General features: G+C 49.5%; 54 protein-coding genes (2 of these 54 cut by a window edge). 23 read left to right on the top strand and 31 right to left on the bottom strand.

All coding sequences use genetic code 11. The annotated features are described in order from the left end of the window. The 3 genes from BTA51_RS24955 to BTA51_RS24965 form a co-directional block, all read left to right on the top strand. On the top strand, positions 1–155 hold the end of the coding sequence (locus BTA51_RS24955) for a protein YgfX (RefSeq protein ID WP_094711807.1). It extends 370 nt beyond the left edge of the window; 155 of the gene's 525 nt are visible here — the last part of the coding sequence; the start codon falls outside the window, past its left edge; it ends in the stop codon at positions 153–155. Positions 156–260: 105 nt separating this feature from the next. Continuing rightward, positions 261–1271: a folate-binding protein YgfZ gene (locus BTA51_RS24960; protein ID WP_168188286.1), complete on the top strand. Its 1011-nt coding sequence runs from the start codon at positions 261–263 to the stop codon at positions 1269–1271. Positions 1272–1494: 223 nt separating this feature from the next. Then, positions 1495–2334: an HDOD domain-containing protein gene (locus BTA51_RS24965; protein WP_094711809.1), complete on the top strand. Its 840-nt coding sequence runs from the start codon at positions 1495–1497 to the stop codon at positions 2332–2334. 55 nt (positions 2335–2389) lie between these two features. Here BTA51_RS24965 and ung read toward each other — a convergent pair whose 3' ends face one another. From ung to BTA51_RS24985, 4 genes are all read right to left on the bottom strand, one after another. Then, positions 2390–3139 carry a uracil-DNA glycosylase gene (gene ung / locus BTA51_RS24970; RefSeq protein WP_094711810.1) on the bottom strand — a complete coding sequence of 250 codons (750 nt, stop codon included), beginning with the start codon at positions 3137–3139 and terminating at the stop codon, positions 2390–2392. Between the two features lie 63 nt (positions 3140–3202). Continuing rightward, positions 3203–4726, bottom strand: coding sequence for a lysine--tRNA ligase (lysS, locus tag BTA51_RS24975; RefSeq protein WP_094711811.1), 1524 nt, complete (start codon positions 4724–4726; stop codon positions 3203–3205). A 181-nt stretch (positions 4727–4907) separates the two neighbouring features. Then, a protein-coding gene (prfB, locus tag BTA51_RS24980) for a peptide chain release factor 2 (RefSeq protein ID WP_141215672.1) occupies positions 4908–6006 on the bottom strand; the annotation gives its coding sequence in 2 pieces (ribosomal slippage) (positions 4908–5930 and positions 5932–6006; 1098 coding nt in all). A 170-nt stretch (positions 6007–6176) separates the two neighbouring features. Beyond that, entirely contained in the window at positions 6177–6680 is a 504-nt protein-coding gene (locus tag BTA51_RS24985) for an acyl-CoA thioesterase (RefSeq protein WP_094711871.1), read from the bottom strand. Between the two features lie 282 nt (positions 6681–6962). Here BTA51_RS24985 and BTA51_RS24990 point away from each other — a divergent pair, with 282 nt between their 5' ends. After that, the gene (locus BTA51_RS24990) at positions 6963–7403 is read left to right on the top strand and encodes a carboxymuconolactone decarboxylase family protein (RefSeq protein WP_094711813.1); all 441 of its coding nucleotides are present in this window, start codon (positions 6963–6965) and stop codon (positions 7401–7403) included. A 78-nt stretch (positions 7404–7481) separates the two neighbouring features. On the opposite strand, the gene BTA51_RS24995 is transcribed toward BTA51_RS24990, so the two are convergent. From BTA51_RS24995 to ffh, 15 genes are all read right to left on the bottom strand, one after another. Further along, positions 7482–8897 carry a nucleobase:cation symporter-2 family protein gene (locus tag BTA51_RS24995; protein WP_094711814.1) on the bottom strand — a complete coding sequence of 472 codons (1416 nt, stop codon included), beginning with the start codon at positions 8895–8897 and terminating at the stop codon, positions 7482–7484. Positions 8898–9122: 225 nt separating this feature from the next. Continuing rightward, complete coding sequence (locus BTA51_RS25000) at positions 9123–9698, bottom strand: hypothetical protein (protein ID WP_094711815.1); 576 nt, start codon at positions 9696–9698, stop codon at positions 9123–9125. A gap of 128 nt (positions 9699–9826) precedes the next feature. Then, the gene (locus BTA51_RS25005; protein WP_094711816.1) at positions 9827–11431 is read right to left on the bottom strand and encodes a glycerol-3-phosphate dehydrogenase/oxidase; all 1605 of its coding nucleotides are present in this window, start codon (positions 11429–11431) and stop codon (positions 9827–9829) included. A gap of 137 nt (positions 11432–11568) precedes the next feature. Next, positions 11569–12096, bottom strand: a complete 528-nt coding sequence (locus BTA51_RS25010; protein ID WP_168188287.1) for a hypothetical protein — start codon at positions 12094–12096, stop codon at positions 11569–11571. A 74-nt stretch (positions 12097–12170) separates the two neighbouring features. Then, the gene (gene recJ / locus BTA51_RS25015) at positions 12171–13922 is read right to left on the bottom strand and encodes a single-stranded-DNA-specific exonuclease RecJ (protein WP_094711818.1); all 1752 of its coding nucleotides are present in this window, start codon (positions 13920–13922) and stop codon (positions 12171–12173) included. Positions 13923–13933: 11 nt separating this feature from the next. Next, positions 13934–15325, bottom strand: a complete 1392-nt coding sequence (gene thrC / locus BTA51_RS25020; protein WP_094711819.1) for a threonine synthase — start codon at positions 15323–15325, stop codon at positions 13934–13936. A gap of 92 nt (positions 15326–15417) precedes the next feature. Beyond that, positions 15418–16713, bottom strand: a complete 1296-nt coding sequence (locus tag BTA51_RS25025) for a homoserine dehydrogenase (RefSeq protein ID WP_094711820.1) — start codon at positions 16711–16713, stop codon at positions 15418–15420. 125 nt (positions 16714–16838) lie between these two features. Beyond that, a complete protein-coding gene (alaC, locus tag BTA51_RS25030) occupies positions 16839–18026 on the bottom strand; it encodes an alanine transaminase (protein WP_094711821.1) in 1188 nt (395 codons plus the stop codon). Between the two features lie 313 nt (positions 18027–18339). Continuing rightward, complete coding sequence (locus BTA51_RS25035) at positions 18340–19077, bottom strand: DsbC family protein (protein ID WP_246841185.1); 738 nt, start codon at positions 19075–19077, stop codon at positions 18340–18342. A 140-nt stretch (positions 19078–19217) separates the two neighbouring features. Continuing rightward, positions 19218–20108 carry a site-specific tyrosine recombinase XerD gene (gene xerD, locus BTA51_RS25040; protein WP_094711822.1) on the bottom strand — a complete coding sequence of 297 codons (891 nt, stop codon included), beginning with the start codon at positions 20106–20108 and terminating at the stop codon, positions 19218–19220. A 135-nt stretch (positions 20109–20243) separates the two neighbouring features. Further along, positions 20244–20600, bottom strand: coding sequence for a 50S ribosomal protein L19 (gene rplS / locus BTA51_RS25045; protein WP_094711823.1), 357 nt, complete (start codon positions 20598–20600; stop codon positions 20244–20246). Between the two features lie 33 nt (positions 20601–20633). Next, positions 20634–21380 carry a tRNA (guanosine(37)-N1)-methyltransferase TrmD gene (trmD, locus tag BTA51_RS25050; RefSeq protein ID WP_094711824.1) on the bottom strand — a complete coding sequence of 249 codons (747 nt, stop codon included), beginning with the start codon at positions 21378–21380 and terminating at the stop codon, positions 20634–20636. 1 nt (position 21381) lies between these two features. Beyond that, positions 21382–21906: a ribosome maturation factor RimM gene (rimM, locus tag BTA51_RS25055; RefSeq protein WP_094711825.1), complete on the bottom strand. Its 525-nt coding sequence runs from the start codon at positions 21904–21906 to the stop codon at positions 21382–21384. 31 nt (positions 21907–21937) lie between these two features. Then, positions 21938–22186 carry a 30S ribosomal protein S16 gene (gene rpsP, locus BTA51_RS25060; protein ID WP_094711826.1) on the bottom strand — a complete coding sequence of 83 codons (249 nt, stop codon included), beginning with the start codon at positions 22184–22186 and terminating at the stop codon, positions 21938–21940. Between the two features lie 175 nt (positions 22187–22361). Then, positions 22362–23741 (bottom strand): signal recognition particle protein, encoded by a 1380-nt coding sequence (ffh, locus tag BTA51_RS25065; RefSeq protein ID WP_094711827.1) that lies wholly within the window; start codon positions 23739–23741, stop codon positions 22362–22364. Positions 23742–23980: 239 nt separating this feature from the next. Here ffh and BTA51_RS25070 point away from each other — a divergent pair, with 239 nt between their 5' ends. The 5 genes from BTA51_RS25070 to BTA51_RS25090 all read left to right on the top strand — a co-directional run bounded on the left by BTA51_RS25070 (position 23981) and on the right by BTA51_RS25090 (position 30363). After that, positions 23981–24787 carry an inner membrane protein YpjD gene (locus tag BTA51_RS25070; RefSeq protein ID WP_094711828.1) on the top strand — a complete coding sequence of 269 codons (807 nt, stop codon included), beginning with the start codon at positions 23981–23983 and terminating at the stop codon, positions 24785–24787. 67 nt (positions 24788–24854) lie between these two features. Further along, a complete protein-coding gene (locus BTA51_RS25075) occupies positions 24855–26111 on the top strand; it encodes an HlyC/CorC family transporter (RefSeq protein ID WP_094711829.1) in 1257 nt (418 codons plus the stop codon). Positions 26112–26278: 167 nt separating this feature from the next. Beyond that, complete coding sequence (locus BTA51_RS25080; protein ID WP_094711830.1) at positions 26279–26884, top strand: Yip1 family protein; 606 nt, start codon at positions 26279–26281, stop codon at positions 26882–26884. Between the two features lie 248 nt (positions 26885–27132). After that, positions 27133–29436, top strand: coding sequence for a DUF1631 domain-containing protein (locus BTA51_RS25085; RefSeq protein WP_094711831.1), 2304 nt, complete (start codon positions 27133–27135; stop codon positions 29434–29436). A gap of 288 nt (positions 29437–29724) precedes the next feature. Further along, the gene (locus BTA51_RS25090; RefSeq protein ID WP_168188288.1) at positions 29725–30363 is read left to right on the top strand and encodes a TonB family protein; all 639 of its coding nucleotides are present in this window, start codon (positions 29725–29727) and stop codon (positions 30361–30363) included. Between the two features lie 107 nt (positions 30364–30470). Here the strand turns inward: BTA51_RS25090 and grxD are convergent, their stop codons facing one another. Continuing rightward, the gene (gene grxD / locus BTA51_RS25095) at positions 30471–30797 is read right to left on the bottom strand and encodes a Grx4 family monothiol glutaredoxin (protein ID WP_094711833.1); all 327 of its coding nucleotides are present in this window, start codon (positions 30795–30797) and stop codon (positions 30471–30473) included. A 353-nt stretch (positions 30798–31150) separates the two neighbouring features. Between grxD and BTA51_RS25100 the strand changes: the two genes are divergently transcribed. The 3 genes from BTA51_RS25100 (at position 31151) to BTA51_RS25110 (ending at position 34444) form a co-directional block, all read left to right on the top strand. Further along, entirely contained in the window at positions 31151–32347 is a 1197-nt protein-coding gene (locus BTA51_RS25100) for an aspartate aminotransferase family protein (RefSeq protein ID WP_246841187.1), read from the top strand. A 123-nt stretch (positions 32348–32470) separates the two neighbouring features. Continuing rightward, positions 32471–33385 (top strand): ornithine carbamoyltransferase, encoded by a 915-nt coding sequence (gene argF, locus BTA51_RS25105; RefSeq protein WP_094711835.1) that lies wholly within the window; start codon positions 32471–32473, stop codon positions 33383–33385. A 3-nt stretch (positions 33386–33388) separates the two neighbouring features. After that, entirely contained in the window at positions 33389–34444 is a 1056-nt protein-coding gene (locus tag BTA51_RS25110; protein ID WP_094711836.1) for an ABC transporter ATP-binding protein, read from the top strand. 236 nt (positions 34445–34680) lie between these two features. Here the strand turns inward: BTA51_RS25110 and BTA51_RS25115 are convergent, their stop codons facing one another. Further along, positions 34681–36249: an ATP-binding protein gene (locus BTA51_RS25115; RefSeq protein ID WP_094711837.1), complete on the bottom strand. Its 1569-nt coding sequence runs from the start codon at positions 36247–36249 to the stop codon at positions 34681–34683. Between the two features lie 14 nt (positions 36250–36263). Then, a complete protein-coding gene (locus BTA51_RS25120) occupies positions 36264–36998 on the bottom strand; it encodes a response regulator (RefSeq protein WP_094711838.1) in 735 nt (244 codons plus the stop codon). Positions 36999–37406: 408 nt separating this feature from the next. Between BTA51_RS25120 and BTA51_RS25125 the strand changes: the two genes are divergently transcribed. Both BTA51_RS25125 and BTA51_RS25130 read left to right on the top strand, forming a co-directional pair. Then, positions 37407–38198, top strand: a complete 792-nt coding sequence (locus tag BTA51_RS25125) for a GNAT family N-acetyltransferase (RefSeq protein WP_094711839.1) — start codon at positions 37407–37409, stop codon at positions 38196–38198. Between the two features lie 23 nt (positions 38199–38221). Continuing rightward, positions 38222–39025, top strand: coding sequence for a 1-acyl-sn-glycerol-3-phosphate acyltransferase (locus BTA51_RS25130; RefSeq protein ID WP_246841188.1), 804 nt, complete (start codon positions 38222–38224; stop codon positions 39023–39025). Here the strand turns inward: BTA51_RS25130 and BTA51_RS25135 are convergent. The 5 genes from BTA51_RS25135 to BTA51_RS25155 all read right to left on the bottom strand — a co-directional run bounded on the left by BTA51_RS25135 (position 38999) and on the right by BTA51_RS25155 (position 44947). Further along, positions 38999–39454 (bottom strand): peptidylprolyl isomerase, encoded by a 456-nt coding sequence (locus tag BTA51_RS25135; protein WP_094711841.1) that lies wholly within the window; start codon positions 39452–39454, stop codon positions 38999–39001. The genes BTA51_RS25130 and BTA51_RS25135 overlap by 27 nt on opposite strands. 55 nt (positions 39455–39509) lie before the next feature. After that, the gene (locus BTA51_RS25140; protein WP_094711842.1) at positions 39510–41738 is read right to left on the bottom strand and encodes an acetyl-CoA hydrolase/transferase C-terminal domain-containing protein; all 2229 of its coding nucleotides are present in this window, start codon (positions 41736–41738) and stop codon (positions 39510–39512) included. A 225-nt stretch (positions 41739–41963) separates the two neighbouring features. Beyond that, the gene (locus tag BTA51_RS25145; RefSeq protein WP_094711843.1) at positions 41964–42314 is read right to left on the bottom strand and encodes a hypothetical protein; all 351 of its coding nucleotides are present in this window, start codon (positions 42312–42314) and stop codon (positions 41964–41966) included. A 151-nt stretch (positions 42315–42465) separates the two neighbouring features. After that, positions 42466–43599, bottom strand: coding sequence for an alpha/beta fold hydrolase (locus tag BTA51_RS25150; protein ID WP_094711844.1), 1134 nt, complete (start codon positions 43597–43599; stop codon positions 42466–42468). A gap of 310 nt (positions 43600–43909) precedes the next feature. Beyond that, positions 43910–44947 carry an NADP(H)-dependent aldo-keto reductase gene (locus tag BTA51_RS25155; protein ID WP_094711845.1) on the bottom strand — a complete coding sequence of 346 codons (1038 nt, stop codon included), beginning with the start codon at positions 44945–44947 and terminating at the stop codon, positions 43910–43912. 334 nt (positions 44948–45281) lie between these two features. Between BTA51_RS25155 and BTA51_RS25160 the strand changes: the two genes are divergently transcribed. The 6 genes from BTA51_RS25160 (at position 45282) to BTA51_RS25185 (ending at position 50452) form a co-directional block, all read left to right on the top strand. Next, a complete protein-coding gene (locus tag BTA51_RS25160) occupies positions 45282–46523 on the top strand; it encodes a glycosyltransferase family 1 protein (RefSeq protein ID WP_094711846.1) in 1242 nt (413 codons plus the stop codon). Then, a complete protein-coding gene (locus tag BTA51_RS25165; protein ID WP_094711847.1) occupies positions 46480–47022 on the top strand; it encodes a phosphatase PAP2 family protein in 543 nt (180 codons plus the stop codon). The genes BTA51_RS25160 and BTA51_RS25165 overlap by 44 nt, the downstream gene beginning before the upstream one ends. Positions 47023–47512: 490 nt before the next feature. Beyond that, complete coding sequence (gene minC / locus BTA51_RS25170) at positions 47513–48331, top strand: septum site-determining protein MinC (protein WP_094711848.1); 819 nt, start codon at positions 47513–47515, stop codon at positions 48329–48331. Positions 48332–48415: 84 nt separating this feature from the next. Next, a complete protein-coding gene (minD, locus tag BTA51_RS25175) occupies positions 48416–49231 on the top strand; it encodes a septum site-determining protein MinD (RefSeq protein ID WP_094711849.1) in 816 nt (271 codons plus the stop codon). Continuing rightward, positions 49228–49476, top strand: a complete 249-nt coding sequence (gene minE / locus BTA51_RS25180) for a cell division topological specificity factor MinE (RefSeq protein ID WP_094711850.1) — start codon at positions 49228–49230, stop codon at positions 49474–49476. Before minD ends, minE begins: the two co-directional genes overlap by 4 nt. 283 nt (positions 49477–49759) lie before the next feature. Continuing rightward, positions 49760–50452: an START domain-containing protein gene (locus BTA51_RS25185; RefSeq protein ID WP_246841189.1), complete on the top strand. Its 693-nt coding sequence runs from the start codon at positions 49760–49762 to the stop codon at positions 50450–50452. Between the two features lie 58 nt (positions 50453–50510). On the opposite strand, the gene BTA51_RS25190 is transcribed toward BTA51_RS25185, so the two are convergent. Continuing rightward, positions 50511–50975 carry an HPP family protein gene (locus tag BTA51_RS25190; RefSeq protein WP_094711851.1) on the bottom strand — a complete coding sequence of 155 codons (465 nt, stop codon included), beginning with the start codon at positions 50973–50975 and terminating at the stop codon, positions 50511–50513. A 259-nt stretch (positions 50976–51234) separates the two neighbouring features. Here BTA51_RS25190 and BTA51_RS25195 point away from each other — a divergent pair, with 259 nt between their 5' ends. The 3 genes from BTA51_RS25195 (at position 51235) to phrB (ending at position 55207) form a co-directional block, all read left to right on the top strand. Continuing rightward, complete coding sequence (locus tag BTA51_RS25195) at positions 51235–51972, top strand: TetR family transcriptional regulator (protein ID WP_094711852.1); 738 nt, start codon at positions 51235–51237, stop codon at positions 51970–51972. Positions 51973–52302: 330 nt separating this feature from the next. Continuing rightward, positions 52303–53685, top strand: a complete 1383-nt coding sequence (locus BTA51_RS25200) for a PhoH family protein (RefSeq protein ID WP_094711853.1) — start codon at positions 52303–52305, stop codon at positions 53683–53685. 112 nt (positions 53686–53797) lie between these two features. Beyond that, positions 53798–55207 carry a deoxyribodipyrimidine photo-lyase gene (phrB, locus tag BTA51_RS25205; RefSeq protein WP_094711854.1) on the top strand — a complete coding sequence of 470 codons (1410 nt, stop codon included), beginning with the start codon at positions 53798–53800 and terminating at the stop codon, positions 55205–55207. Between the two features lie 4 nt (positions 55208–55211). On the opposite strand, the gene BTA51_RS25210 is transcribed toward phrB, so the two are convergent. The 3 genes from BTA51_RS25210 to prfA all read right to left on the bottom strand — a co-directional run. Next, positions 55212–55994, bottom strand: a complete 783-nt coding sequence (locus tag BTA51_RS25210; RefSeq protein WP_094711855.1) for a molybdopterin-synthase adenylyltransferase MoeB — start codon at positions 55992–55994, stop codon at positions 55212–55214. Positions 55995–56109: 115 nt separating this feature from the next. Continuing rightward, positions 56110–56943, bottom strand: coding sequence for a peptide chain release factor N(5)-glutamine methyltransferase (prmC, locus tag BTA51_RS25215; RefSeq protein ID WP_094711856.1), 834 nt, complete (start codon positions 56941–56943; stop codon positions 56110–56112). Between the two features lie 9 nt (positions 56944–56952). Further along, on the bottom strand, positions 56953–57671 hold the 3' portion of the coding sequence (prfA, locus tag BTA51_RS25220) for a peptide chain release factor 1 (protein WP_094711857.1). Its footprint extends 364 nt past the window's final position; the window shows 719 of its 1083 coding nt (coding positions 365–1083); its start codon lies off the right edge, out of view; its stop codon occupies positions 56953–56955.

Consider the following 57671-nt stretch of genomic DNA (forward strand, 5'->3'; position numbering starts at 1 on the left):
ACAGTCAGGAATCCTGGTTAAAAATTCTATTCGGAAACCTCTACAAATTCCGGCGCCAGCTCATCATACTGACCCGCGATAACTGCGACCAAGACACTTACCGGCGCTTAAGAGTACTTCTGCGTATGGCTCCCATGAGCTCAACCACCTCCTGACAGCCGGATTAAAACAAATTACACTCAGCATTTAATCATCAGCCGGACGGCTGCAACCCGTTTCAACTCCCTCTATGCATTAACCGCGATTACATGGAGAACTTAATGCCGGTCACCCATTTTTGGAATGCCATCAACGAGATCTGGAATTCAAATGAAAGCAACCAGAACGGCCCTACACTGTACCCACTGAGAAGCTATCGACTGATTTCCATCACCGGCCCCGATGCGGAAAAATTCATGCAGGGACAATTTACCTGCGACATGGCACTCATCACCGAAAAGCACTCCTCTCTGGGTGCCTGCTGCAACAACAAAGGTCGCATGATTGCCCAGTTTCGCCTGGTGAGAGTCGAATCACAGAGCTTCTTGTTACGCTGCCCGGAAGACATTGCAGATGCCTTGCTTCAGCATCTAAGCAAATACAAAGTATTTTATAAATGCGAAATGACGCCACTGGATGATTACGGAGTTCTGGGAATCTGCGGGGATGAAGACATCATTAGCCAGTTGTTTGGACAGACGCCAACAGAGGTCAACGCAACCGCTCGCAGCAAACAGATGACGATGATCAGAGTTCCCGGCGACCAGCCCCGTTTTGAAATATTCGCAAGTTCTGAAGCCATTTCACAGCAGTTTCCCTCTCTCCTGGCAAACAGCTGCCTGGCCGATGAAACAGAATGGCAGTTACAGGACATCAGAGCCGGTGTAGGAGAAGTCTTTCCCACCACCCAGGAAGAGTTCATCCCGCAGATGATGAACCTCCAGAGTCTTGGTGGAATCAGCTTCAAAAAAGGCTGCTATACCGGACAGGAAATTGTGGCCAGAATGCAGTATCTGGGAAAACTTAAAAAGCGGATGTATTTGCTTGCCATCGACAACGCCCAGGGAGACATCGGCACCAACATCACTGGAGATAACGACCGGGTGATCGGCTCTATTGTGCGAGTGGCGACCAACACTTCGGATCAACAGCTGGCTTTGGCTGTTCTGGATAACGCCAGCGTTGATGCAGGCAGTCCTCTAAAATTGGAAAATCAGCCAGACTCTCATTGCCACGTACACGAGCTGCCCTACGAGGTTGAGCAGAGCGGAAGTGCTCGTCCTTCACGGTAACAAAACTCCAACGATTTGGACTTTCGGGTTTCGGGTTTATTTTGCAAAATCTGCTATAACTATGTTGGTAAAGGCAATTTCCCGGCAATCTGCCTCAGTGGCACAAATCCGGTCAACGGAGAAATAACGGGAATGAGCCTCAAATACTTAGTTTACTGATTTAACTGGGTTTATTGATTTAACTGATTTTTTCCTCAGCAGTCAGATATTCGCGGAAAACTCGATGCCCGAACTAGAAAGCAAGATCAAAAAAGATATCGTTGACGCGATTAACAGCGATAAATTAGTGCTCCCCACCCTGCCCGAAGTTGCCCTGCAAGTCAGGGAGGTGGCAGAAAACCCTGACTCCTCGGTCCAGGATCTGGCGAGCGTGCTCAGCAACGACGCCGCCATGACCGCCAGAATCATCCGGGTATGCAATAGCCCTCTGTTGCGCGGTTCAAGAGAAATCTCCAACCTGCAGATGGCGGTAGGCCGCCTGGGTATGGCTTACACTGCCAATCTGGCAACAGGTCTGGCGATGGAGCAAATGTTCCAGGCCACATCTGAAATGATCGACAAACGCATGCGGGCGGTCTGGCAAAACAGTATGGAAGTGGCCGGAATATGTCACGTCCTGGCCCAGCACTACACAAAACTGAAACCCGATCAGGCGACACTCGCCGGCCTTATCCATCAGATCGGCACCTTACCTGTGCTCGCCTATATTGAAGAAAACGATATCCAGATTAACAACATTATCCTGGATAATCTGATTGATGGCATGGCCCCCGCCATTGGCAGCTATATTCTGAAAAAATGGGATTTCAGCAAAGAACTCCAGATCGTTCCCAAGGAACACTGCAACTTCAAACGCGAAGTGCCGGAAGTGGATCTGGCCGACGTCGTCATGGTAGCCAGATTACAAAGTCTGATCGGAACAGATCATCCGTATACCAAACTGGACTGGACTCAAATCAGTGCGTTTAACCGCCTGGGTCTGGATCCGGAAGTGGACATGAACGAAGCCGAAGACTTGAGCGAAGAAATGGAAGCCGCCATGTCTCTGCTATCATCCCAGTAACCGGCAAGCTAAAGAAAATCGAAAAACCAAAGGTGATTCGGAATTTAAAAGGAGGTCAAACGACCTCCTTTTTCTTTGTCTTATCCAGCAAACCATGCTCATCCAGCATATCCTTGGGAGGCAGGCGCCAGTCGATGGCTTTTTCCTGATGATCCTTCAGATAAGCATTAGCGGCGGAGAAGTGCCGACATCCCATAAACCCTCTATGGGCGGACAACGGAGATGGATGGACAGATTCCAGCACGAGATGTTTCTGCCGATCAATAAATGCACCCTTGCGCTGTGCGTAACTCCCCCAGAGCATGAAGACCACATTCTCACGCTCCTCATTAACGAGCTGGATAACCCTGTCCGTAAATTTCTCCCATCCACGCCCCTGGTGTGATGCAGCCTGGGCCTGCTCCACAGTTAACACGCTATTCAGGAGTAACACTCCCTGCTGCGTCCAATAACCCAGACAGCCATGTTCAGGCATGCTCACGCCGAGATCCTGGTGGATTTCCTTAAAAATATTTACCAGTGAAGGAGGCGGCTTTACCCCAGGCAGTACGGAGAAACATAATCCATGCGCCTGCCCGGGACCATGGTAGGGGTCCTGCCCCAGGATCACGACCTTCACCTGATCAAAGGCCGTGCTATTGAGGGCATTGAAGCAATTCTCAAGGCTTGGGTATATCACTTTTCCAGCCGCCTCTTCCTGAGACAAAAAAGCTTCCAACTGCTGCATATAAGGCATACTGAACTGATCAGCAAGCCGGGCATCCCACCCTGTTCCTGGTTTTAACGCATTCTGTAAAAACGACATATCTGAACCCTTCTGACGCTTTAAGCCAACCTTCCTCGAACTCCCTATCTCACAAACTCACCCTTAAACTCCCTGGGGACGCATATGCGGGAATAGAATGACATCGCGGATGGAGGGAGAATCTGTCAGCAACATGACCAGCCGGTCAATCCCAATCCCCTCACCTGCCGTTGGCGGCATCCCATGCTCAAGCGCCACGATATAGTCTTCATCAAAGAACATTGCCTCGTCGTCTCCCGCCTCTTTTTCTTCCACCTGCTTGCGGAAGCGCTCGGCCTGATCTTCAGGGTCGTTCAATTCAGAGAAGCCGTTGGCAATTTCGCGGCCGCCCACAAAAAATTCAAAGCGATCCGTCACAAATGGGTTATCGTCGTTACGGCGCGCCAGAGGAGAAACCTCAGTGGGATATTCAGTGATAAACGTCGGCTGCATCAAACGATGCTCAGCGGTTTTCTCGAAAATCTCAATCTGGATCTTGCCGAGACCCCAGGTCTCTTTCAATGGAATCCCCAGACCTGAAGCGATCGCTTTAGCCCCCTCCAGATCATTCAGTTCTTCCGCTTTGATGTCAGCGTTAAAATGCAGAATCGACTCCAACACGGTCATACGCTGGAATGGCTGTCCGAAGTCATAAATAGTCTCTTCAATAACTTCGCCGTCTTCATTGCGCTTGGTATTCCGAACTTGCGTAGTACCCAGCACTTCCTGAGCCACCCAACGCAGCATCTCTTCCGTTAGATCCATCAGATCCTTGTAATCTGCATAGGCCTGATAGAATTCGATCATGGTGAACTCTGGATTGTGACGGGTAGACAAGCCTTCGTTACGGAAGTTACGGTTGATCTCGAATACCCGTTCAAAACCGCCCACGACCAGGCGCTTCAGGTAAAGCTCCGGAGCAATCCGCAGGAACATTTCAATATCCAGGGCATTGTGATAGGTCTCAAACGGCTTGGCAGTAGCACCGCCTGGGATCACCTGAAGCATGGGAGTTTCCACTTCCATGAAATCACGCTTGGACATGAAATACCGAACTGCTTCAATGATTTTCGAGCGAATTCTGAATGTCTCACGGGTGTCCTCATTGGCCACCAGATCCAGGTAGCGCTGGCGATAGCGCACTTCTGTATCAGACAGCCCTTTGAATTTGTCCGGCAGCGGACGCAGAGCCTTTACCAGCAGACGTGGGGTTTCCATATCGATGTACAGATCCCCTTTCCCGGATTTATGCAAAACACCTTCGGCGGCCACGATATCCCCAAAATCCCAGGACTTGACCATCTCTTTTTGCTCAGGTGACAACGTTTTGTTGTTCACGTAAAACTGAATACGTCCGGTAGAGTCCTGAATCACGATAAAAGGACCACGCTTGGTCATAATGCGACCGGCAACCTTCGCGCGAATACCCATACCTTCCAGGGCTTCCTTGTCTTCTTCCCCATAACGGGCCTGCAGGTCGGCGCAATTGGCATCTCGACGGAAATCATTCGGGAATGCCTGTCCCTGTTCGCGAATCTTACTCAGTTTGGCACGTCGCTCCGCGATCAGTTTATTTTCTTCAGGTGCCGAAGTTTGATTGTCAGTCATGATTACCCTATTCCACTTTTATTCCTGGCATCTGGCGAGTAAACGCATCATGCCAAGTGATTTCATTGCTAATTCGTTACTGATTCTCATCGCTACTATTAAGTTTAAGTAGCCACTTAATTCCGTCAGGACCGGCAACCTCCTGCTCGAACAGGCATATGCCGCCGATCTCTGTGAGCATTTACAGGCCTTGCTTCAGACTCGCTTCGATAAAGTCATCCAGATCACCATCCAATACTGTCTGGCAGGATGAAGTTTCTACGTTTGTCCGCAAATCCTTGATTCTAGACTGATCCAGAACATATGAACGGATCTGGCTGCCCCAACCGATATCTGACTTGCTATCTTCCACCGCCTGGGCCTCACTGTTCCGTTTTTGCAGTTCCAGCTCATACAGCTTTGCTTTCAACTGCTTCATACACTGATCTTTGTTCTTGTGCTGGGAACGGTCGTTCTGGCACTGCACCACGGTATTGGTCGGCAAGTGAGTAATCCGTACCGCAGACTCCGTCCGGTTAACGTGCTGACCACCAGCCCCGGATGCCCGGTAGACGTCGATGCGAAGATCTGCCGGATTGATTTCAATATCAATATTGTCGTCAATTTCCGGGGAAACAAAGACCGATGCAAAAGAGGTATGACGACGGTTGCCCGAGTCAAACGGTGATTTCCTTACAAGGCGATGTACGCCCGTTTCGGTACGCAGCCAGCCATAGGCATATTCACCCTGGAAATGTATGGTGGCACTCTTAATACCTGCCACTTCACCAGGAGATGCTTCAATAAGCTCTGTTTTAAAGCCGCGACGCTCGCCCCAACGCAGGTACATCCGCAGGATCATGTTAGCCCAGTCTTGGGCTTCTGTTCCGCCGGAGCCGGCCTGAATATCAAGATAGGCATTGTTGGGATCCATTTCCCCGGCAAACATACGACGGAATTCCAGCTCTTCCACCCGGGTAGTCAAGCTGTCCAGCTCACCCTCAATTTCCGAGACTGCATCAGCATCCTGCTCTTCCACTGCCATATCCAGCAGTTCCCTGGCATCCGCCAGACCGCTGGTGACCGTTTCACAGGTTTCGACGACCGCTTCCAGAGACGATCTTTCACGCCCCAGGCCCTGGGCACGATCTGGATCATTCCATACGTTGGGATCTTCAAGTTCCCGGGTTACTTCGACCAGACGTTCTTTCTTGACGTCGTAGTCAAAGATACCTCCGTAAGGATTCAGTACGCTCACTGAGGTCTTTAATTCGGTTTACAATCGGGGCGACTTCTAACATGAACAGGGCATCTCCGCGCTTATTCGATAACGATGGATCAAAATGTGGGCGGCTATTGTAAAGGAAGTTGTGAATGAGTTGTAGCGGGAGGATGAACACGGCAGTCATTTGAGCTATCAACAACACCGGCGCTCACCCTGAGCTTATCAAGGAGACAACAAGGAGCAGAGTTAGGAATCGAAATAATCCCGCATTTCCTCGTCAATTTCCTGACGTAGCGACATTAACTTGAGAGCATAATCCCGTAGCTGGATTTCTTCCTCAGTGCGTGGAGACCACTCCGGAACGCCGACGGGCTTGGAGTCCCGATCCACCGCAACAAAGATCATCACACAGTGCGTGGCTTTTTTTCGTTCCTGTTCAATCGGATCACGGCAATACACATCAATGGCCAGATGCATACTGGTTCGTCCGGTATAGATGACCCTGGCTTCTACCTCTACCACCATGCCGATGTGTATCGGGCATATAAACCGGATTCCGCCAACATAGGCTGTCACACAATAACGACCACTCCAGCTTGAAGCGCAGGCATATCCGGCCAGGTCAATCCATTTCATGACCACTCCACCATGAACCTTCCCGCCAAAATTCACATCCGTTGGCTCCGCAAGAAATCGGAGGGTCAGGCGATGCTTGTCATTTTTATCATTGGATCCGTGGGCAGTTGACATGGGGACTCCAGGCTCAGCGTAGGTCTTCGTTACCAATTGTGGGTCTTGGTTACCAATATACAGTACCACCATTTAACCACCCATATATCTCTCCCTCCATTGGCGAAAGGGTTTAAGTGATTTCACTAAGCTCGCGTCTCTTCCGGCCCCCTTCTCCACTATTTCAAAAATTTTTCCCTGCTGGTGTCACATCTCCCTCCTCTAAACCGTCTTATCTGCAACCACTGAATTTCATAGAAAGCAGATGGCTTAATCAAACCAAAACGATGAACGAGGTATCATATGAACGAAATCAGATTCGATTACAGAAAAGAAAACCCTGCAGCGTTTGAAGCATTGATACAAGTAGAAGAGGCGATTGCAAATTCCTCACTGCCCGCAAAGCTTAAACATCTGATTAAGCTCCGGGTTTCACAGATCAATGGATGTGAATTCTGTATCGATATGCACCTGAAAGAAGCGCGCAAGGATGGCGAGAGCCAGGATCGTCTGGATAAACTGGTGGTTTGGTCGGAAGTGGGTCTTTTTTCCAGCAGCGAAAAAGCGGCTTTGGAATGGGCCGAAGCGCTGACCACCAGAGGAAGCGCCAGCGATCTGGACAGCATATATTACAAGCTGGCAGAGCAGTTTGATGCCAACCAGATTGCCAATCTGTCACTGGCTATCGCCATGATCAACCAATGGAACAGACTGCAGATTTCATGCGCGCACAAACGCTTCTAAGCGCTTAGGCCTCTATGTTTTAGGCCTCCAGGCTCCCCTTTCGGGGAGCCTGTCTATCTTCAAATCCGAACGATTTTCTCAGGAACCGACTTCAGAAGCACCGGAATCGGAGGCAGTCCCAGTGGCTGTAATGTGAAGACGCTTTGGCTCATTTGGCATCAGAGTATTCAGAATAATTGCCGTCAACCCACTGACCGTGATGGCAGAACCAAATATGTTCTGAACTATTTTGGGCATTTCCTTTAACACATCCGGCACTGTTGCCACTCCCAACCCCAAACCGAATGAAACCGCCATGATCAACATGGTCCGGCGATCAAGGTCCAGGGTAGCCAGAATTCTGATTCCCGCAGCCGCGACTGTTCCAAACATCACCAATGTTGCACCACCAAGAACGGGCTTGGGCAATTGCTGAAAAACGCCACCTATGATCGGAAATAAACCTAACACCACCAGAATTCCCGCTATCCAAAACGCCACATAACGACTGGCGATCCCGGTTAATTGAATAACACCATTATTCTGACTGAAAGTAGTATTGGGGAACGTATTGAATATGGCAGCAATCATGGAATTGATACCATCTCCCAGCACACCACCTTTGATACGGGAACGATAGAGATCACCGTCAATGGGCTGCTGAGATACCATGGAGGTGGCAGTCAAATCCCCCGACGATTCAATAGCCGTAATCAGGTAGATCAGTGCTACAGGAATAAAAGCTTCTATATCAAACGAAAATCCATATTTGAAGGGTAAAGGTATTGCCAGCCAATCCATCGAGCTGACTTTTGAAAAATCGACTTTCCCCAGAACTGATGCGGCAATAAATCCCAGAATCAGCCCAAAGAATATGGCACCTGAGCGAACATAAGCATTACGACTCTGGTTCAAGACAATAATCACAGTCAGCACTCCGAAACCAAGCGCCAGATTCTGTAAGCTGCCAAAATCGGGAGCTTTAAATCCTCCCGCCAGATCCGTCATTCCCACCTTGATCAGAGACAGCCCGATGGTAGTGATCACAATTCCCGTCACCAGCGGATTGATAAATGTCCTAAGCCGGTCCAGGAACTGACTCAGGAATATTTCAATAAAAGCCCCAAAAAAGCAGACACCAAATATCAGACTAAGAATTTCTTCCGGTCCACCTCCCCGCCCTTTGGCGATAAAGCCGGCGGCCAACACTGAACTGAGAAATGCAAAGCTCGTCCCCTGCAATGCCACCAATCCAGACCCTACAGGCCCGAACTTTCGGGCCTGGATAAAGGTTCCAACCCCAGACACAATCAGAGACATACTGATCAGATAGGGCACTTCACTCCCCAAGCCAAGAACGCCACCAATAATCAGCGTGGGAGTGATAATCCCTACAAAACTGGCTAGCACGTGTTGCAGGGCCGCCAATACTGCGGCAGGTATAGGGGGCTTATCGTCCAGCTTATAAAGAAGCTCTGATTGTGGAAGTTCTGATTCTTGTTGTGGTTCGGCCATGACAATTCTCCAGAGCATTAGCGCTATCTATTTTTTAATCAATTGTTAGAACTAATCAACCCAAGCAAATATTTGACCAAATGGTTAACTTTCATTTTCCTTTGTAGTTTTCGTGAGGCTGGGACAATAAATCTTCTGTCGATAAAGTGAGTCAGGCACCAAATTTGTGCCTGGCTGGAAGGTCTGCGCTATGAGCAGGCATAGAAAACTATTGGGAATAGTCTATTACTTGAAACGACTTAACCAGAGATTGATGATGGCGAGCAGCAGAATCACAACAAACACCACAGCTAATCCTGACCATTTGATCAGCGTCGCATAACCTGCGATATCAGCAACCCAGTCCAATCTCACAGGCCAAGCCGAAAACACCTTACTTAACAGTACGTTTTCTGCAAAGTCAGCAACCATAGGCAGAAACGGCAACAATCGAAGATATTGAATTCGATCTTTTCCAGAACTGAGAGGCTTGATCACATACGTCAGCAGCAGGCTGAGAGACACTGAATAATAGACAGGATAAATAACGTCTACTGTCACCGCTCCGAGCATATAACTCTGCCGGGCCGCTTCGCTGTATTCGGCCAATATCCGATAAACCACATCCGCGTTATAGAAAAAGTAGGTATCCAGAATCGGCGCGCCATCGGTATCGACGACAGCCGGAAGTAACAGCAGGGGGAAAACTGGATAAAGAATTGTCAGAGCAATCAGGACTTTTTTGGTGGCCAACTGATCTTGGATTTTTAATATCCGATATAGAAGGCTCCAGAGAAGACGTTTCCGAGTACCAACAGGCATTTACCTTTAATCTCTACAATAAGCGATAAGAAAACATATCATAATCAGCGACTCTGCCGAAATATCACACGAATTATTGACCAACCTCACTCTCGACTCGGAAAAAGCCCTCAACGCCAGTCTTGTACTCAATGCGACTTAAAATACTCATCCCATTTCGCCTCCGCCTCATCACCAAAAAGAATCCTGCAAGCCTCCTTTAAACCAGGAGCAGCCTCCACGATTTCGTTTCTGACGACTAGCGATATCTTCGAGCGGCGGCGGAGGAAATCTTCCAGTTTGGTGACCATTTCCCGCCTGGCGGCGAGCTCAATTTCACAGCGCAAATACTCGGCGTTTTCAATCAGTAAGTCAGCCTTAGTCGGATCGGCGCGAATTTGGTCAAGCAGATGAAAGGCGTGAGCACCATAGCGGCGCCATAGGCGGGTCGAAAGTTGTTCTGAGGAACTGGGAGACGTGTGTTCATTCAAACCCATTAGAGCAGCCTGATGAAAAAATTCATCACGCGTGGTATCAGAAGGCTCTCCGTACCAAATCTTTTCCGGATACGGAATGGGAATACCAAGCTTGGCAACATGGTCACAGATCTCATCCCCCACATTGATACAGTCCGTCAGCTTACCTCCATAGATACTGATATGGCGACTTTCCTTATCAACATCGATGGCATGTTTGCGGGATAATTGCAGCCAATCGGTAGACTCCCCTTCACCACCACCAACCACCAAGGGCCTCACACCACAACGCTCAGCCACGATATCGGACTCTGTCAGAGGCTTGGGAAGGTTGAGCCGGGCGTTAATATTTTCCAGAATGAAATGCCGGTCTTCATCTGTTACATGACTGTAGGGGGATTCCATTCGGGTATCTGTCGTACCTATACAGGTTTTTGGCCCCATGGGGATAACAAAGAACAGCCGCCCGTCATCGGCAAAGAACGTCAAAACACGTTTATTCGGAGTCAGGCGGTCGACAATCAGGTGGACCCCCTTGGAAAATACATGCCGGTGGCTAGTGGTTTGCCCCATCATCTTATTGTGCTCATCAACGAAAGGACCACAGGCATTGATTAGAACTTTTGCCTGGATCGTCAACGGCTCTTGCGTCAATGTATCCCTGGCTTCAATCGACCAGAGACCGCCAAACCTTTTTCCTCCGAGAGACTCTACATAATTCGCTGCCACGCATTCGCAGTCCATTGCAGAGCGAATAAAGTTAAATACGAAACGGGCATCATTATCATGAAGATAAGCATCTGAATATTCGAAGCCTCCTGTGGCCCCCTCAGTATTAACGATACTTTCTTCCTGGCGAATTCGACCTGGAGACATATATCTTGGGAACCGGGTAAAGCCGTTTCCCATAAACCAGTAAAGTACGGCTCCCAGATATAGAAACCAGGGGGGATAACGAAACCCTTTTTTAATCGTGGTAAAGAAACGAATTTCCTGAACGGTAGAGGGATAGCTGCGCATCAATCGGTTTCGAGACATACATAGCTTACGCACCAGCCCAAACTCATATGTTTCCATATACTTAATCCCCCCCCAAGCTAAATTGGAGGAGTGCTGGCTGGTAAAACCGGCAAAGTCTCGTTTATCAATCAGGGCGACTTTTAAGCCTCTGGCAGACAATGCAGCAGCGGAAACGGCACCATTAATTCCACCGCCAAGCACCAGGACATCAAAAATCTGGTGTTGCAGTTTCTGAATATTATTCTTGCGTAATTCCATTCAACCCTCCTGCATCCACTTGTTAAGTGTAGACGAGGAATGCCGGAGGGATAAATTTGGGGTTTGCCTAACTAACTGAAGAGGGGTAGGAAATTGGGCAGTGCCGCTTAAAGATATAGGGCACTGCCACTATTTGATCAATCGAATGACCACTGACCAGAGCGTGGAGCTATCTTAACTTCGTTCATTAGGGCCTGCTTCTCACCAGCCTCTAATAGATTAATATTGAACCAGACTGTAACGCCGCCGCCATTACTTTCCTGAGTCATTGCGAATCTATAAGGTAGAATGGTCGCCTTACCGTCTTTCAATTCTACCGGTATTCCTAATGGGTAACCTTCGCCCATGGCACTGTGAGCACGCCAACCCGAAGTTCCGACCCACTCCATGCGGGATAGCTCGTATTCCCCTGGTTCCAAACCTACAACCTCAAAGGATGAGGAGTCGCTAGCTAAACCGACTTTTTCTACATCAACCATATTGCCATTCTCATCTTCCTTTGAAATAACAACAATATAGCGTCTTACCCACTGCTCTAATGATTCATTATGATGAACCTTGGGAATCACCAAGACAGCAGAATTTGAGGTGTTTGCCGGAAACTCCTTTGTCGCACATCCTGCAAACCCGATGACAACGAACAAAAGAAGAAATCTGATAGACATATCCCTAATCACTTTACGACTCCTTAAAAAACTTAAATACATGACAAACTTTCAGGGCGGGAGATTATGCCTGATCACACAGGCTCTGAATAGTCCACCAGTAGCTGCAGATTGGACTCACCTCGGAAGTGATTAACGTCGAGCTTGTACACCAAATGAACCCTGCTCCATTGGTCATAATCGACACCAGGATCAACATTGAATTGAATCCCATCAACCAATCGCCCGGTTCGAGGTTCCGACAGCGTCAACTTCAGGTGATGTCCACCCACAATCCGCCAACTTGCCACTTCAAACTCACCATCAAAAATTGGCTCCGGAAATGCCTGCCCCCAGGGGCCGGCCGTGCGCAATTGCTGCGCGGATTCCAGACTAAGCTCATCGGGCGCCAGTTCACCATCAGTTAAAATGGTGGCCTGAAGATCATCTTCTGTCAGCGTATTCCCAACCTCTGCAGCAAATGCCTCTGCAAATAAGGGAAACTTTTCCGACTTTAGCGACAAACCCGCCGCCATGGCATGTCCACCGAACTTGTTCAATAAATCCGGGTGTTTCTTGGCAATGGCATCAAGACAGTCCCGAATATGCAATCCAGGGATAGAACGGGCAGAACCTTTGATTTCATCCGTTTCGGTGGCGGCAAATGCAATCACAGGACGGTGAAGCCTATCCTTGATTCTTGACGCCAAAATACCAATCACTCCCTGATGCCAGGACTCCTCATACAGACACACTCCTGGTGGCATATCCGTCCCTAGCTCCCCTAGTCCGGACAGAATTGTCAAAGCCTGTTCCTGCATGTCTTTTTCGATGGCCTTACGCGCATGATTCAGTCCATCCAGCTCCTGCGCCATTGCACGGGCTTCCACCATACTATCGGTCAGGAGACATTCAATACCAAGACTCATATCTTCCAGTCGTCCGGCAGCGTTTAATCTTGGAGCGACAGCAAACCCCAAGTCAGATGCAACCAGATTGGCAGGCTGGCGATTCGCCACTTCAAGCAATGCAAGAACACCCGGCCTGCAACGGCCTGCACGAATTCGCTTAATCCCCTGATCCACCAGAATACGGTTGTTACCATCAAGCGACACAACATCCGCCACAGTCCCTAACGCGACAAGGTCCAATAATTCCGCAAGATTTGGCTCTGACAATCCAGAACGTGAAAACCAATGGTTCTCACGCAGCAGCCGACGAACAGCAAGCATCACATAGAATATGACACCAACACCCGCCACTGCTTTGCTGGGAAAACTGCACCCTGGCTGATTGGGATTCACAATGGCATCGGCCTCAGGCAGTTCATCGCCGGCCAAATGATGATCCGTCACTACAACCTTCCAGCCCAGTTTCTTGGCAGCTGCAACTCCCTCCAAACTGGAGATGCCGTTGTCCACAGTCACAAGAACATCAGGGTTTCGCGAGGCAGCAACTTCTACAATCTCCGGTGTCAGGCCATATCCATACTCAAACCGGTTTGGAACAATGTAGTCTACCGACCGTGCTCCCAACATCTGTAAGGCCAGTATCCCGACAGAAGTACTGGTTGCACCGTCAGCATCGAAATCGCCGACAAACAAAATACGTTGCTGCTGACACACCGCCTCTGCAAGGATCGCGGCGGCTTCGTCCATACCTTTCAGGCGTTCGGGCGGTATTAAACGATTCAGGCTGTAATCACAGTCTGATGATGACACTATCCCCCTCGCAGAGTATATGCGTCGGATAAGAGGGGGCAGTGAGTCTTCCTGAGGAGAGTTCGGCGCCGGCACAGGCCGACGCACGATCTTCTTTTTGAGTGTGGATGTAGTGGTTTGCGACATGCCGAATTAGATCAGGTCAGATGCTCCTGCACAAAACTTTGTATTGCCTGCAAATCATTCTCGATAACCGTAAAGCGTTCCTCGCGCTCAAACAGGTCAGCCATGTGATGTGGCAACTGAGGCTCAACATCCACCCCCGCTTTTTTCACCGCTTCCGGAAACTTGGCGGCATGTGCAGTTGCCAGAGTTACCATCGGCACTTTGGCATCCCGACGACATGCGCGGGCTGCAGCAACCCCAATCGCCGTGTGAGGGTCCATGATCTCTTCTGTTTCATCAAACAATTGCTTGATCACCGCCAATGTTTCACTGTCGTCTACGCGGTGAGAATCAAACAACTCGCGGGCCTGTTTCCAGCGATAGTCTTCAATGGAAACATCCTCTGAGTTCATCCGAGTCATCAAGTCAGCAATGGCATTTCCATCCCGACCGAACAGATCAAACAACAAACGCTCAAAGTTTGAGGATACGACGATATCCATGCTTGGTGACAGGGAATGCTGCAGAGGATGCATCTGATAGAGATTCTGACTCATGAAGCGATGCAGAATATCGTTTTGGTTTGTGGCAATAACCAGTTGATTAACCGGCAGCCCCATATTGCGGGCCAAATAGCCGGCAAAAATATCGCCAAAGTTTCCGGTAGGCACGGAGAACGAAATACTGCGATGCGGCGCTCCCAGACTGATACCCGCATGGAAATAGTAGACGATCTGGGCCATGATACGCGCCCAGTTGATGGAGTTTACCGCCACCAACTGACGATCCTTAAGGAAAGATTGATCATTGAAGCTGGCTTTCACCATACGCTGACAATCGTCAAAATTCCCTTTAACGGCAAGATTATGAACGTTATCGCCCGGCGCAGTCGTCATTTGTCGACGCTGCACTTCCGATACCCTGTCATGAGGATGAAGGATAAAGATATCCACATGCTTGGAGTGTCGGCAACCTTCTATCGCGGCTGAGCCGGTATCGCCGGAGGTAGCGCCCAGAATTGCCACTTTCTGCTGGCGTTTTTCCAGGAAATGATCAACCAGACGACCAAGTAACTGTAGTGCATAGTCCTTGAACGCGATCGTCGGCCCATGGAAGAGCTCCATCACCCATTCATTTGACGCTATTTGCTTCAGGGGAGCACATGCTGTGTGGGCAAATTCTGCATAAGTTTCTTTAACTATTGCCGAAAACTCTTCTCGACTGATGCATCCTTCCACAAATGGATACATGATATTCACAGCCAATTCGTCATAAGACAAGCCATTCCAGGAAGCAATCTCCTCCATGGTGAACTTTGGCAAAAACTCAGGAACATACAATCCGCCGTCCGATGCAAGCCCGGTCAGCAGGACTTCTTCAAAGTTAAGGGCCGGCGCCTGGCCGCGGGTACTGATATATTTCACGATATTTACCTTTGAATCTCGCTTAGGCTGCCGGCTCTCCGACAGCCTTGATTATTCAGATAATTCCAGACCTGATCTTTCCACGTCAGGGTTCAGTTCAGCGTTGCTACCCTGATACGCATAACTTCACCCTTCACTTCGGACAGAGCTTCAATCGTCTCAATGGCATGGTTCATATTTTTTTCCTGAACCCTATGGGTCACCATGATCATCGGAATCAGACCATCATGCTGCTCGCTTTCTTTCTGGACGATTGACTCGATGTTGATGCCATGTTCACTGAGAATCTGTGCGACTTTCGCCAACACGCCAGGATGGTCCTCCACCAGAATCCGCAAATAGTAAGCACTGACCACCTCTTCCATCTCCACAACCAAGAGATCTTTGAGTTGGTCATCGCTATGCCCCAAAGAGGGAACGCCTACATTTGCACCCTGCTTGGATGCCCTTGCGATATCTACCAGATCCGCAATAACAGCAGAAGCTGTAGCTTCTGCACCAGCACCTGCTCCGTAATAAAGTGTCTGACCGACTGCATCACCATCAATGACAACGGCATTCATAACACCATCCACCTTGGCGATCAGCTGGTTTTCAGGAATCAAAGTGGGGTGAACACGCAATTCAACTCCGGACTCCAACCTGCGGGCAATCCCCAAATGCTTTATGCGATATCCAAACTCTTCCGCATACTGCACGTCTTCTGGAGCAACCTTACTGATGCCCTCGGTATAGGCTCTATCGAACTGGAGAGGAATACCAAAAGCCACCGATGCCAGGATCGTGAGCTTATGGGCAGCATCGATACCTTCCACATCGAAGGTAGGGTCAGCTTCAGCGTAACCAAGCGCCTGAGCTTCCTTTAACACATCCTCAAAGGCTCGGCCTTTATCGCGCATTTCCGTCAGAATAAAGTTTCCGGTGCCGTTGATAATACCTGCCAGCCAGTTGATTTCATTTGCTGCAAGGCCTTCACGTAATGCTTTTATTACCGGAATGCCTCCAGCCACTGCAGCCTCAAAGGCCACCGTAACACCTTTTTCCTTGGCCAAAGCAAAGATTTCATTACCATGCTCAGCAATAAGTGCTTTATTTGCAGTCACTACATGCTTGCCGTTATTAATGGCTTTGAGAATTAAATCCCTCGCAATCGTCGTTCCTCCCAACAACTCTACGACGACTTCCACTTCAGGATTTTCCGCCACAGCAAAAATATCGGAAGTAAACGAGGTTTGCCCCAGTTCGCATGCAGGGTTGGGACGTCTGGATCCGACCTGAACAATTTCAATAGGCATTCCGCAACGGGCAGCAATTTCGCTTCCATTACGAGTCAGAACATTAAAAGTTCCACTACCTACAGTGCCCAGACCGCACAGACCAATTTTCATTTCTCATCTCCACAAATACAGCAGTTCGCTTGAAAATGCTCCGCTAACACGAAGCCATTGTGATTCTTATTCAGGTTTTCAGCCAGCAACCAAAGTAAATCAGTGAACTACTGACAAAAATGCCTTTATTCGCTAATCAGACCGTCTTTTCGGAACATAGACTTAATGCCCCTAATCGCTTGACGGGTTCGGTGCTCGTTCTCAATAAGAGCAAACCTCACATGATCATCACCATAATGACCAAACCCAATCCCCGGAGACACAGCAACTTTGGCCTCAATTAACAATTTCTTTGAGAACTCCAACGAACCCATTTCACGATATTGTTCGGGAATTTTGGCCCAGACAAACATGGTCGCCTTGGGAGGTGTTACCTGCCACCCTATCGAGTTCAACCCGCGGCACAGAGTATCTCTGCGTTGCTGGTACATATCCCGAATTTCTCCAACACATGATTGATCCCCCTCAAGAGCCGCAATAGCAGCAACCTGAATAGGAGTAAACGTACCGTAGTCGAGATATGACTTGATTCGAGCCAGCGCAGCAATCAGTTCGGGATTTCCACAGCAGAATCCAACCCGCCAGCCGGGCATATTGTAACTCTTGGACAAGGAAAAAAACTCGACTGCAACCTCTTTAGCACCTTCTACCTGCAAAATTGAAGGAGCTTCATAGCCGTCGAAGACAATGTCCGCATACGCGATATCCTGCACAACCCAGATTTTATGCTCGCGGGCAATCGCAACCACTTTTTCGAAAAAGTCCAGATCGACACATTGAGTAGTAGGATTTCCGGGAAAGTTCAAAACCAGCATTTTAGGTTTAGGCCACGACTGAACGATGGCCTTTTCAAGTTCCGCGAAGAAGTCTACATCTTCGTTCAGAGGTACATGGCGGATATCCGCACCAGAGATCACAAATCCATAGGGATGGATGGGATAGCTGGGATTAGGCACCAATACTGCGTCACCTGGGCCCATCGTAGCGAGCGCCAAGTGAGCCAAACCTTCTTTCGACCCTATTGTGACAATCGCTTCAGTTTCCGGATCCAAATCCACGTCATAACGCGTCTTATACCACTGCGTTATCGCCCGCCTTAACCTTGGAATCCCCTTTGACTGAGAGTATCTGTGGGTATCCCCTCTCTGAACGGTCTCAGCCAGTTTATCGACGATATGCTTTGGTGTGGGCTGATCTGGATTCCCCATCCCAAAGTCGATGATATCCTCTCCACGCGCTCGCGCCTGCTGCTTCAACCCCCCGATGACATTAAAGACGTAGGGAGGCAGGCGGCTTATGCGCGAGAATTCCATTATCGACTCCAAAAATTCAGTGTATGAGGGCGGAAGGCCATTGAGAACAGGGCAAGATACCTCCCCTTCTGCTGCCTGTCAATGTAGCGAGGGCACGCCCCGCAAGGCATTTACGGAAATCGAAGCTAGTAAGCCTCAAAATGACAGATGGCGAACTTCATTCAACCTGCAGACTAGAAAGTTTTATCTGAAACAAGATGGGTTGATTTAAGAGGAAGAAGTACTTTGAATGGAAAACGACTTAGAAAAAAAACTAAAGCTATGCCCACCCAGACATTCACATCACGCCTGAGTGGGCTTAAGCATAGCAATCTTAATTGGCGGCCAGCCCCAGCCCTTTAGCCAGAGACTCGGCAGGCACATACCCTGGAATCAGGCGACCATCATCCAGAACAATAGCAGGCGTTCCAGTGATCCCAATCTTATTTCCTAGTTCGTATTGATCTGCCACGGGATTAGGACAGTCTTTAGCTTCAGGGACTTTACCTGCTTTTGCCTCTGTGATCGCAGCCTGGCGGTCATTAGCGCACCACACTGACACCATCTTCGTGTAGCTGCTTGACCCGACACCTGCTCTGGGGTACGCCATATAGTTTACCTGGATACCCAGCTCATTAATTTTTGCAATCTCTCTGTGCAATTTACGACAATATCCGCAATCGACATCCGTAAACACGGTTACTTTCGCTTTTGGCTCACCTTCAGGCTTAAACACCACCATCTGGGATTCCGGGACCGCATTGACAAGCTCTGCACGAGTGCTCTCACGACGCTGTTCAGCCAGATTGGTAATCCTGCCATCCTCTACTTTGTAGATATCTCCAGCAACAAAGTACCGACCATCTGAGCTGATATAGATCATATTGGGATTATTGGACTCTACTTCATAGAGCCCATCCAAAGGACTTGGACTGACTTTTACCACTCTCAAGCCCGGCACGGCTTCAGCCAGCCGTTGCTTAATAACAGTTACCGGATCATCGTCCGCATGGGCATTCATCCCTGCCGAAAACACCATACCTAGTATCAATACATATTGAAAAAGCCGCATGCCCTAATCACCAACTTGTCGTTTATCCTAAAGAGTTTAACTTACACAATAGTACGGTCTACTTCCATGACATCTACGTAACCTTTGCACTCACTCCCGACAATTAATCTTTCCGGCTTTACACAGATTTACAAAATAGTCTAACCACGAGGATGATGCTGAGAATGCAATCTCTGAAGACGAGCCTTGGCCACATGAGTGTAAATTTGCGTTGTCGACAAATCACTGTGCCCCAATAATAGCTGAACCACCCTCAAATCTGCGCCATGATTAACCAAATGAGTAGCAAAAGCATGACGCAAGGTGTGTGGAGTAATATTCTTTCTGATACCACTCCTTTGCGCGTACAGCTTAATTCGATGCCAAAATGTCTGCCGGGTCATCTCCCTTCCCCGCATACTTGGAAATACCGTTGGATTTTGTAGATCCGACACCAATAACGGCCTCACAGCTGTCAGATATCCCTCTATAGCTTCAAGCGCTGCTTCACCCAGCGGCACTAGACGCTCCTTCCCTCCTTTCCCCAGTATTCTTAGCACCCCCTGCCTCAAATTTAACTGTTCCAGCCGCAACCCGACCAACTCAGAAACCCTGAGGCCACTGGCATACAGGACTTCAAGCATCACTGCATCACGATGCTCAATCTCAAGCTCTTTATCAGGCTCATTAAGAAGGCTATCCACCTCCGATTCTGACAACGCAGATGGCAACAAGCGCTGCACTTTTGGATGTTCAATTTTTAGCGTTGGGTCTTCATCAATTATCTGCTCCCGGAGCAAATAGCGGTAGAATCGTCGCATAGTTGTAAGCAAACGTGCAGACGACGAACTCTTCGAGCCCTTCTTCATCTTCTCAGCTAAATAAGCCAGCAATTCATCGCGCCCAACCACCCGCAGACAACGATTATGTTGCTGAAGCCACTTAGACAGCTTTCTAAGATCGGTACGGTATGCCGCCTGAGTATTTTCCGACAAACCAGCCTCCAACCATAAAGAATCAACAAATCGATCAATCAGACTCGAATCATCCACCCTTCACCTCTATCGACTCCGACAATAAAACACTTTGTAATTTCAATCTGGAGGAAATCTTCTGACAAACACCACTTTTTCTGGACACAAAAAAAGGCGGTTAATACCGCCTTCTTTTTTAAGAGTTCGCTAGAATTAGTCAAGCTTCTCTTTAATACGAGCCGCCTTACCGCTAAGGTCACGCAGGTAGTACAACTTAGCTTGACGAACGTCACCACGACGCTTCACTTTAATGCTATCTACCAGGCTGCTGTAAGTTTGGAAGGTTCTTTCAACGCCTACGCCGTAGGACATTTTGCGCACGGTAAACGCGGAGTTTACACCACGATTACGTTTTGCAATAACCACACCTTCGTATGCCTGAAGACGCTCGCGGCTACCTTCAACCACTTTTACGTTAACAGTAACTGTATCACCCGGAGCAAACTCTGGGATCTCTTTATTCATCTGTTCAGCTTCAAGCTGACTGATGATTGGATTTTTGCTGCTCATGGCTCGCTCCTAAACTGATCCGACGGATTCTAACTATTTCATGTTTAACTTTTCATGCCGGATTTGCTCAACTATCTCGGATTCCTCCTTTGATAGCGTTCGCCCCTCCAGCAAATCTGGTCTGCGCTCAAGCGTGCGTCGAATCGACTGCTCCAATCTCCAGCGCCTGATTTTTTCGTGGTTACCACTCAATAATACTTCCGGCACCTTGCGGCCCTGATAGACCTCCGGTCGAGTATAATGAGGACAATCCAACCAGCCGTTTTCAAACGAATCCTGTTCTGCGGATTCATGATGTCCAAGCACCCCGGGAACCAGTCGCGCCACACCATCCACTACGGCCATGGCGGCAATTTCGCCACCACTGAGCACAAAATCACCAAGCGACCACTCTTCGTCAACTTCGCGCTCAATTACCCGCTCATCTACTCCTTCATAACGCCCACAAAGCATAACCAGTCCTGGAAGACTGGCGGCAGACCTTAGCATTTCCTGCCTGATAGGGCGTCCTTGCGGACTTAGATAAACAGTCTTACTTCCTGGTGGAGCCGCATTTCTGGCTGCATCAATTGCTGCCACTACCGGTTCCACCTTCATTAACATCCCAGGACCACCGCCATATGGTCGATCATCAACCGTCCGATAATTATCGGCAGCATAGTCCCTGGGATTCCAGGTATTAACCTGAACCAACCCTGATTTGACAGCTTTGCCGACCACACCCTGGTCTGTCACTGCTCTCATGGACTCCGGAAACAGGGTTACGATTCCAAAATACACTCTAAAAATCCGGATCCCAATCTACAGTGATCAGCCTTTTTTCAAGCTCCACATTTTGGACAACCTGACCAGGCAAATAGGGAATGAGTCGCTCTCGCTCATCAATACCATCCTGAGTTGGCTTCACCACCATAACGTCATTGGAACCAGTTTCCATCAGATGATCCACCACTCCAAGCTTCTCGCCTTGAACGGTAGACACCTCAAGTCCTTCCAGCTGATACCAGTAAAAATCTCCCTGCTCCAGCTCAGGCAACTGATCAATCGCGACTTTAATCACTGAACCGACCAGCATTCTTGCCTCATCCCTGTCAGCAACCCCTTCAAGCGAAGCTACAAGACCTTTGCCCTGCCGCTTCCCTTCCCGGAGCTTCGACTGTTTCCGGGATGAATCAGGAAACTCAAGTACCCATGACTTATAAGAGAAAATATTCTCAATAGGCGAGCTGAAAGACTGAACCTTCACCCACCCTTTAACTCCGAAAACGCCGACGATTTTGCCAAGCACAACCTCATGGTCACTCATCCGCGTCTCCAAACAGCACAATCAAATCTGATTAAGCTGCTTTCTGGCTTTCTTTTACAAGAGTCTTAACACGGTCTGACAGCTGTGCGCCACGCCCCAACCAGAACTCCAGACGCTCGCTATCCAGACGCAAACGCTCTTCCTGACCGCGTGCCATTGGGTTGAAGAAACCCAGGCGCTCGATATAACGACCATCGCGGGCATTACGGCTGTCTGTAACAGTCAGGTGATAGAATGGACGCTTTTTAGATCCACCACGTGCTAAACGAATCGTAACCATCTCAGTTTAAATCCTGTTTTTTCGTATAAATAAATCTTGGCCGCGGGCGCTAACAATTTTATTGCCAAATCGGCTCACTACCTGAAAGGGCGCATATTCTACGCAATTATTCAAGCATTGAAAACTACTTTTTTCGCTTATTTCTCGTAGAAACGCATTCCCTTCCGAGACGCTTTTAAAACCGCCCCATTGGCGGCATTCCACCACCCGGAGGCATCATCCCCTTCATTCCGCGCATCATATTCATCATGCCGCCCTTTTTGGAGAACTTTTTCATCATTTTCTGCATTTGCTTATGCTGCTTCAGAAGACGATTTACATCCTGAATCTGCAAACCAGAGCCTGACGCGATACGGCGCTTACGAGAGTTATTGATCACATCAGGGTAACGTCGCTCATGAGGCGTCATAGAATTTATCAGCGCCTCCATATGAACAAACATCTTCTCATTCAAATGCTGAGAAGCCATCTGACTCACCTGCCCCATTCCCGGCAATTTATCCAGCAGACCGGTCATACCACCCATATTTTTCATCTGCTGAAGCTGGTCACGAAAATCTTCCAGATCAAAGGATTTTCCTTTAGTGACCTTCTTAGCCAGTTTCTCAGCTTTGGACTTATCCAGTTTGCGCTCAGCTTCCTCAATAAGAGAGAGAACATCCCCCATACCAAGGATTCGAGACGCTATACGGTCAGGATGGAAGGGCTCCAACGCATCTGTTTTTTCACCCATACCGAGAAACTTGATGGGTTTGCCAGTAATAGACCTGACCGACAGCGCTGCTCCGCCACGGGCATCACCATCAGCTTTAGTTAGGACAACCCCGGTCAGCGGAAGAGCTTCATTGAACGCTTTGGCTGTATTAGCAGCATCCTGCCCCGTCATCGCATCCACGACGAACAGAGTCTCGACAGGGTTTACCGCCGCATGAAGGCGCTTGATCTCCCCCATCATCCCTTCATCTATATGAAGGCGACCAGCTGTATCAAGGATAACCACATCGTTATAACGGCGCTTAGCTTCCGCAATAGCCCCATTAGCAATATCTACAGGATCCTGGTCGGCGGTACTGGGAAAGAAGTTTACTCCCACTTCTCCAGCGAGAGTTTCCAATTGCTTGATAGCCGCAGGCCGATATATATCAGCACTCACCACCATCACCGATTTCTTGCGACGCTCTTTTAACAGCCTCGCCAGCTTGGCGACTGACGTTGTTTTACCAGCCCCCTGCAGACCCGCCATCATAATCACTGCCGGCGGCTGAGCGTTGAGGTTCAGGTCTTCATTACCCTGCCCCATAACACGAACCATTTCCGCCTGAACAATACGGATAAACTCCTGCCCAGGGGTCAGGCTACGCATAACCTCTTGACCGACCGCGCGCTGCTTGACGCCATCAATAAACTCTTTGACAACCGGTAAAGCGACATCCGCTTCCAGCAGCGCCATGCGCACTTCGCGCAGGGTTTCCTTGATATTGTCCTCGGTTAGCTTGGCCTGACCGGTAATTTTTTTGAGACTGTCGGAAAGACGTTCCGTCAGACTATCAAACATAACATGCGTCTCCAGAGTTGATCGGTGCAAGGTTGCGGATTATAGCGAACCCATCCCGATACTTCATTAACAACTATTGATCTTTGCTTTCCGGGAGCATCCTTTGGGAGATTTCCGGCACTTTTCGCAATTCAGCCCACGATAATATGTACAAAGTGGGGCGCTACTCCTATGATGGGGCAACACAATCTGCAATTAAATCCCATTTAAATACAAAGATTTCCTTAAGAAGTTTCTTAATGAGCGCGATTACTCTCAGCATTATTGCCATCATTATCTACACCACTGCGACGACCATGCAGTTTGCTGTTTATCAGGGAAAAATCCCCCAGCGCCCTTACATCGCCTTAATCATGGGCGTTTTTGCAGTACTTACACACGCCATGGGACTGTGGCCACACCTCTCCACCCCTGCCGGCCCAGACTTCAGTGTTTACAATACTCTGTCCGGCATCAGCCTGGTGATTAGCTTCATCGTTATTCTTTTTGCCGTCAGTAAACCAGTCCATAATTTAAAGCTCATAATTTTTCCCACATCAGTTGCCGCCATCATCATTGCGATCAACGGAAGCGGTCCACAACTTGTTGTCTCAATGGACCAAACCGGGGTACTGATACACGCTGCACTCTCTGTGGTGGCCTACGCGGTTTTCTGCCTCGCCGCCATACAAGCTGTACTTCTTTATGCTCAAAATCGCCAGCTAAAATCCCATTTAACAGGCCGACTTATTAAGGCTCTACCACCACTACAAACTTCAGAAGCCATACTATTTGAAATGATCTGGACAGGGTTCATTCTCCTGACTCTGGCAATTGGAAGCGGCGCGCTATTTGTAGAGGACTTGTTTGCCCAGCATCTGGTTCATAAAACGGTACTCTCAGTCGTATCCTGGATTTTGTTTCTTATCTTACTGACAGGCAGAAAACTCTGGGGTTGGCGAGGGCTCCGTGCCGCACAGATTACCATCATTGGCTTCGCCATACTGATGCTGGGGTTCCTGGGCAGCAAATTTGTCCTGGAAATTTTGCTAAACAAAACACCATGACGCTTGACAGCCACACTCCCGCTCCTATCATGTTAACCACTGTTATTTCAAAGGATTCATCACTTCCTTGAACGATTCATCTATCCCGTTCTTACTTTTCATACTATTCCTTCTGATTGTGCTGTCCGGCTTCTTTTCGAGTTCAGAAACCGGAATGATGTCGCTCAACCGATATCGCTTGCGGCATCTTGCGAAAAACGGCCATCGAGGCGCAGCCAGGGCAAACAGACTTCTTCAACGCCCCGATCAATTGATTGGCGTTATTCTGATAGGCAATAACTTCGTCAATATATTGGCATCGTCCATAACCACCATCATTGCCACCAGGCTTTGGGGTGATGTAGGTATTGCGATCGCAACGGCCTTGCTTACCATTGTTATTTTGATATTTGCCGAGGTTACCCCAAAAACTCTAGCGGCAACCTACCCCGAGAAAATTGCCTTCCCCGCATCAGTCGCACTACTTCCGCTGTTAAAGCTGATGTACCCGTTTGTCTGGTGTGTAAACCTGCTCTCCAACTCCCTTTTGCGCATGCTTGGCATTAAGGAATACGCTGAGGGAACAGATCATTTATCCCGAGAAGAGCTGCGTACACTGGTACATGAATCAGGGACTCGCATCCCCAAGCGACACCGACAGATGCTATTGAGCATTCTTGACCTGGAAAAGGTCACCGTAGAAGACATCATGATTCCTCGCAGTGAAGTCACAGGCATCGATATTGAAGACGATATAGATGAAATTGTTGATCAACTAAAGGCAGCCCAACATACACGCCTGCCGGTATATCGTGGAGACATCAATAATATTATCGGGATCCTGCACTTGCGAAATGCCGCCAAGTTCCTGGCCCAGAATGATGCTAACAAGGCCATGCTGCTACAAAGCTGCAGAGACCCTTACTTCATTCCAGAAGGCACTCCTCTGCACACTCAACTATTTAACTTCCAGAAAGAAAAACGTCGGATAGGTGTTGTTGTTGACGAGTATGGGGACGTTCAGGGGATTGCCACCCTTGAGGATATACTTGAGGAAATTGTTGGGGAATTCACAACCGATATTGCTGCCACCAGCCCGGATATCACCCCCCTTGACGCCAATCGCTTTCTTATCGATGGCTCTGCAACTGTCCGCACGATCAACAAAGTGCTGGGATGGAAATTGCCAACCAACGGCCCCAAAACACTCAACGGGCTTATTCTTGAGGTATTGGAGGCAATACCTGAGTACCCAACCTGCCTGAAACTCCATGGTTACAATGTGGAAATCAAGCAGGTTAAAGACAACGTAGTGAAAGCAGCCATCGTCGGACTACCTGATTAATATCGCTATTAGCTGTAGCAATAGCGATTGTTGAAGCCTCTATATAAGCCATAAGTCTAAAGAGAATCTGCTTAAAAGATCAAATTATAAGCAACTCCTTGACTATGAATTGCGCTAACACTATCTAGTTAAGTGTGAGATAAAAATAATAAGGAGGCTTCCTAACCATGATCTTGGAACACACTCTCGGGCTTTTCACCCATCCGGATGAAGAGTGGCAATCGATTCGCGAGCAACACGCCACTACCGGACGCCTATACGTTCAACATACGATTCTACTGGCCCTAATCCCTACGATTGCCGCCTATATCGGTACCACTCAAGTGGGCTGGCAAATCGGTAGTGATGAGATTGTTAAACTCACCCCCGGAAGCGCACTTAACCTATGCGTGCTGTTCTACATGGCCATACTGGCCGGTGTTTATATTCTGGGCAAATTTATTGACTTTATGGCCGTCACTTATGGCGCCGATAACAAACAGTATCCACATGGCGTCGAACTGGCTGCCTATGGCGCAACCCCCTTATACATTATGGGCGCAATGGCAATTTATCCGAACATCTGGCTGAACATGCTTACTGGCCTGGTCGGAGTCTGCTACTCGGTCTACCTGCTCTATGAAGGTTTACCGATTTTGATGAAAATCCCCAAAGATCGCGGCTTCCTATTTGCAAGCAGTGTTCTGACGGTGGGCTTGGTTATGCTGGTCGCTCTGATTGCTACCAGCGTAGTCATCTGGAGCTTTGGCATTGGTCCGGTTTACACAACCTGATCGACATGTGACAATAGCTTGTAAATTACTACCGGAAAAGGAAACATCTTCCTTTTCCGGCAACTAAAATGACTATTAAAATATAGATTACAATAGCTTGGCAGCATGATTAATTGCTGTAGATTTTTCCATATAAAAACGTACAATAGTCATAAAAATCATAAGTAAACACACCGCCGAACGCTACTAACAAACAGGGCTGCTTTGCAGTTGGTTTTGATGCCCAGTGGGCGCGACGGGAGAAGTTTATGAACAAGGGGAGCGGTGTCAGCTACATGCATGAACACCTCAATGCACGTACCAGCCCCTCTAATGAGAGTCTGAAGCAAAGGATTCGCAACAACTCCATATCTCTTTTATCCGACCACCTGAATGCCATGTTCGATGGCATTGACGATTCATTTTTTGAACTTGCCAACCACGCCCATACGAATAATGAGCAGAATCGTTATTTCGAGGCTATGCGGGAAGTACGCATTAAAAGAAAAGGCATCGAAAGCTTCCTGCAGCAGACACTGGAAGACGCTTTTGAAATCCCACCGGAAGCCGGCGAGAAGAATCAGGATTCTTCCGATGACATAGAGATGGAAGACCTAACCCTTGTGCATAATGATGCATTAGAGGAGTCTGTCGCCATTGAAAGCATGGTGAGCAAGGCTAAAGCCAATTTTTCCGGCTCTTTGATGCAGTTTCAGACAAGGGTTTCCACCCTCTATTCAGACCGCAATAACACCAAGCAGGTAAATCCACTGGACCCGGAGTTAATCTGCCGGGCCTTTGCAGAAGTGTGCAGCGGCCTTGAAATAGAAATTAAGGAAAAATTGATTGTTTTCAAACAGTTCGACAGACATGTGATGAACTACCTGGTTGAACTGCTGGATTCCGGTAACAATATTCTGGTCAAAGCAGGCATCCTGCTCAATTTAAAATACACGACCACCAATAATCGTAGCCAACCTACCCGTTCACAGCCCTCCAATGAATCAAACGACGGGGCAGAGATTCTGGGCAATGACAATTTCCCACCAGAGAGTGATGTCTTTGAGCAGGCTCAAGAGCTATTAGCTTCTCTTCGCTCTACAGGCGACAGCAGCCAAACTTCATCCCCGGTAAAACAAGGCGGCAAAAGCCACTCTCGACAGGGAACGACTGAGCAGACCGCTCCTAGCGGCAACCAAGGGCGCATATACGGTGGCACAGGCTATTCTGGCCCTCCACAGCTCGTAGAAGGCCCCCAACTTGTCAATATGCTAACCGGCCTTCAGGACTCAATGATTGCGGACAATCTCGCAGAGGGTCCTGTCGTAGCCGTTGACCTTAAGGCCGCAGTTAAAGGCATTCTTGATGAACAAGCCAAGACGTCTGAGCGCCCGACAACCATTAGTCAGGTTGATGAAGACCTGATCAACCTCGTCTCAATGCTATTTGAGTTCATCCTGGACGACTACAATTTGTCTGCCCCCGTGCAGGTAATGATCAGCCGTCTCCAGATTCCAATATTAAAAGTAGCCATCAGAGATAAAAGCTTTTTCAGCAAGCCAAGTCATCCTGCCCGCAAACTTTTGAATGCACTGGCCAAAGCCAGCATTGGCTGGAGTGACGCCTCCGAGAAGACCAGGGACAAGCTGTATCAACAGATCCATGACGTTGTCCACGCTATACTGGAAGACTTTGATGGCGACATCAGCCTGTTCGAGCGCTTACATGAAAGCTTTAACAACTATCTTTCAAGAGAAGAGCGCAAATCCAAACTGGTAGAACAGCGCACAAAAGAAGCGGAAATTGGCCGAGTAAAATCTCAGAAAGCCAAGCTCGTCGTCGACAGAATTCTGTACGAAAAAATTTCCAGCACAGCGATCCCACAAGTGGCACTGGATCTTTTAAAGAGTGGCTGGAGCCGCGTAATGTTTCTGGTTTACCTCAAAGAAGGACGAGGACATCGTTTTAGTCAATGCGTGAAGGTAGTTGATGAACTGATCTGGTGTCTACAGATTCACTCCGAGGAAGAAGCCCGCAAACGTTGGGTGCAAGTGGTTCCCAAGTTGCTGAAGAATCTGAAAGTCGGACTAAAGGAAGTTGCCTACAACACAGGCCGTCTGGACGAAATGCTCCTGGACCTGAAAAAGCAGCTGACCCAGACATTCAAGCAGCAGTCTGTAACTGCGGCACTGAAAGATTCTCCCAAACCACCACCGCTTACAGACCTCAAAGCAGCTATTGATGCTGCCGAGAAGAAAAAGGTCCACGTTAATGACGCTTCGCTGGCTCATTACCTGGAACAGATTGACAGCCTGGAGACAGGAGAGTGGGTGGAATTCAAGCTCGTCAATGGCTCCAGGTTCCGCTGTAAGCTCTCGACGGCACTGGAAGAATCTGACAGCCTGATTTTTGTAAACCGCCTTGGCCTCAAAGTAGTGGAAAAAACTCGCGCAGAGCTGGCCGAAGAACTCAACAAAGGCACCATGATCATCCTAGAGTCAGGCATGCTGATAGATCGCGCAATCGATTCGGTGATGAACAATCTGCGCAAAATGTCTGGCAAGGTAGCCTGATAAAATACCCGCATTGAACCTGGCCTTTTACAATCGATTGACTCTCCCTACTGATAAAGCGGGCATTAGCCCGCATTATCACATTAAGACATATGCTATATTCGCTTTCGGATTAGGCCTGCCTAACCTTCTGCTACAGACAACCCTTGTCAGCACGCCTTCGACATGAGCAAGATGTACTCAAACCACAGTTATTTAATATACGCATTCGTCATTTCAATATCTGCGCATGTCATATTTCTATCCCTATTAATCAAACAACCGGTTAAGGCGCGACAAAGCACGACCATGACACTTTCTCTGGCGCAAGGGCAAACCTCAATTCCGAGCCCTTCCACCAGCCCCGTTAACCCCCTCCCGTCCCCATCCAAGCCAGCAGACAGCTCTCGTCCAACCGATGACAGCCGGGATATTCGCGACAATTCGCTTCCTTGGAAGTCAGAATCCACCGACGCCTTCCATGAACTGAGCAAGCAGTCCTCCAGCAAACCTAACTTATCCTGGATAGACAACATGTTCAGCCACCGCCGCCCTCAGGACAGCGCGACTGGCAATAAAAACCAAAAGACCAATGATGAAGATGAGATCAAGGACCTGCTTAAAGCAACCCCTTCGACACAAAGTGAGTTCTGGCCCTACCTCGTAAAGCACTTGGCCAACAACAAATACCATGACAAGCAATACCCCTTCAGTGAACTGCAGAACGAACGTATCGTGGTACTTGAACTTGGATTTCAGTCAAACGGCATGCTGGTAAGGGCAAAAATCGCGAGAAGCAGCGGGGATTCCGAATTGGACGCCGCAGCAATCAGAAGCGCCTACGCAGCCAATCCGTTCGAGCCTCCACCCTCATCAGACAGGGCATTCGACTACAACTATCTCGTTCAGATTATATATTCCCCCAAAAAGCCAGAATCAGATGGATAATTAGCTTGGAGCGGACGAGAGTTCAATAGAAATTGAATGGGGAAAATAGCGGGGAGAGAGACCCGGGAGCACACTTCAAGCTGAGAGCACTCCCGGGATAGAAAGAATTATTCGCTGGCTGCCGCTACGGCGTTCTTCACCATGTCCTGCAACTCACCCTTTTCATAGAGCTCGCTGATAATATCGGACCCTCCAACCAGCTCACCTTTGATGTAGAGCTGCGGGAATGTAGGCCAGTTTGAATAGGTCTTGAGATTTTCGCGAATCTCCGGATGCTCCAGGATATTTACATAAGCGAACTTCTCACCACACGCCATCAACGCCTGGACAGCTCGAGCAGAAAAGCCACATTGAGGAGCATTTGGAGCCCCTTTCATATAGAGAATGATGTCATTGCTGGAAAGCTGCTCTTTGATGACTTCAATAATATCCATAGATCCTGAACCTGCTAACTTTGATTGGATGTCTTCACATTATGGGGCCTCGACGATTGATTACAATACATTCGAGATATCGAAACAGTTGACTATTTTACTATGTTTTTATCCTCGCAACTACCAACACAGGCCTCATAACATTGCTTCGTGATTCAACTATTAACGAGGAAATATCCGATCAGGAGCAATGCTCCCGCTAAATTGCGAAGTGACACAATAATCTATACTATAACTATCCGACAGGCAGCCGGGGCTGCCTTTTTTTGTTGGTTTTTCGGGTATGCATATAACTCACTGATTTAGTTTGCAGGACATGCATGGCGCCCATTGTATAGAGAGGTTTGACAGGAATGCCCGCTGCACCGTTGATGAGCACCTATGGCAGGCTGCCTATTTCCTTTTCCAGGGGAGAGGGCTGCTGGTTATACGATACCAATGGAAACCGCTACTTTGATGCAATCAGCGGTATAGCCGTTTGCGGTCTGGGGCACTCTCACCCCGCAGTCACCGACGCCATCACCAAACAAGCCGCACAACTGACCCATTGCTCTAACTTATTTAAAATTCCCAATCAGGAGTCTCTGGGTGAGCTTCTGTGTAAAGTTTCAGGAATGGATAATGCGTTCTTCTGCAACTCCGGCGCGGAAGCCAATGAGGCCGCCATCAAGCTGGCTCGCCTGCATGGAAAAAAAAGAGGCATTGAGAATCCTGCCATTATTGTCATGGAAAACGCCTTCCACGGCCGCACCCTGGCAACATTAAGCGCAAGCGGAAACAGGAAAGTTCAGGCAGGCTTTGAACCTTTAGTGCGCGGCTTTGTGCGCACCCCATTTAACGACACCAAAACCCTTGAACATATTGCTGACTCAAACAGCAATGTTGTTGCCGTGTTTCTAGAGCCGGTACAGGGTGAAGGCGGTGTAACTCCGGCAGATGCCGAATACCTTAAATATGTTGAGAAAGTTTGCCGCGAGCATGAATGGCTCCTCATGCTGGACGAAGTCCAGACAGGTAACGGGCGCACAGGCAGTTACTTCGCCTTCCAGGAATATGGTATTCACCCGGATGTAGTGACTACAGCCAAAGGACTGGGAAATGGCTTCCCCATTGGCGCCTGTCTTGCTCGAGGCAGTGCAGCTGAAGCATTCCACCCAGGGAGTCATGGCTCAACTTTTGGCGGCAATCCGTTAGCATGTGCTGCCGCATTAGCCGTCGTCCAAACTATCCAGAAGCAGAATCTGAGCAACCGGGCACGGGAGCTGGGAGAAAGGCTTATTAGCCAGTTTGAAAGCCAACTGGGTGGTGCTGATTACATCAAGCAAATCCGTGGCAAAGGGCTGATGATCGGAATTGAGATGAAGGAGCCCTGTCCTGAACTGGTTCCATTGGCTCAGGCTCAAGGCCTACTGATCAATGTTACTCAGGATAAAGTCATTCGACTGTTACCTCCCCTTGTCATGTCTGATGCGGATGCAGACTATCTTGCCAATACCCTGTGTACACTGATTAAGCTGTACGCTGGCGACGATAGAAAACGCCCCCGCTGACCTAATACTTCCAAAGCGATCAATCCCGGCATGTTTTTCATAATGCCGGGCGAGATCTATTTCATTATTGGACAAGAATAGGTATAACCACGTACTCACTTCCAACGGAGATCAAGAAAACCGATGAGCAGCAGACACTTCCTCACCCTGGGAGACCTGACGCAAGATGAGTTGGGCAGCATTATCAACCGCGCGATCAAGCTGAAGCAGGACCATCGCCAAGGTGTCCAGTACATGCCATTTACCGGCAAAGTTCTGGGGATGATCTTTGAAAAATCCTCTACCAGAACCCGGGTCTCATTTGAGGCCGGCATGAGTCAGTTCGGCGGCTCAGCGATTTTCTTATCTCCCCGGGACACCCAACTGGGTCGAGGCGAGCCTATTGAAGACAGCGCTCGTGTACTGTCCAGTATGGTGGATATCATCATGATTCGGACATTCGAACACAGCAAGCTGGAGACATTTGCCAAATATTCCAGCTGTCCGGTCATCAACGCCCTGACAGACGATTATCATCCGTGCCAGCTGCTGGCCGATGTACAGACCTACGTTGAGCACCGCGGAAGCATCCAGGGCAAAACCGTGAGCTGGATTGGTGACGGCAACAATATGTGCAACTCTTATATCAATGCGGCCCGTCAGTTTGATTTTAACCTGGTTGTTGCCTGCCCTGAGGGATACGAGCCAATGCAGGCACTTGTCGATGCCAATCAGGACAGAGTGACCATCGTCAGAGACCCTGCCGAAGCGGCACGCAAGTCAGACCTTATTGTGACCGATGTCTGGGCCTCCATGGGACAGGAAGAGGAACAAAAGCAGAGAGAACAAGCGTTTGCTGACTATCAGGTCACAACGAAACTAATGGACCTGGCCAACCCGGATGCCCTGTTTATGCACTGTCTTCCTGCTCACCGGGGCGAAGAAGTCAGCCATGAAATGATGGATGATCCACGCGCGGTTGTCTGGGATGAAGCGGAAAACCGCTTGCACGCCCAAAAGGCCCTGATGGAGTTCCTGATGTTGGGCAAACAATCCTGATCTATGAGCGAGCCATTCCTGCTTAAAGCTTCCAATATCAGCTGCGGCTACGGAGAAAAACGTGTCGCAGAAGATATTTCCTTTCATTTGCATCAAGGTGAAATTGCCAGCCTGCTTGGCCCAAGCGGCTGCGGCAAAACTACTCTGCTAAGAGTTCTGGCAGGTTTTCAGCCGGTTTTCGGCGGCAGCATTGAATTAAACGGAAAAGTACTGTCGTCAGAAATGATCACCCTGCCACCCGAAAAACGTCAGGTTGGTATGGTGTTTCAAGACTATGCGCTGTTTCCCCATATGACGGTGGGCCAGAATATCCGCTTTGGATTAACCAAGCACAACGGAAAACTGGCTCAGGCAGACCGAATTCTTTCAGAAATGCTCGAATTGACGGGGCTATCGTCCTATACCGACGCCTATCCCCATGAGCTGTCCGGCGGCCAACAGCAGAGGGTGGCGCTGGCCAGAGCACTGGCTCCCGACCCATTATTGCTGTTGATGGATGAACCATTCTCCAATCTGGATGCGGAGCTACGATCCCGTCTCAGCCTGGATATTCGCGATATCCTGAAAAAAAGAGGGACCACCGCCATACTCGTGACACATGATCAAAACGAAGCGTTTGCGATGGCAGATCATGTCGGCATATTGCATAACGGGACATTGCAGCAGTGGGATACGCCCTACAATCTCTATCATGAGCCCAGCAACCGGTTTGTTGCGAATTTTGTCGGTAGAGGCGTTTTAATCCCCGGCACGATGATTGAGCCGGATAAAATTAAAACGGAATTGGGAGAAATCGGTGGAGACCGCGCCTACCCCTGGGACCAGGGCGAACTGGTTGAAGTGCTGATCAGGCCGGATGATGTTGTCTTCGATGAGCGATCAGGGCTTAAGGTCAAAGTGATCGACAAAGTCTTTGCCGGATCTTCCACTTTATATCGCTTACAGCTGCCCTCAAGCCGAAAACTGGAGATCTTAGCTCCCAGCCATCAGGATTACCCTGTTGCCGGTGAAGTCGCCATACGTTTGGCAGCGGATCATCTCATCGCCTTCAGAATCTGACTCTCTTCTCCCCCCCCCCTCAAATGGCAGGACCATATTGGGCAGGACCTTATTTCAGGCACAAAAAAAGGGCTCAATGTGAGCCCTTAAATGAAACAAGGAAAGTTCGATAGAACTACAACCTCAAAGAGTCATCCCTTACGATGCAAAGTATGCCGAGATCACTTACACAAGTCTGTTGAATTACTGTGGCCTAGTGTAACGTTAAGTAAACTAAACCGTCCAAATTCAATCAATTACGTTGGCTGCTTGCGTGGCCATACAAGACTGAACTTCGCCCCGCCCAGATGATCACTTCGCCCGACAAATGCCTGACCTCCATGCCAGTATAATATTCTTCTTACAATCGAGAGACCCAACCCATACCCACCGGAGCTACGAGTTCGACTGTCATCCAGCCGCGCAAAGGCGGTAAACACTTTTTCCCAATCACTTTCCGGAATTCCCGGACCATCATCTTCCACATCAATCCGACAGGTATCTGAACCAAAACTGGCATTCACCACTACCCGGGATTTGGCATAGCGCGTGGCATTCCCAACCAGATTCTGCACCGATCGATGTATATATCTGGGCTCCACTTCAGACATTTTCCAACGGTCAGAGCCCTCACTGATATTAGCGAGAATAGACATCTCAGGCTTCACAGATTGCTGTTCCTGCACCACCTGATTCACGATATCCAGCACATTTGCTTCCTGGAAATCCAATATGGGGCCACCCTGCTCCAGACGGGCATATGTCAGAATCTCATCGATCAGCTCATTCAGCTCCTGAATATCATGATCAATACCTTCCAATTGCTTGGCACGCATTTCTTCGTTAGGAGTGTCCTCAATCATCTGCACACCAAAACGAATACGCGCTACAGGGGTTCGAAGCTCATGCGAAACAGCATGAATCATTTCTCTCTGCACCCCGACAAGACGCTGAATATGCTCAGCCATCCGATTGAATACAGTGCCCAGCCTGCCAATCGCATCGAAGCGACTGTCATCCACCCGTGCATCAAGCTCACCACGGGCAATACGACTGGCCACAGATTCAAGTTTCCGTAACCGCCGCTCCAATTTATCGAGCAGTAGATAAAGCGTAGCGCCAATGCACAACAGCCCCGCAACAACCAGCGTCAGCAATACTGGCCAGGCCCATGGATTAAACGTGGGGATAGGATCGACTTTCAGGTAGTTCTCTTTATCAAATGCCACGACCAGGGTATCTCCACTTCGCCCTTGTGATGGCAGCAACGCCCAACCGTTATTGAGAAAATCACTCTGTTTAATCGGCTGCCAATCTGCCAGTTCAGCCAATGGCGCCAGTTGAGGAGTCAGATTGAAAAATGCTCCCAGGTCCTGCAAGGTCTTTTCCCGATGCTCATTTGCCACTGCCCTCACCTGCAGCGCGATCAGCTTTGCGGCCCACAATGTACTTTCCATTGGAAGGTCGGAAAAATAAGCAGCGAACACGTGATTGAAGTCTGTTTGCGCAAAAGCGTGCAGACCACTTTGATGGGAAACAACCAGACTCTGTCCGTAGGCAAGTCGTTCCTGCTCCAACCGACTGAGAGAAAGATCAGAAAGGGATAACAGGTGAAATTCAGATTCTTGCGGCAGGATGGAGGCCAGAAACTCCAGACGATCCTCTGGAGAAACCTTCAACCAAGAAAAAAGAGGCTCAACCCGCTCCTCCTGATATTGAAGGTAGCGGACTTGATTCAGACTATGAAACAACCCAAAGGCGAGCACGGCATAGAAGAGCAACGCCACAGCCACACCGGCAAACACCCTGGAAAAAACATTGTTCACGACAAGGCAGCCTGTCAGGCTTCTTTAACGAATAGATAACCTTTGCTGCGTACCGTTTTAATCCGTCTGGGATGAACCGGATCGTCGCCGATTTTGGGACGAATCCGTGAAACCCTGACATCTATTGAACGGTCTTGTCCATCGTATTCAATACCACGTAGTGCGGTAAAAATTTCTTCCCGACTAAGCACTCGACCAGCGCTACTGGCAAGCAACCACAACAAGTCAAACTCCGCACTTGTCAGGTCAATACTGTCATCCTCCAACCAGGCTTCCCGCATGGAACGGTCAATTACCAGGTTATTGAACACCAGACGAACCGGCTCATCAGCTGATTCTTCTGCGGCACTCACCGCCTGTGGTTCGCCCTGTTCTTTCACCCTTCGCAGCAATGCACGAATTCGCGCCAGCAAGACGCGCGGGCGAACAGGTTTGCACATATAGTCATCTGCGCCCATCTCCAGTCCCAATACCTGATCCAGATCGTCAGTTCTGGCGGTCAGCATCAGTATGGGTCCGTGATAGGACGGTCTGACTTTACGACAAATGGATAGCCCGTCTTCACCGGGCAACATCAAATCCAGCACAACCAAGTCGGGCTGTTCATTCTGGATGCGGTCAACAGCTTTCCCCCCATTGGGCTCCACCGAAACCACCAGACCATTGGATTCAAGATACTCTTTGGTCAAATCGGCAAGACGTTCGTCGTCTTCGACAATCAAAATGCGCCAAGCTTCGTTCGTATCCACGGTGTCCGTTACTCTTTCTTGTAGAATTGAGAACCTTCCCTGCCATTCTCACTGCGTATTCCTGTGCAGCGCCCCATTGATTCACTCATTCACCCGGTAAACAAATCAGTCCCGAGTGGTGAAAGTGCATAAATCTTATAATTATTCGTGACTTATATGAAAAATAGCACTTTTGTACACATAAGTATAACCAGTCTTACAAAAATTACCCTAAACGTCTTAATTTGTTGAGATATGTGTCAGGTTAACACGTTCACAGAAATCTCTAAAAAACCTTTCCGCCAGATAATTTTTCGCGATTATCCCGCCAAATTCACCCGTTGTCATGTAGTCGTCATCTAATCGTCAACAACCTGTCAACTGGCAGCCATAGTATCCGCCAGAACTGATACTTATAAGAGAAATACTATGCACAGATCAGGTCCAAGCGTTCGCGTACATAACATTTGCCCTAAAGCGGCCAAGCTGCATGTCCGGGTTGCCGAATCTGAAGCAGATGTTCTTGCAGCTCAAAGGCTGCGTTATCAGGTTTTCACGGAGGAATTCGGCGCTAATCTGCACGGTGCCCAGGATGGCATCGATCAGGACCGTTTTGACCCCCATTGCGACCACCTTCTGGTAGAGGATTTAATCAGCGGACAGATTCTCGCCACCACCAGATTACTCAGCCAGGATCAAATGCCGAAAGCTGGCAGCTTCTATTCAGAAGGCGAATTTGATCTCTCCAACATCCATCGTCTTCCTGGCAAAAAGCTCGAAATCGGCCGCACCTGTGTACATGCTGATTTTCGCAATGGCGCAACTTTGGCGTTATTGTGGAGTGGCATTGCAAAATACGTCATCGACCACGATTTTGAACATTTGATTGGATGCGGCTCCATCAGCCTCACTGACGGTACCCAGGAAGCCTGGTCTATCACGGATCAGCTAAAACGCCGCTTCCTGCTCGAAGAAAGCAAGCAGGTGACCCCAAAGCTGGCACTCCCCCGTTCTGATTCAGAAACCACAGAGCCGGTAGCGATTCCGCCGCTCATTAAAGCTTACATGCGCCTGGGCGCGAAAATTGGCGGCGATCCATGCTGGGATCCGGACTTCCGCTGTGCCGACCTGTTCATACTATTGCCGATCAGCGCTCTGGAAGCCCGTTATGCAAAACACTTTCTCAAGGATCAGGAAAAGTCCGATACCACTGCCGCTTGAGCACAGCGCTCCAGGAGACTGATATGGAATACCTGCGACTGATTTGCAGAAGCATATTGCTGATCCCTTATCTGTTCTGGGGATTCACTCTGGCCGTATTTATCAGCACATTAAATCGGATCAGGCACCAACCGATCAATACAACCCCCATTGCCCGCTGGTGGCTGTCCGGGCTTTGCCGGGTACTTAGTGTGGATATTCAGCAGTACGGTGAGCTGGAAGCTTCTTCAACCATGATTATCGCCAACCATATCTCCTGGTTGGACATCCCGGTTCTGGGAGCGATGAAGCCTCTTCACTTTCTATCCAAGGCAGAAGTCAGAGAGTGGCCATTGATTGGATTTCTGGCGGAACAGGCTGGAACCCTGTTCATCAAACGCGGTGGCGGCCAGGTAGCTAAAGTGCAGGAAGAGATTGAAGATATTCTATCTCAGGAGAAGACCGTTCTGATTTTCCCTGAAGGCACAACGACTGACGGTCAGACTGTCAAAAAATTCCATCCCCGTCTGTTCAAAGCGGCACAGGCGACCTGCCGCAACGTTCAGCCGGTGACACTTCACTACAGACGAGAGGGAACACCAGACAGCCTTGCCCCCTTCATTGGCGACGACGAGTTTTTCTCCCATCTGATCCGCTTATTGAAGGCACCACCAACAGAAGTTTATGTGGTGGCTCACCCGGCACTCGGCGTCACTGCCGGGACCGATGTGACCGAATTGTCCCGTGACGCTCACAGGCGCATCGAGCATACACTCCAGCACATGGTCTGGCAGAATCAGCCACGTGTGATAACGGAGGTATCAGGAGAGAGCATAACCCTGTTTTAACTCTTCATCGGTGGCTTCTCTCACCGCTTTGATTTCCACTTCAAAGTTCAATGAGAAGCCTGCCAGAGGGTGGTTGGCGTCAATAGTTACCTGATCCCCTCTAATCTCAACCACTTTCACAACATGGCGCTGATCTCCGGACTGAGTCTGAAATATCATGCCTGCCTGCAGATCTGACACACCATCAAACTGACTGATATGCACCTGCTGAACCAAGTCCTCACGGCGGGGTCCGTAGGCCAGCTCAGGGGGAACCGTAACCTCCAGCTTCTCACCGGGCTCACGGCCTGACAAGGCCTTTTCCAGGCCCAGCACGACTTGCTTGGTCCCTTCCATGACGACCAGGGGCTCTCCTCCGACGGAGGTATCCACCACCTCACCATTGTCGTTTTTCAGGCTGTATTCGATGGTATAGACTTTGGGATTCATGTCCTGCGTTACTCTGTGACGAATAAAACCCCGAAGTCTACCACATATATCATCATCAGTGATTCACCCCATGGCGCTGCACCGGCCTTGGAACGGCTACCCGATTCCCACCGGAGGCCATTAACTCTGCCACTAGCAGACGCTGCTCCAGTCGTTCCTTGAAATCAACAGGCTCATCCAGCTTCATGCGTCGAATCAACGGCATCAGCTCTGTCGGCACGGTTTTGATCATCAATGCCCGGAAAACACATTTGATCATTCCGGCCCTACTGGAGGTTTTCGCCTTGAGTGACTTCAAAGCCTTGCCCAACTTCAGTTCATCATCAGTGAAACTGCAATCAAACGGGAAAGGTGGGAAGTACCCCATTTCACTGTATTTCCGATAAATCTGCTGAAGTCTTTCCGGCGTGTTATGTCGATACTTCTCCGGCAGCACATAACCGGCAGGCACTTTGCCCACCCTTTTGGCCTGCTCCAGCAACTGCTCCTGGAACCTTGAATCTGCTACTTTGATCAACTCGATATAGATATCCTTATCGGACTTGCCCAATAGGTCGGCAATGCCATATTCAGTCACCACAACATCGCGCAGATGGCGCGGAATGGTGATATGACCATAGTTGAATACGATATTGGAAAGGATCTGTCCACCACTGACCCGCGTCGATTTAAGCTTCAATATTGATCTGGCATCAGGCAGCTCGTGCGCCATCGCAACAAAGTTGTATTGCCCTCCAACCCCACTGACGACACGACCATCAGCCAGCCCGTCAGATACAGCACCTCCATTCAATGTCACCATCATGGCCGAGTTTATAAACCGGGCATCCTTTCTCTGCGCCCGCTTAAGGTCCTGGCGCCCGAATTGATGATCGTATAAATGGTTAATGTAGTTGACGCTGGTCATGCAGAATTTTTGATGCTCCTCATCAGTGAGGTTCATCAGATGCCGATAAAACTCTTTGGGTCCGAGAAAGAAACCGCCATGGGCGAGAATGCCACCTTTCAGCCGGTCTCCAAGCCCCTGCTCTTCCAGAATCTGCCGAGTATCGGAGTCATTGAGATCCGTTGAAACCGGCTGTCCATTAACCAGGAGAGCTCCGCCTTTGTACTCCACCTGATCATTCAAAACACCAAACTGCTTGAGATATTGAACATCCCGGGATCGCAATTTACTGTTGACCAACCCTTCCTCGGCAAGAGTATCTAAAGTGGCGAGGGAAATTTCCTGACTGATTGCCCGCCGATTCAGCAACTCCTGCAACTGGGTATCGTCATAGACCTCTCGCTTCAAGATACCTGCGTGATACAGATGCATGAATCCGTCCACCAGCATTTCACTGCAGCCATAAAGACCTTCATGAAACGGCGTAAAGCCTCCCCACTCTTTTACAATGGGGAATTTCTCAGCCAGCTCCAGATCCTCTGCCAGGGATTGATAAACACCATTATTCTGTTGCCGCAGAATACAGTTATAAACCAAAGCACTCCCCAGCGAGCCGATACCGACCTGCAGAGTTCCCCCGTCTTTTACCAGGGCACTGGCATGGAATCCGATCATGTGGTCCACAGGGGAAATTGCCATACTGGGGGCACCGAAAAGCGCGTAGTCATAATTCGGATTATCGATAATCATGCCCGCTGCCTCCGGCTGGAAAATCGCATGATTATGCATAAATGGCAGGTTTCGATTCACCTCCCCCACAATGGCGACCGGTTGCCCCTTCCGTTCCCGCTCTCTTAGCATGGGCACCAGATCAATCGAAAGATCAGGATTGCAGGAGAAGCTGTAACAGGTCTTACCATCTATCTCCTTCTTCGCAACCATCTGCGCCACCACGTTCACTCCAGCCAGCATTAGATCCCTGGCGGCGTGGGTATAATTCGAGCTGACATAATTCTGTTGCTGTGAAGGCGTTTTCAGGTAGCTTCCAGCCTTAAAGAAAAATTCCTGAATTTCCACGTTTGCCGGCAGCTTTCCTGCCCGAAGGTCCAACACGTAATCCAAATCAGGAACCCCGGCAAACTCCCGTTCCACAAATGGTCCGAGGAAATTGGATTCCAACTTGCTTTTACCTGAAGGCTTTTCCAGAGAGAGAGCTGTCACGATTCTGAGTGTAATATCCGGGCATTTTTTTGCCCGCTGATATATGGCATTGGCCAACAGTACCGGCTTCCCCAACCCCAGTGGCAGCCCCAGCACGACGTTCTTCCCCACCTTTGTCAATATCGCATCTACGCAGGCTTCAATATCCTTAAAATATTGAGGAGCTGTATCGCTCATTATTGTGCTTCCTTATTCTTAGATTTATTAACCAAGTGTCTGCTGACTGTGCACAAGCATCACCCGTCAATGATCATACTAGAATCTGAGGAGCAACCTGCAACAGAGCCACGTCAATTTTTGATGACATAGTGACATCTATGGAGCAGGAAAAATTGAGATAAGAGAAGTGGGAACGCTTAAAGATCGGGAAAGGGAAAAGGAAACTGTTCAGGAGATGTCTTTTTAAAATTTCCAGCCGAGCGTCAGGCTAACACCCTCGTCATTGACATCCATAGCATATTGGGCAGGCTGAAGACCGTGCCCCATGGTACGGCCGTTGAACTGTTGGGCAGTGGTTTCATCTTTTCTGAAGATCAACTGGTTGACCACCAGCATCAACGCCCGACGTACACACTCACCGGTCTGAGAGGATTGTTGCTCCCCGGCTACACCTTGGGTCAGCGAAGCCGTGTAGCCGGTTTGCCATGAGAACATGTTGTCATCAGATGCGCTCTGCAATACTTCTGCTTTCGCCTGGACAGCTTGTCCAGCCAGGTTCAGCAGCAACAATATTGCAAAAATTCTTACTAACATCCGACGCCTTCCGTATCCACAGGTTCATTTTGATGATTCCTATGATACGTATTCGCCCGGATCATTCCGTGATCAACTTAGCAAAAAGTCGTATTTCCGTCATAAAAATTGATTTTCTACGTCAATTTTCGATCACAACTCTCAATCATGATTAATCAGAACGTTGACCCAGCCACTCCGCACTTAGCGTCCAGGTGTTCTGGGGAGCACTACTTCCGGCAAACACACCCGCATGCCCTCCAGGCACCACACAGAACTCCTTGTCTTCCGTAGAGACGATATCAATGACTTTGTGGGCCGCCTTAATACTGACCAATTTGTCGGAATCTCCTGCAAAAGCCAGCACTGAGCATTGTATGGAAGAAAATTCCGCTGATGTCTGCCCCATCGTCATGCGCCCTTTTGCCATCTGATTTTCCAGCCCCATCTTGACCAGCATCTCCTTGATGGTTTGACCCGGGTAGTCAACCATCTCATCGAACCACTGACTGACCGTGGTGTGACTGGTAACAAATTCGCGATCCCAGAAATTCACCAGAAGCTCCAGCGTGCTGATCACCGATCCCATAGGATTGGTTAATTTAAAAGCCAGGGAGTTCAACCAGCCTGGAATATGCAGATAGCGGGCAGGCAAATCCAGGAGAGAGAAGTTCAACAATCGGGAAACAATATTCGCTGGACGATATACCAACGACAGAACACGCCCAGCCAAACCACTTTGGTGCATGTCGATCGGGCTGGCCACGGTAACCAGATTGCGAATATGCTCATCTTCGCTGGCGGCGGCATACATCAATGTCAGCAAGCCTCCCATGCAATAGGCAAAGAAGGAAACCTCCTGCTCTCCGCTATGATTGCGAATACTTTGCAAAGCTGCCGGCATCCATTCCATGACATAGGTTTCCAGAGACAGATGAGAGTGGTCTTCGGTAACCTCCCCCCAGTCAATGAGATACACATCAAATCCCTGGGCCAGAAAGAAGCGCACCACGCTTCGTTGAGGAAGCAGATCGAATATCATGGATGTCGCAGCCAACGGCGGCACCAGCACCAAAGGTACCCGGTGTTGACGGGGGCTGACCGGGATCACATCATCTCCAACGGTTATTTCCGACTCCTCCAGGGGAAGATAATGACGAACGGACATGATGCCATCGCGATAAATTTCTTCATATGGCGTCAGATTGGCAACAATAAAGTTTTCCGAGTAGAGATAACGCTCCAGGGCATTCAACGTTCCCCAAAGAACTTTCTCCGACCATGCCGGTTGATCATTTGCTGACATTTATCGCCTCTCGCTCCGCTGCTTTCCATGAATAGTCCCGGGATTTGTGCCGGTTTCAAAAATAACTAATGAATATGAAACCGCATCATACCGAAGGTCAAACGTGAGGCAATGACATAGGCGAACATCCCGCGTGGCGAAAACTGCCAGACGGGATGTTTTTTAGTCGGAGACGAGTCTTTCGGAGATTGGCTATCCGAGACTGGTTACTCGAAGATTAACTACCCGAAGATTGATAACTCAAAGTATCACCACCTACAGAAGAGAATCACCACCTAGAGAAGAGAAAGTCTCCAGGGAAAAGTGATGCTCAGGGACAGGGGTATGTATATACCTGATGAACGGATTCAATATCTTCCAGCATTTCAGGAGACAGCTCCAGATTGATGCTATCAATATTTTCCTTCAACTGGGCCATACTGGTGGCACCAATAATGTTGCTGGTGACAAAGGACCGTGAAGTAACATAGGCCAACGCCATTTGAGCCAGACTCAGGTTATATTTATCCGCGATGGACTGATACACCTCTGTTGCCGCTTCTCCCTGGGCGTTGGTGTATCGACTGAAGCGGGCATACAGGGTAATCCGCGCATTGGCAGGACGCTCACCCCCGATATACTTTCCACTTAATACGCCAAATGCCATTGGCGAATAGGCGAGTAACCCCACCTGTTCACGGTGCGCGACTTCCGCTAAACCAACTTCAAACGAACGGTTAAGAAGGCTATAGGGATTCTGGATACTGACCACTCTGGGCAGATTACTCTGCTCAGCATGATGCAGAAATTTCATCGTTCCCCATGGCGTCTCATTTGAGAGGCCGACATGACGAACCTTGCCTGCTTTGACCAAGTCTTCCAGAACTTCCAATGTTTCCAGAATCGGCGTGGCATCCTGGCGCTCTTGATGCTGATAACTTAGCTGGCCAAAGAAGTTTGTGGGCCGATCGGGCCAATGTAGTTGGTACAAATCCAGGTAATCCGTTTGCAACCGGGAAAGACTGTCATCCAGTGCTTTTTCAATATGCTGACGATTCAGCCGGGGGCCTCCCCGGATATGCGACATGGCATCAGAATATCCAGCCACTTTTGAGGCCAGGACAACCTTTTCGCGATTCCCGCGGCTGGCCAGCCAGGTACCGATATACTGCTCAGTTCTCCCTTGAGTCTCGGCCCTCGGCGGAACCGGATACATTTCCGCGGTATCAATGAAGTTAATCCCCTGGTCCAGCGCATAATCCAACTGTTCATGGGCCTCTGCTTCCGTATTCTGCTCCCCCCAGGTCATGGTTCCGAGACAGATGGCACTGACATCCACATCGGTTCTGCCCAATTTCCGATATTGCATCTTGAAAACTCCTGTTCTTCTTTGTTTTAGCCAACCCCGCACCATCCACCTTGCGATCAGAGATCTCCAAGCATCGGCGGCCCAATAAATCAGATACGAGAGATAAGCATATTATGAACACCGATGCCAGCATCGAAGCCCCGAAACGCTTCTTCCCTTTTTATCCTCTTTAATCCTCTTGCATCCCCTTCAATTATCTTGCTTTACCTTCCATCCCCGCTCCCAACCCAAAGCCAGCAGGCCTGATGACGTCATCATTTTGCAATAGTCCTGACGCCTGCCTGTAACAAGGCTGAAGCATATTGAAGCGGTAACACATGAGAAACGGGCAACCATGGATAACGCATCTGCCAAATCAATGAACACCATTGCCGTCCAGGTCAATTCGCCGCCCTCCAGACGTCGTCGCATTGCGATTGTGACGGAAACCTTTCCACCCGAAGTCAACGGTGTGGCCAATACCCTTTATCAGCTTACCCAACGCTTAAAAAACGACTATAGCGTTCAGGTGATCCATCCAAGACAACCGGCTACCGAAGACGCATCTGACGACCTCCACCACATCAGGGTGGCTGGCTGCCCGATTCCCGGCTATTCAGAGATGCGTTTTGGCTTCCCCTGCAGGAAAAAGCTGCTCAAGTTGTGGCAGGACCATCGTCCGGATGCCGTTTATGTGGCAACACAGGGGCCACTTGGCTGGAGTGCTGTCAGCGCCTGTCGAGAATTGAATATACCGGTATCCAGTGGATTCCATACCAATTTTCACCAGTACAGCCGCCACTACCGCCTGGGATGGCTAAGCCGTCTGATTGGTCGCTACTTTATCCACTTTCATCAGTTAACCCGACATACCCTGGTACCGACACGTCAGACTGCCGCTGCCCTGGATACCATGGGCATCAGCAATACCTGTGTATGGAGCCGCGGGGTGGACGGCCATCTGTTCCATCCGGACAAACGATCTGAACTGCGCCGCAAGCAGTGGGGAGCTGATGCCAGCACCCCCGTGTTTATCTATGTCGGCAGACTGGCCAACGAGAAAAACGTCTTTCTCGCATTGAGCGCTTTCGAAAGGGCTCAGCAGCAGGCCAGTCACGCCAGGATGGTGCTGGTAGGAGGCGGACCGTTACAGGAAAAAATTACCCGCATGTACCCGGATGTGATCTTTGCTGGTGTACAAAAAGGTGAGTCGCTGGCAGAACACTACGCCAGTGCGGATATATTTTTGTTCCCCAGCCTTACAGACACTTTCGGCAATGTCGTCCTGGAAGCCATGGCCAGTGGCCTGGGCATCGTCAGCTTTAATGAAGCCGCCGCCAGAGAGCACCTACACCACGACGAGAGCGCATTGCTGGCACCGTCAGGCAACAGTGATCTGTTCTGCCAGCATGCGCTGTCTCTAGCCATGCGCCCCAGCCTGTTAACACGGCTTCGCAGTAAAGCCCATCAACAATCCAAATCCATGGATTGGCAACAACTTGCACGGCAATTCGCTCACTTACTACTCGACCAGGATATTCAGGGAGCTCCAAATGAAAACGCCAAACGCCTCAGAGCTGTTTCGACGAGCCGATGATATTGAACTGCAGCTGTGCCGTCAGGCCATTCAGTGGTCGCGGCATCACGGCCTGGAGCCGTTCTTCCGGGGCGTCAGCCGCCTGGGAGACGGGGCTTTCTGGTACGGTGTTATCGCCGTTGTTCTCTTGCTTGAAGGTACCTCCGCTGCTCTTCTGACAACCATTGCCGGGCTCGCCTCAACGATTATTTACAAGCTCCTTAAAGGCTGGCTGGTCCGCGAACGCCCCTACATCACCCACTCAGGTATTGAATGCGCAGCCAAGGTATTGGACCGGTATAGCTTTCCGAGCGGCCATACCCTGCATGCTGTCTGCTTCACCGTACTTCTTACCTACATCAATCCGATACTCGGGTTGATCGTACTTCCCTTTACCCTCTGTGTGGCATTGTCCCGGGTGGTACTCGGACTTCACTACCCCAGTGATGTTGGCGCAGGGTCTGTGATTGGAATCCTTATTGCCAGCACGGCGATCACTTTTATGCCTTTTGAGCTCTAGCGACTGTGCCTTTTGAGCTCTAGCGATCTAGTGTTTGAAGACTCTGAAACAGGTTTCGTCCGATACAAATAACCTGTACAGAGACGGGTACCCTATTCAAGGGCAAAGAAAATGGTAAGACAAAGAAATGGTGGCAATCCCTGCCGGCACCATGGAGAACCTACAGAGTCACATCTCACACAAATTGGCATAATTATTCATCAGGTCATTCCAAATCAGTCTATAGGCAACCACGATGGGCGCGCCGTCGCACTATAGCGCTCCCGCAGAGCCCGTCTTGAGGGTGGCAAAACAGCTATTTCCCCGAAAAACTCATTAAATTTCGGGTAGATTTGTCCTTTCCCCTTGATTTCACCATGGACCACCCTGAGTTGATTACAGTACAATCCGAGCCAACCCGTAGTGTCGCGGGGAGCCACATTGCCGCGGCAGACGATTGATTACGAATAATAACTATTCACTAACACCTTGGTAGGGAAAGACTTTGACTATGCCGCAGGCCACTGCCGACTTGTTTGCGTCGCCGTGCTTGCAGTTCAAGGGCAGTATGGTCCCTTTGACCACTCTTGAGCTGTTATATTTCGACCCTGAAAAGTTTTCTCAAGCTCTTCAGGAAAAAATCCGCCAAGCTCCCAACCTGTTTAAAAACCTGCCGCTGGTCCTCAGCCTTGATAAATTTGCAGAAGATATTAACGACCTGAACTTTCTTCAGATCAGGGAGTTGTGCTCAGCCCAGAACCTACAGCTGATTGGAGTGCGGGCAACGGATCCCACCCAGATAGCTGCCGCTGAGTCTGCCGGATTGGCCGTATTACAGCCCTCCCGTGGACGTCAGGACAATACAGAAGAACCATCCCAAAACTTACAAAAAGAGCCACAACAAGAGTCACAGCAGGAACCGCAGGCATCCCCGGAAGCAGCTCCTCAGGTTGAGTCACCTGATAAGGAAGTTCTTGATAGTGCTGCGCCTGCCAACGGGCAGACAGCCAACAGAATCATCCGCACTCCGATCCGTTCGGGCCAACAGGTATATGCTCCCGGCGGCGACCTGATTGTCATGGCACCGGTCAGCGCCGGAGCGGAAATTCTTGCCGATGGAAATATCCATGTCTACGGTCCGCTTCGCGGACGAGCACTGGCTGGCGTCCGTGGTAACACGGAAGCCATGGTGTTTTGCCAAAGCCTGGAAGCCGAGCTGGTATCCATCGCCGGACAATACAAAATAAGTGAGGACCTACAGGGCAATCACTGGAAAAAACCATCTCTACTGAAACTGGAAGACGATAGGCTGGTGATCAGGGAACTGTGAAACAAGTCTTTGACCCAATGGGTTAACTGACAGTGACTGACACCGGCATAAACGATTAAGAACTATGTACAAAGGGTTACTACGTTGAGCAAGATTATAGTTATCACTTCGGGTAAGGGTGGCGTAGGCAAGACCACCACCAGCGCATCGATTGCCACCGGGTTGGCAAAACGCGGACACAAAACCGTGGTCATTGACTTCGATGTTGGTCTGCGCAACCTGGACCTGATCATGAACTGTGAGCGCCGGGTTGTATACGACTTCGTCAACGTTATCAACGGCGAAGCCACCCTCAATCAGGCACTGATCAAAGACAAACACACAGACAAGCTTCATATTCTCCCTGCGTCCCAGACCAGGGATAAAGAGGCTCTCACCAAAGAAGGTGTCGAGAAGGTACTTAACGAGTTGGCTGAGACCTTCGAGTACATCGTCTGCGACTCGCCGGCAGGTATCGAACACGGCGCTCTGATGGCCCTGTACTACGCCGATGAAGCGATTGTAGTGACCAACCCTGAGGTTTCTTCCGTCAGGGATTCGGACCGCATTCTGGGCATACTGCAAAGTAAATCCCGACGGGCGGAAATGGGACTGGATCCGGTCAAAGAGCACTTGCTGTTGACCCGCTACAGCCCTGAACGAGTCATCAAAGGCGAAATGTTGAGCGTACAGGATGTTGAGGAAATTCTGGCAGTTCCGCTGCTTGGCGTTATCCCCGAATCCCAGGCTGTGCTGACGGCTTCCAACCAAGGTGTTCCGGTCATACACGACGACCTGAGCGACGCTGGACAAGCCTACCAGGATGCTGTTGCCAGGCTATTGGGTGAAGAAAGGGAACACCGTTTTCTCGACATACAGAAGAAAGGCTTCTTTAGCCGCGTATTTGGAGGGAAGGCATGAGTTTCTGGGACTACTTCCGCAGTACAAAACCGACCACTGCGTCTGTCGCGAAAGAACGTCTTCAAATTATCGTCGCCCACGAACGCAGCCATCGAAGCCAACCGGACTATTTGCCGCAACTACAGCAAGAACTGCTGCAGGTCATCAGCAAATATGTGCATATCAACCAGGAAGACGTTCAGGTCCAGATCGACCGCAATGACGACTGTTCGGTACTGGAATTGAATATCACGCTTCCGGAATAAGATAGCCTTTCAACCTGCTGCATTGCGGCAGGTTTTTCCTTTTATGTTGTTCTACCCTGCCCCCAAGTTTTCATGAGCTTTCAATGCAACATTCCCGGCTGTTCCAATATCAGGAAATTTGTACCCTGTATCATTTTGTGACAATCAGTAGTGCTAGTATAAGCCCTCGTATAACACTAATAACAAACGGCTCAGAAAGCACTGATCATCAGAATCTTTCTAATGATATCGGCATTCTCTGACCGAATAACAACCTAAAGAGATCTCTGCCGGGAGAGGCAACTTGCGCACATTCTTCTTTTCGCTGTTAACCTTGCTTGCGGCCGTTGCAGCAAGCGCAGAAATTCCCCTGGAATCCCCCGATTGGCACCTCGACTTTGAGAAACAGGGCATCAGGATATTTACCAAAACCCAGCCTGATTCCGACTTTGAAGCGTTCAAGGCTGAAGCCATTCTCGACACTCCCATCACCAACATCATGGCAGTAATGGCCAACCCGAGCTCCTGTGTGGAATGGGTTCACGGCTGCCGGGAATCCTGGGGATTTGAGGAACAAAGCTTCAGCAAACGATTCGCCTATTCGGTCAACGACCTACCATGGCCGGTCAAAGACAGAGACTACGTACTGGAAATCAACACCCACAAAGACCAGGATACCGGTGCAATTGTCATGAACATGTTCGCAGTGGATAACAAGATGCCTGCCAAAGATGAATATGTACGCGTAACGGCGCAGGAAACCCACTACTTCTTCTATGAATTGCCAGACAACAAGACCAAAATGGTATGGCTACAGCACACTGAGCCAGCCGGTTCAATTCCAAGCTGGCTGGTGAATGCACTGATTGTGGATATTCCCTATAAGTCTATGCGCGCACTTGAAGAAGTGGCCAACTCGGAAAAATACAGCAATGCGGTTATCAACTATGATGAGAGCGGCGCGATCATCGGCGTGAACAATACAGCATCCCAATAAGAGGCATTTCACCAAAATACCTCTCTGAGCGCCTCAATGGCGCTCTTTGTCTTTTGAACTACTGCCCTTCAGCAAGCAATTTGAGCATATCGTAGGAGGTAATAATCCCAACCACTTCGCCATCTTTTTTGACGAATATACGATGCAGATGCTCTTCCATCATTCGTTTAGCCACTTCCGTCACCTCGGTATCTTCGTCCACCCAAAACAAAATAGGCGTCATGATATCCCGCACTTCCACAGGCATCCGCGACATTTCCTCGAAGATAAACTGCCTCAACCGCCTGGCTTCCCGCTGCTCCTCGGGAGTCATTTGATTATCATAATTGGTATCCACGTGGTTCAGATGGAAGTCTGCAATGTCAGACAACGTGGCAATACCCACAATGCGATTCCGTGCATCGACTACGGGACTCCCAGATATACCGTTTTCCGCTAAAAATCCTGCAAACTTCTGCATAGTCCAGGTTTCAGGAACCGATTTCACATGCGGTGTCATGATGTCTTTGGCGAGCAATGGCATAGCGATATTTCCGTATTATTTTATTGTTGAGTGCCTGTGGTTTGAAAAACGATCTACAAAGAGAAGACTCCACAACCTTGAGTCTGCAGATTATTCTTAATGATTCATCTGCAAATTGCACGCAGTTCCAAACCCCGCTCATCACGAATCTTCTCTTCGGTTCGTTGCGGGTTGGCACCAGACAGCTGTGCGCAGCAGCTACACAAAAAGAATGCTATCATTCCGGGTTTCCCAACATTGTGATTCAGGTGAAGCATCGGTGAAATGTATTCTTCCACGCAGTCGTGCCATCGATGACGATGAAAAGGCGCTCCGCAGACAAAGTATTCTGGACGCTGCCAGCCGTTTGTTCCTGGCCCGACCTGGCACCCTGCCATCGGTTATCGCCATTGCCCAAGAGGCCGGACTGGCCAAAGGTACGGTGTATCTGTACTTCAAAACCAAAGAAGAAATATTTATCAGCCTGCTCGCCACTCACTACGAAACCCTGGTAGGACTGCTCGTGCAGCTTACACTGTCTTACTCCAACAACTTATCTCATTCTAACGGCTTATCTCTCTCTAACGACTCGTCTCACGCCAGCAACCTATCGCATCCGGACAATTCAGAGCAGTTGATACCAGCCCTTGTGGATCAGGTGATCGATTTCACAAACCAGCACCCGGATTTTATGCACCTGGCCACCATGGCCAACTCCGTTTTGGAGCAAAATACAGAAGTGAGCATAGTGCTGGAGTTTAAATCCATGCTGGTGGAACGACTCAGTGCTCTTGCCGGCAACCTCGCCACCTTGACCACACTGAGCGAGAACCGTTGCAAGGATCTTCTGATACACACTAACGCCATGATCCTGGGGTTGTGGCAAATGCAGAACCTGCCTTCGGATGTCGCCGAAGCAATTAAAGAGCGACACTATGAAATCCTGATGCCCGACTTTGCACCCACATTGCGTGATGCGATGACTCTGCTTTGGCAAGGGGCAATGAAGCAAGCCTAAGGGGCGCGCATTTTTTTTCAATACTGCACCGTATTTTCAATACCGCCCCATAATATTTTCAATACCGACCTATAGTGACTGTCGGCACATTTCTTTCAAAACAGGGCTTACAATCTTTTTTTTAATTAGGTTATTATTTCAGTGAAGGTGGAGTAAAAACTCCACTGGCTTGTTTCTTAAAAACACTGGCAGGGAGTGAGTTGTTGGCTCTAACCCACCTTATAACCACTACACTGTTTTCTATTCTGGCACATGCCACGTGCCCCGCTCGCACCTCAACTCGCATACTCTCTGACTCTGTGACCATACCTCTGGCGAAGGAAACCCAATATGGCGCGAACCGTCTCGCAAGAAAAAACCTACGTGCTCGATACCAATGTTCTGATTCACGACCCTAATTCGGTACTGAATTTTGAAGAACATCATGTAGTTATACCACTTACGGTTCTTGAAGAACTGGATAAACTGAAAAACGGTAAATCCTCCATCGCCGCGGACTGTCGGCAGGCAATCAGACTCATCGACAAACTCCTGGGTGATGCCACTCCGGAAGAAATAGAAAAAGGCGTTGATATTGTCCGCAACGAAAAGTCACCACCGCAGGGCACCATTTCGATTCTTATGGACCTGGACGGCAGCCATAGAGTTCAGCTGCCGGAAACTTTAAACGACAACAAAATCATCAACGGTCTGGTCACACTAAAGGGGAAACACAAGCACCGACCAACCATCCTCGTCAGCAAAGACATCAATATGCGCCTCAAGGCCCGGGCCTGTGGCGTGGAAGCGGAGGATTACCATACGGATCAGCTGATCGATGACATCGATCTGCTTCCGAAGGGCTATGCAGAATTTTCGGCAAGTTTCTGGGATAACATCAACAAAGTCGAAACCATGCAAATGGAGGGGGTCACTGAACATTTAATCCCTCGCCTGCCTGAACTGAAGGAGCTGTCCGTCAATGAATTTTTGATCGACGATCAGGGATTTGTCGGACGGATTTCCCGAGTGGATACCGATCATCTGATCGTACGCGATCTTTCCCGGGATCGTTTACTGGAACAGGAAGCCTGGGGATTGGTGCCACGGGATATCTATCAGGCGATCGCTCTTCAGCTGCTGCTGGACCCGGATATTCACCTGGTCAACCTGACAGGTGCTGCCGGCTCAGGTAAAACCATTCTCGCTCTCGCCGCAGCAATTGAGATGACAGTCGCCAGCAAACGCTATAAACGCATCATTGTCACTCGCAGCACCCAGGGGCTGGATGAAGATATCGGCTTTCTACCGGGAACCGAAGCGGAGAAAATGGAGCCTTGGCTGGGAGCCATCACCGACAACCTGGAAGCCCTGCACAGTGATGATGAGAACATGACCGCCAGTGTGGAATACATTCTGCAAAAGGTTCCGATCCAGTTCAAATCACTGAACTATATTCGGGGACGCAGCTTCCAGCACAGCTTGATCGTGATTGACGAGTGCCAGAACCTGACGCCGCATCAAATGAAAACAATCATTACCCGCGCCGGCACCGGCAGTAAGGTCATCTGCCTGGGCAACCTGGCACAGATAGATACAGCCTATCTGAATGCCCCCAGCTCAGGGCTGACTTACCTCACCGAACGTTTCCGCGGATTCCAGCATAACGGACATGTCCACTTGCGAGGTGTACCACGCTCCGTATTGGCTGAATTTGCCGAAGCCAACCTCTAGAAATACCGTCCTCCGGCTGCATATTTCTGCAGCCGGAGAGTTCCACTGGTCCAAAATTTGGTTATTGCCGTAACTTAGCTCTGTTTTCCTTTTTGACGAACTTTCTATTCTTATGCCACGAATTCTGCATTGGTTCCGCAACGACCTGAGAACACTCGACAACCCTTCCTTGACCGCTGCCTCGATAGACTCACAGGGCGATATCATTTGTTGCTATTGCATCACGGAGTCCCAATGGCTAGAGCATGACATGGCACCAATTAAGGCCGACTTCCTGATGAAAAATCTGGAGTCTTTGCAAAGGTCTCTTGCTGAGCGCGGCATACCATTATTTATTCTGAACACTGACAACTTCCAGGATACCCCAGGACACCTGCTTTCCTTCATGGAGCAACACCAATGCGAGGCACTCTACTTTAATGAAGAGTATGCGATTAATGAGCGCCACCGGGATAAGCAGCTTCATCAGTTGCTACAACAAAACAGTTACCGGGTTAAAAAATTTAGAGACCAGTCAATCCTGCCCGTTGGCAGTATCAGAACACAACAAAATACGCCCTATACTGTTTTTACCCCATTCAAGCGCTCCTGGTGGAAGCAGTATGACGAAGCAGAACTGACTCTTTGGCAGGCTCCACAGGGGAATCCCCCGAGCCTTCCACCTGACGGCCACGCGATACGACTGACGCAAATAGGCCGCAAGGACTCATCCCAATGGAACGCCGGTGAGGCTGCGGCTCATCAAAAGCTGGAAAAATTCGTACAGAACTCAGCCACGAATTATCATCGACACAGAGACCTGCCATCCCTGGATGGTACCAGCCAACTTTCTCCTTACCTGGCTTTGGGAGTTCTGTCTGGCAGGCAATGCCTGCATGCTGCACGCCAATATCAGGCCAGAGTCTCTTCCGCATCGGAAGGCATCGACTGTTGGATCAACGAACTTATCTGGCGGGATTTTTACATCAACATATTGTTTGATTTCCCAAGAGTCAGCATGCATCGGGCTTTCAAACCGGAAACCGAACATCTGCAATGGCGGGAATCGAACGAGGACTTCAAAGCCTGGTGTGAAGGCCACACCGGAGTACCTATCGTTGATGCTGCCATGAGACAACTCAACACCACCGGTTGGATGCATAACCGCCTGCGAATGATCTGCGCCATGTTCCTGACCAAAAATCTGCTGATCGACTGGCGCAAAGGCGAACGTTATTTTATGGAGAATCTGATCGACGGCTACCTCCCAGCCAACAACGGGGGCTGGCAGTGGAGCGCTTCAACCGGCACAGATGCGGCCCCCTACTTCCGCGTATTCAATCCCGTCAGCCAGAGTGAGAAGTTCGATCCGGAAGGTTCCTTCATACGCCAATATGTTCCCGAGCTGAAACAACTACCGGACAAGAAAATTCACTACCCATTGGAACAGAGGGTTACCAGCATCGATTACCCAAAGGCGATAGTGGATTTAAAACAGAGCCGACAAAGGGCCATTGATGCCTTCAAAGCATTGAAGGATTAATTGATCAAGCCTTCGCCTGACATACAGAACATTGGGGATCCTGGCGCAGACGAAACTCACGCCAGGACAACTGAGCGGCATCAAAAGTCAACAGACGCCCGACTGCCGGTTGCCCGTATCCGGACAATATTTTAAGTGCTTCCAACGCCTGCATGGTACCGATAATGCCTACCACAGGGGCGAGTATGCCGGTCTGTGAGCAGGTTAGATCTTCATCACCAAATGAACCATACAGACAGTGATAGCATGGAGAGTCAGGCTGACGAAAATCGAATACACTGATCTGTCCTTCAGAGCGGATCGCTGCTCCGGAAACCAGTGGCGTTCCAGTCTCCACACACGCCTGATTGATGGCGTCACGGGTACCAAAATTGTCAGTGCAATCAATCACGACCTGCACCCGCCTCACCTGTTCCAGCAGTTCATCGCCTTCCAGCCGCCGGGTGATGGTTTCCACCTGTACATCAGGATTCAGACCGGCAATAACCGTCGCTACCGATTCTGCTTTGTTCTGCCCAATCCGGTCCTGAGTATGAGCGATCTGACGTTGCAGGTTACTTAAATCAACTTCATCAAAGTCCGCCAGCAACAATTTTCCGCAACCTGCTGACGCAAGGTACATGGCCGCAGGACATCCCAGCCCTCCCAGCCCAACGATCAGTGCACTTCCGGCTCGCAACTTTTCCTGACAGGCTATATCGAACTCAGGCATCATGATCTGCCGGCTATAGCGGAGTAGCAGGTCATCGTTCATTGGTTCTCGAACTGAAGAGGAAGTTTCACTCATAGGGCACACCGTTTTGTGAAGCAATACTTTAATTATTGCAGCTTTGTTGCCAGGATTATCACAGCAAGGTCGTCAGACTTTTCTACTATCACAGCAAGATCGTCAGATTTTTCGATTAAGGCCGCCAATAACCAACAGTTATACGATCCTGGCCTGCCAGATCGCTGATGGTTTCCACCCTGTGATATCCTGCATCCTGCAGAATGAGGCGAACAGATTCGCCTTGATCGTATCCATGTTCCATAGCCAACCAGCCACCTTCATTAAAATGGGGTCGCGCTCCGATCGTGATTTTTTGAATATCATCCAGTCCACTGGGGCCTGATACCAGAGCACTCGTGGGTTCAAATCGAACATCCCCGACACTAAGGTGATCGTCATTCTCTGCAATGTAAGGTGGATTACTGACGATAAGATCAAACTTCTCGCCAGCCAGCTCATCAAACCAGTCAGAATATACGATCGCAAGATTGTCCAGACGATGCTGCTTCTGATTGTAACGAGCAACCTCCAGCGCTTCTGAACTCTTGTCTGTGGCCACAAGAGACCACTTAGGACGTTCGGAAGCCAATGCACAGGCAATAGCTCCAGTACCGGTTCCCAAATCCAGCACTCGGGCAGTTACCGGCAGATCCTGTGACAAACACCACTCCACCAGGGTTTCAGTATCCGGGCGGGGCACCAGCGTCGCCGCGGTAACCTTCAAAGGTAATGACCAGAATTCACGGACCCCGGTAATATGAGCTACCGGCTCTCCCTGGCAGCGACGCTCAACCATCTGTTGAAACGCTTCCAGATGCTCGCCCAATTCCCGGTCATCATGGGTAAACAGGTAAACACGCTCAACACCCAACAGATGGCACAGCATCACCTCTGCATCCAACCGCGAACTGTCGCTGCGAATCTGCTGTTGTGCCCATCTCAGGGCTTCGGCAATTTTCATCGACATTAACGCGGATCAGTCGCTCAGTGAGGCCAGCATTTCGGCCTGATATTCCTGCAACAGAGGCCCAATCACAGGATCCAGATCGCCCTGCACAACTTCTTCCAATTTATACAGCGTCAGGTTGATACGATGATCAGTAATACGTCCCTGAGGATAATTGTAGGTACGTATCCGCTCAGAACGATCACCACTTCCTACCAGGGATTTACGGGCTTGAGCCTGTTCCTGGGCTTGCTTTTCCTGGGCCTGGCTAAAGAGTTTGGCCTTCAATAAAGACATCGCCTTGGCACGGTTCTTATGCTGGGACCGTTCGTCCTGACACTCCACCACAATACCGGAAGGTAAGTGAGTCAGACGTATCGCAGAATCCGTTTTGTTAACGTGCTGACCACCAGCTCCTGATGCCCGGTAGGTATCCACCCTCAGATCAGCGGGATTGACCTCCACCTCTTCCACCTGCTCCCCTTCCGGCAGAATAGCCACCGTACAGGCAGAGGTATGGATACGGCCTTGGGATTCCGTTTCCGGCACCCGTTGCACACGATGAGCGCCAGACTCAAACTTGAGCGTACCGTAGACATTTTCTCCGGTTACCCGGCTGATAATTTCCTTATAGCCACCATGCTCACCAGGGTTTTCGCTGACAATTTCAACTTTCCACTTTCTGGCTTCCGCATAACGGGAATACATTCTGAACAAATCACCGGCAAAAATGGCAGCTTCATCACCGC

The sequence above is a fragment of the Hahella sp. CCB-MM4 genome (assembly GCF_002260525.1).
In the GTDB taxonomy this organism is placed as follows: Bacteria; Pseudomonadota; Gammaproteobacteria; order Pseudomonadales; family Oleiphilaceae; genus Hahella.

Coding starts and splice junctions, on each gene's coding strand:
- BTA51_RS25130 (WP_246841188.1), top strand. CDS start 38,222: ATGGAATACCTGCGACTGATTTGCAGAAGCATATTGCTGATCCCTTAT.
- BTA51_RS25140 (WP_094711842.1), bottom strand. CDS start 41,738: ATGAGCGATACAGCTCCTCAATATTTTAAGGATATTGAAGCCTGCGTA.
- BTA51_RS25080 (WP_094711830.1), top strand. CDS start 26,279: ATGATCTTGGAACACACTCTCGGGCTTTTCACCCATCCGGATGAAGAG.
- ffh (WP_094711827.1), bottom strand. CDS start 23,741: ATGTTTGATAGTCTGACGGAACGTCTTTCCGACAGTCTCAAAAAAATT.
- BTA51_RS25200 (WP_094711853.1), top strand. CDS start 52,303: ATGGCGCGAACCGTCTCGCAAGAAAAAACCTACGTGCTCGATACCAAT.
- rpsP (WP_094711826.1), bottom strand. CDS start 22,186: ATGGTTACGATTCGTTTAGCACGTGGTGGATCTAAAAAGCGTCCATTC.
- BTA51_RS25165 (WP_094711847.1), top strand. CDS start 46,480: ATGAAAACGCCAAACGCCTCAGAGCTGTTTCGACGAGCCGATGATATT.
- BTA51_RS25100 (WP_246841187.1), top strand. CDS start 31,151: ATGCCCGCTGCACCGTTGATGAGCACCTATGGCAGGCTGCCTATTTCC.
- argF (WP_094711835.1), top strand. CDS start 32,471: ATGAGCAGCAGACACTTCCTCACCCTGGGAGACCTGACGCAAGATGAG.
- BTA51_RS25010 (WP_168188287.1), bottom strand. CDS start 12,096: ATGTCTATCAGATTTCTTCTTTTGTTCGTTGTCATCGGGTTTGCAGGA.
- BTA51_RS25005 (WP_094711816.1), bottom strand. CDS start 11,431: ATGGAATTACGCAAGAATAATATTCAGAAACTGCAACACCAGATTTTT.
- lysS (WP_094711811.1), bottom strand. CDS start 4,726: ATGACTGACAATCAAACTTCGGCACCTGAAGAAAATAAACTGATCGCG.
- BTA51_RS24985 (WP_094711871.1), bottom strand. CDS start 6,680: ATGTCAACTGCCCACGGATCCAATGATAAAAATGACAAGCATCGCCTG.
- phrB (WP_094711854.1), top strand. CDS start 53,798: ATGCCACGAATTCTGCATTGGTTCCGCAACGACCTGAGAACACTCGAC.
- BTA51_RS25110 (WP_094711836.1), top strand. CDS start 33,389: ATGAGCGAGCCATTCCTGCTTAAAGCTTCCAATATCAGCTGCGGCTAC.
- BTA51_RS25160 (WP_094711846.1), top strand. CDS start 45,282: ATGGATAACGCATCTGCCAAATCAATGAACACCATTGCCGTCCAGGTC.
- minC (WP_094711848.1), top strand. CDS start 47,513: ATGCCGCAGGCCACTGCCGACTTGTTTGCGTCGCCGTGCTTGCAGTTC.
- BTA51_RS25090 (WP_168188288.1), top strand. CDS start 29,725: ATGACACTTTCTCTGGCGCAAGGGCAAACCTCAATTCCGAGCCCTTCC.
- BTA51_RS24960 (WP_168188286.1), top strand. CDS start 261: ATGCCGGTCACCCATTTTTGGAATGCCATCAACGAGATCTGGAATTCA.
- recJ (WP_094711818.1), bottom strand. CDS start 13,922: ATGTCGCAAACCACTACATCCACACTCAAAAAGAAGATCGTGCGTCGG.
- BTA51_RS25190 (WP_094711851.1), bottom strand. CDS start 50,975: ATGCCATTGCTCGCCAAAGACATCATGACACCGCATGTGAAATCGGTT.
- BTA51_RS25070 (WP_094711828.1), top strand. CDS start 23,981: ATGAGCGCGATTACTCTCAGCATTATTGCCATCATTATCTACACCACT.
- BTA51_RS24995 (WP_094711814.1), bottom strand. CDS start 8,897: ATGGCCGAACCACAACAAGAATCAGAACTTCCACAATCAGAGCTTCTT.
- BTA51_RS25035 (WP_246841185.1), bottom strand. CDS start 19,077: ATGCGGCTTTTTCAATATGTATTGATACTAGGTATGGTGTTTTCGGCA.
- prmC (WP_094711856.1), bottom strand. CDS start 56,943: ATGTCGATGAAAATTGCCGAAGCCCTGAGATGGGCACAACAGCAGATT.
- ung (WP_094711810.1), bottom strand. CDS start 3,139: ATGTCGTTTTTACAGAATGCGTTAAAACCAGGAACAGGGTGGGATGCC.
- BTA51_RS25025 (WP_094711820.1), bottom strand. CDS start 16,713: ATGAAAATTGGTCTGTGCGGTCTGGGCACTGTAGGTAGTGGAACTTTT.
- grxD (WP_094711833.1), bottom strand. CDS start 30,797: ATGGATATTATTGAAGTCATCAAAGAGCAGCTTTCCAGCAATGACATC.
- alaC (WP_094711821.1), bottom strand. CDS start 18,026: ATGGAATTCTCGCGCATAAGCCGCCTGCCTCCCTACGTCTTTAATGTC.
- BTA51_RS24965 (WP_094711809.1), top strand. CDS start 1,495: ATGCCCGAACTAGAAAGCAAGATCAAAAAAGATATCGTTGACGCGATT.
- rimM (WP_094711825.1), bottom strand. CDS start 21,906: ATGAGTGACCATGAGGTTGTGCTTGGCAAAATCGTCGGCGTTTTCGGA.
- BTA51_RS25150 (WP_094711844.1), bottom strand. CDS start 43,599: ATGTCAGCAAATGATCAACCGGCATGGTCGGAGAAAGTTCTTTGGGGA.
- rplS (WP_094711823.1), bottom strand. CDS start 20,600: ATGAGCAGCAAAAATCCAATCATCAGTCAGCTTGAAGCTGAACAGATG.
- BTA51_RS25145 (WP_094711843.1), bottom strand. CDS start 42,314: ATGTTAGTAAGAATTTTTGCAATATTGTTGCTGCTGAACCTGGCTGGA.
- BTA51_RS25000 (WP_094711815.1), bottom strand. CDS start 9,698: ATGCCTGTTGGTACTCGGAAACGTCTTCTCTGGAGCCTTCTATATCGG.
- BTA51_RS25135 (WP_094711841.1), bottom strand. CDS start 39,454: ATGAATCCCAAAGTCTATACCATCGAATACAGCCTGAAAAACGACAAT.
- BTA51_RS25155 (WP_094711845.1), bottom strand. CDS start 44,947: ATGCAATATCGGAAATTGGGCAGAACCGATGTGGATGTCAGTGCCATC.
- BTA51_RS25210 (WP_094711855.1), bottom strand. CDS start 55,994: ATGAGTGAAACTTCCTCTTCAGTTCGAGAACCAATGAACGATGACCTG.
- BTA51_RS25085 (WP_094711831.1), top strand. CDS start 27,133: ATGAACAAGGGGAGCGGTGTCAGCTACATGCATGAACACCTCAATGCA.
- BTA51_RS24990 (WP_094711813.1), top strand. CDS start 6,963: ATGAACGAAATCAGATTCGATTACAGAAAAGAAAACCCTGCAGCGTTT.
- BTA51_RS25125 (WP_094711839.1), top strand. CDS start 37,407: ATGCACAGATCAGGTCCAAGCGTTCGCGTACATAACATTTGCCCTAAA.
- minE (WP_094711850.1), top strand. CDS start 49,228: ATGAGTTTCTGGGACTACTTCCGCAGTACAAAACCGACCACTGCGTCT.